Origin of the sequence: Komagataeibacter diospyri (genome assembly GCF_043995075.1) — a bacterium.
Classification (GTDB): Bacteria; Pseudomonadota; Alphaproteobacteria; order Acetobacterales; family Acetobacteraceae; genus Komagataeibacter; species Komagataeibacter diospyri.
This window is the reverse complement of the sequence record NZ_CP171836.1, coordinates 1,835,542-1,893,212: the sequence shown is the minus strand read 5'-3', so window position 1 is coordinate 1,893,212 and position 57,671 is coordinate 1,835,542. Positions and strand designations below refer to the sequence as shown.

Below are 57,671 nucleotides of genomic sequence, written 5' to 3'. Positions count from 1 at the left end.
CATGGCGCGAGGTACAGAGCCGGAAGGGCAACAAGGCTCAGGGCAGAAAGCAGAAGACGTAGAGACAATGTATCGAACCCTGAACAGTTTATGCTGGATTACGCGATGTAAGCAGTCCCGGGATTGGCGGGGACCGGGTTTTACAAATTACGCGGCCATGAGAATTTGGTCCATAGCAGCGTAGAAATGTTGTTCGGCCTCGGCTGGCGTGATGTTGCCGACAGGCTCAAGGATACGGCGGTTGTTGAACCAGTCTACCCCTTGGAGGGTGGCGTATTCGACGGTCTCAAACACTCGCCATGTGCCTGATCGATGCTTATGATCGCTTCTCAAACCGCCTCTAGGATTGGGGAAGCCAATGGCCCCGTCCTGCGTTGAGCATGCGATCAGAAACGCATCTGAAGCAGTGCGTGGACAAATACCATCCCTTCCCTGGGTTCTCCGAAGCTGTGCGGTATTAAACGGCCTTTCTGTGTCGTTTTGCAACGCCGAAAGGACAAATATCGTACATCCGCCCATGGCATGTGCGGACATATCCATTGGCTCATCGGGATGGCGCATATTGGTCTGTAGCCATAATGAACATGAGCGCAGGGAATGGCTGTTTTCGGTTATCGCTTGCCGATAACCGACCTTCCGCTTTACGGCGTGTCGTCAGTTAAGCAGGATGATGATTGAGGCGAACTGCACGGCTGCGAGGAAGGTCGATTTCAGTTTATCGTAGCGGGTTGCGATAGCGCGAAACTGCTTGAGTTTATTGAAGAACCTCTCAACAAGGTTCCGTTCGCGGTAGAGAGAAAAATCGGTTTTCCGTCGTGTCGTTCTGTTGCGTTTTGGCGGCATGACCGGGGTAATTCCGCGCTGTATCAGCCGATCGATCAACCTGTCCGCGTCATACGCCTTGTCAGCAAGGAAAGCATCCGGGTCGATGTTTTCCAGAAGTGGTTCTGCCTGGGTGATATCAGCATCCTGTCCCGGTGTGATGCCGAGTTCCACCGAGAGCGTCGCAGATGGCATGGGTCGTTGTAGTCAGCCCGCCTCGTGATCGTCCGATGGCCTGATCCGTGCCCCTTTTCTGAGAGCTCCGGCACTATGCTGATGCGCCCGGACAATTGTGCTGTCGATCATCATGTATTCGTTGTCGTAATCAGCGGCCAGATAACGAAATATCCGTTCGATGACGCCGCTTTCACACCAGCGGCGCAGATGCCGGTGCACGTTTTTCCAGTCCCCGAAACGGGCAGGAAGGTCGCGCCATGGAATGCCCGCGCGATAGCGATACAGCACCGCCTCCACGAACAGACGGTTGTCCGCCGCAGTGCCGCCGACATAGCCTTCTCGACCGGGAAGAAAATCCTTTATCCGCTCCCACTGGTCATCGCGTAAACTATAGCGCCGCATCTGTCTGTCTCCCCCAAAAAACGGGAAAACAGTCAGCATACTCAGACACAAAGTACAACCCTCACCTACCACACTCAGGGCTTAACTGACGACACGCCGTAGTGCGTCTTGTATGGGCCGTATTCCCGGGGCGCATCACGCCAGCGCAGACCATTTCGGTTCACGAGAATGATCCCGCTCAGCATTCGGCGGTCATCAACCCGAGGGCGGCCATGGCTCTTGGGAAAGAACGGCCGCAGATGCTCCATCTGTTCGTCTGTCAGTAAAAACAGGCGTATAGTCCGGCAGGCGCAGGGCGCCCTGCACCGCCTGTTTGGTGTCATCGAACATGCCAACCGTTCCATTCCGCACGATTTCGGCAAGGTTACGGTCGCGCGAGACGCCCATAGGTAGGCAAACGCGTCATGTATCGTCAGGTCGTCTGCCAGCACATAGGCACCAGCCAGAGCCCGCCTGGTGTCCAGTCCTGATCGAACAGAAGTGGGCAAGCGCTGCATCACCCACCGGCGCCACGCGTCCCTTTGACCAGCCAGGCATCCGGATCCGACTGGATTTGCAATGAATCATGTATGGCGTGGCTTGTCGTTCTGGCACCGCATGATAACGTCCGTCTGAACCGGACATGTCAGGGACAATGGAATAATGAAAAGTATTCAGATACTGCCCCTGAAGGAAAAGATGGCCTATGGCTGTGGTGATGTCGCCTCCAACATGATGTGGGGCATGACGTCATCCTATCTGATGTATTACTACACGGATATTTATGGCCTGCCGCTGGTCGCCGTATCTTGGATATTGCTGGTGGCCCGTGTTGTTGATGCTTTCTGTGACCCGGCCATCGGCTATATCGTTGACCGTGTGGGCGGCCTGATCGTGCCGCGCCTGATCCGGGTGCTTGCCATTCCCTTCGGCATAACGGGATTCCTGTGCTTTCTGGCCCTGCCGCTTTCGCCTACGGGAAAGGTTCTGTGGGCAGGACTGACCTATATCGTGTTCGGTGCGATCTATTCCTGCATCAATACCCCTTATGGCGCGCTGGCGGTCATGATCAGCCGTTCCGCAACGCAGCGTGTCGGCCTGAATGCATTCCGTATGATGGGCTGCCAGGCCGGGTCGCTGTTTGTGGCGCTGCTGACCATTCCTGCCATTACTTGGCTGGGCGGGGGCGAGAGTGCCGTGCAGCACCGGTATGGCATGGCGGTCTATGTTCTGGGTCTATCGGTTCTTGGCAGTTTTTTATGGCTGTGCGTGGCGCGAGGCTGCACCGTGCGGCATCCGCCAGCACCCGTGCGGCAGGATCTGATGGTCACGCTGCGGCATCTTTGTGGCAACCGGCAGTGGGTGTTGAGCAACCTGCTCGCATTCTTCTATTTCATGGGGCAGGCGGCCCTTTTCGGGTTTGCCCTGTATTACGCCCGCATCGTCCTTGGTGGCACGGAGCAGCTGGGTGCCAATATCATTACTTTTATTACTGTGCTGCTCTTTGCGGGCGTACCCGTTTGTCTTCCGCTTGCCAGACATCTGGGGACCGTCCGCAGCGGGATCATATGCCTGATTGCGCAGGGGGTAGCCTATCTGTCCATGGCTATGGCAGGGATGTCCATGACTGGTTTTTTCCTGTCCGTAAGTCTTCTGGCACTGGGGCAGGGGGTGATGTCCCCATTGTATTACACCCTGCTGGCACAGGCCGTGGATGATGGTGATTCACGGACATCGACCGGATCTGCAGGTCTGGCGTATTCGATCAATACATGGGTCACGAAACTGGCGATGGGCCTGACCGGCTTCATTCTGGCGCAGTTCCTGTCACAGGGCCATTATGTTGAGAATGGAGCCACGCAGCCACCGGAACTGTCCGCGTGGATTACGGCAGGATTTGTGTGGCTGCCGCTGGGGACGGTCTGCATGCAGGCCTTATGCCTTCTGGCATGGCGCAACAGGGGCTGAGTATTCTATTGGCGCAATAATCAGCTACGCACAGGCCATGCCGGATTGTCCGCCACCTTTGCACAGGAGGTGACATCGTGCGTGACCACACTGCCGGCACCGATAATTGTATTATCCCCGATCGTGAAACCGGGCAGGATAATGACGCCGCCGTTGATCCTGACCGGTACCACGTCCAGCACGACGCAGCCTAAAGTTCAGGAACACATTGTCCCCCAGAAGATATTATAGCCGTAATCACAGTAGAAAGGCGCGCGTATGGTGGTGTTGTGCCCAACCCGTGCTCAGTCGCTCATGCACGGTAGCGTCCCGACTGTCATATCGGGCCAGCCATCCGGCGCACTGCGGCATGCCGTGCTGCCACGAGGAGGGTCCGGGCGGGAGCCGTTTTCAGGCGAGCAATTACTGGCGCCTGACATGATCAGGCATCTGCCCAGATGTGTGTGGGCAGCCTGCATGTGCGCTGAACCGCGCAACATAAGTTCTATGGCATCGCGCGGTGGCAGGCTTGCGTCCCGTAAAGGCGCCATGAGCTGCCCATAGATTACCAGGTATCGCTGTAAGACTTCCCGGAACAGGCTTCCTTGGAGCCGAACGCGGCATGGAGGTTTGAAGGCGAGATATTGCCCAGCAGGTCTTGATATGGGTCAGGGGGCGGTTCATAGCCCTGCGCCCAGAAAAGAGATGTGGCGGCGTCAATTGCCTTGTCGCGGTCAAACTCACGGGGACGCCCTGTCCGCACCATGCTGCTGTTCCTTTGGAAAACTTTCATATTAAATGATCCAGAAGTAATTACCAGGATTTGCAGTCCTCATATAGTGGAACTGACCTGTATATTTCCCCTGCGCAGAAAGGGTAGATGGTGGCCGCTTGCCACCATCTGGTCTCGATCAGAATTCTTCGTCCTGAGAACAGGAGGTATTGCCACTCGGCTGTTCAGCGCGCGGGGGTGTCGCAATTTCTGCTGTAGTCATTCGCCTTTTCCGTAATTGTGAATCGAGACGGTATCGAATCGATCTTCATGACGCTAAAGAAAATATTCGATGAACCGCATGGGACATGAAATGATGGCTGCAGCCCGAACCACTGCCGACGTGACCGATCTGTGTGATCTTGACGCTGCAAGCCTGCTTGGCGCCTATGCCAGTGGTGAGGTCTCGCCTGTAGACGTCATGCGGGCAGTGCTTGAACGTGCGCATGCGTTACAGCCGGTTCTCAATCCCTTCGTACATATTGATGACGATGCGGCACTTGCCGCCGCGCGCGTATCCGAACGGGCATGGCGCGGCGGCCTGCCGGTGCGGCCACTGGAGGGGGTACCGGTATCCATCAAGGATACGGCCATGGTGAAGGGCTGGGTGCTGGGGCGTGGATCGCGGTTGTCCATAGGACAGGCACCGGCAACCGAAGATGCCCCGGCCTGTGCCCGTATCCGTGCGTCCGGCGCATTGATCTGGGCTTGTACCACGACCTGCGAAGGGGGATGGAAGGCGGTGACGGACACACCGCTGACGGGGATCACGCGCAATCCGCATGACCCGAGGGTTTCGCCCGGAGGCAGCAGTGGCGGGGCGGGTGCCTCGATGGCGACTGGATGCGGGCCGCTGGCACTGGGAAGTGATGGCGGTGGTTCCATCCGTGTGCCAGCAAGTTTCAGCGGTGTGTTCGGGTTCAAGGCCACTTATGGGCGGGTGCCCCAGTGGCCCATGAGCATCCACTATTCCGACTTTTCCCATTATGGGCCGCTGACCCGTTCGGTGGCGGATGCCGCACTGATGCTGTCAGTTATTGAAGGTTATGATGCCCGCGATCCGTACAGTTTCCCGCGCGCGGCACCCGATGCATTCACGGCAGGGCCACTGCCCCTGTCTGGTCTGCGCATTGGTGTGACGGATGATTTCGGTTGCCTGCCTGTTGATCCGGAAGTACGCGCGGCGTTTCATGCCGCGGTTGCTATTGCGGAACAGGCCGGGGCGGTAATCTGTCCCGTCCCGGCATTCGCGGACTGGCGTCCGGATTATCGCGTGCTGTGGCAGTCCCGTGCCTGGCAGGCCCTGAAGACCATTCCCGCAGACAGGATCGATCTGGTAGATCAGGAGTTCTGGGCCGAGGCGCAGAAAGGACGTGACCTTGATGCGCAGGTTATTGCGGATGCGCATGCTGCACGGGTACGTTACCGGCAGGAAGCGGGTGTCATGTTCCAGAATTTTGACATTGTCCTGTCGCCCTCCGTCTCCATCCTTCCGTTTGAGGCAGGAAAGACCGTGCCGGATTCCTCATGGCCGGACTGGCTGGAATGGGGTGGGTTTGCATTCCTGAATAACCTGACCGGACAGCCAGCGGCATCGCTGCCGATCGGTTTTTCCGCGACAGGGTTGCCGATTGGCATGCAGGTTGGCGGGAAATCCATGGATGACGTGACTGTCCTGCGCGTCTGTCAGACGTTGCAGGGACTCATGCCGGATGCCTGTAGTGTACCATCCACGCTTATGGCGAAGCTGGAACAGTCTCAAAACTGAAATCCGGACCGCGACTTAATTTGTGTTGTGCGGGGGATGACGGAGAAATTCATTATCCCCTGACGGCATTGCCCGGCCAGCCAGATATGCGGCCTGCAAATAATGGCGCAATCAGGTGAGCGCAGGGCGTGCTGCCAACGACATGATGGGAATATGTGTCATTTCTGGTAGTGACCAGAGGAAGTAAATTATTTATTAAAAACCCTGATTATAAAGTATAAATAAGTTTGTGGGTGCTGCCTTTTTTAGGTGCGTTTCCTGGAACTTTAAAGGAATATTTTAATTTTCGTGGCATTTCAAATACAGCCAGTCATATTCTCAATGATTTCCATAAGCTCAAACGCGTTCTGGGTGGCGGCGCCATAGGTGGTATTGTCATAAATCGTCCAGACATCAATGCCGCGCATGGCAAGCGACGTGACGGTTTTTGCTTGGGTTTCAATGGTTTCCCTTGCATACGCTGATTCATAAACGCGGGGGGAACCATGCAGCCGAAAATAGGCCAGGCCGTTCCAGCCTCCGGGCTGTGCCGCAAGGAATGGCTTGGCCGGATCTGCCGCAACCCGCGCTATCTGCAGCCTTTCCAGCATATGACTGATTTCTGGCATGAACCAGCTGGCATGCCTTGGTTCCACAACGATGGGGCCAGTAATTGTAGTTTTCAGGTCATGGAAGAAATGTTCGGCGCTTTCGCCGGGATAGGTAAAGCTTGGGGGAAGCTGGACCAGTATGGGACCGCGTTTGTCACCCAGACCACCGGTTTCTTCGGCAAAGCGTTCAATAAGCGCATGGCAGTCGATCAGACGGCGTTCATGCGTGATTGTTTTGGGCAGTTTGACGGAAAAGCGGAACGCGGGCGGCACGCTTGCGGCCCAACGCGCGTAGGTCGTGCGTTGGTGCGGCCGATAGAAACTGCTGTTGATCTCGACCGCGGGGAAACGCGCGCCATAGCGTTCCAGATGCGTGCCGACCGTGGGAAATTGGCTGGCAAGTGCGGAGGGGATTGACCAGCCAGCGACACCGACGCGAATGGACATGAACTATTTCTCCTGTAATCGGATAATAACGCAAGAAAATTACAAGACCATGTCGTTTTGAAGCCTGATTTTTTCAAAAATTATTTATTGATATATGAAATTTTTTAGTATCGCCATTTTTTTTGAATGGTACCTCTGAAGGTTTGTGAAAAAGCTTCGCCCAAAAAAATCTTTATTTTTTAAGGATGTTTCAAAGGCAGGCTTTTCGGAACAGTTTCCTGGTGCATGGGCTGCAGATTACGGTTCCACCGTGAAATCCAGTTCGTAAGTGGACTGATTGACTGAACGCTGCTGTCGCTGGATATGAATGGCCCGGTCATGGGGCAGCAATCCGTTGACCAGATAGACCATATCCGGGTCACTACCATGATTGGTATAGACCAGCCGATATGATCCCGGTGTCAGGCTGGTCGTTATATGAAAGCACAGGCTGATAACGCCACTTCCCGTCCGTAGGGTCGTGACAGATGGAAACGCAGCCCCACCGGTGGTGAGGGAAACCGGGTTACCGTTAATGGAAAATGATAATCCCTGCCTGATCCATGCACCGTAAGCCTGCTGTTCCTGTGGTGACAGGATGCCATCGCCATTGCTGTCAATCTGGTGAATGACGCCGTATGCCACATCCGCGCCGGGCGTAAGCCGCAGGGTCACGGCAATGTCCTGCCGCGTGATATCAATGACCGTGGCCTGCAGGTATTCATCCAGACGGTGCGCACCTGCCGGACTGCAGGTTGTTGCAAGCCCCGCTGCTGCCAGCAACATGGTCATGGCGTAATTCATGGCATGGTATACCGGGTGCCATAGTCGTTGGTGGGGTCACGATAGACGGTATGCACATGCATGGTCGGGTCGTCGCCCACACCCTGCGGTGAAAACTCGATCAGCAGTCGCGGTCCCTGAATACGGTAATAGGATGATCCGTTGCGGCCGGGCGCATGCGTGGTGGGGCCGCTCCATGCAAACCATGTATTGTCCAGATCGTCCCTGATTTCCTTCAGGCGTGGGACGGCATAGGCATCGTTTATGATACCTGCCCATTCTCCGATTACCCCTATCAGCAGGTCTTTCTGTGTCGTGGTCAGCGCAGAGCCTTTTATTCCTTCGGGAATGAGGGTTTCACCTTCATGTCCCGGTCCCTGCACCAGATCCTCCATCTTATATGAAAGGATGGCCTGTTTGCGCTGTTTTGCGTCAAGGGCATCCAGCAGGGCAAAAGCCCGGTCATTTTCACCTGCCAGAACGCGTACGCTCTTTCCATCCGCCTGATAGATTGCAGGTTGTGCCCCCGTCAGGGTCGGCGTCATGACGCCATGCATGCCGTCAATAACAATGTTAAGTCCCAGATGGTGGCCGCCAAACTGCACCATCCATGGGCTGGTCATGCCCGGTTCACCAAAAATCGCGATGGTGTAGACGGCTCTGCCGGACGCGAACGGCGTGCCGGCATCCGCCAGCGCCTGATCGCCTCCCATTATGTCCATTACCTTCTGGTAGCCTTTCGGGCTTAACACTGTCTGCAACAGGTGTAGTGCGGCGGTACGCTGGGCAGGTGTCAACTGACCCATCCGCAGTCCTGGTCGTAGCACGTCACTGACCGGAAAGTTGGACCACACCGATGTGCCATAACGTTCGCCTGTGAAACCGCCGGGTGGTCCCATGCCCGGCCCGCGTGCCGTGGGTGCGCTGACCTGCACGTCCGTTACCGGCTGGACGGGCTGGTCGGGGGCGCTGCGTCGGAAACGGGCAAGTGTGCCTGATTTTTGTGTAACAAAGGGAAACTGTAATTTCGCACGGCTGGCTGCATCGAATAGCCCGAGAAAAGACTGCGCTGCGGTGACGACCGCCTGTGTCTGGCGGGCGGCCGTATCTTCTTCCGTGCTGGCTGAAACCGTTGCCGCCTGGGCCGGAACCGTGCGGGCCATGACGGGTAGTATGGCCAGAAACAGTCCACCCGCCACCAAGGAAATCTTTTGCATCAGTCCCCTAACTTTTGCCATTGCGCGGAATTGTCATCGTGTATGCGAACACTGCCCGCCCCCAGTCATGGGATCAAGGTCTTTCCCTTTTGCGTATTTCCTGTCCAGAATGCCGCCTGTCGTCATGTCGGCGCCCTGTCCATGGGGGTGTTCCGGTACTGACCCCGATTATGTTGCAATGACCCGTCAGGAAACTGTCATGTCCCGTCCTGCGCCACTTTCGAAATCTTCATGCGGCCTGTCGCGCCTGTTTTTCCTGCTGGTGGCAGGGACAGCCCTTGCAGTACCGTTTGCGATGCTGGATACGGCGGATGCCCATGCCACAGGCTGCGCCGATCTTGCCCGCCGTGCCCTGCCGGATGCGACCTTCACCACGGTGGAGACGGTACCCGACGGACGCTGGCAGCCACCGCAGGACCAGTTGACCCGCATCATGTCAGCACCCGGCATGAACGTGGCCGGTCATCCGACACAGGCTCCCAATCCCGCTTTCTGCCGCGTGGCCATTACGCTGCACCCGTCTCCGGATTCCCATATCCGTACGGAAGTCTGGCTGCCGCTCAAAGGCTGGAATGGCAAGCTGCTGGGGGTTGGCAATTTCGGCTGGGCCGGTTCGCTCATGTATTACGGCATGGCGACGGGGATAGCCGAGGGCTATGCCGTGGCCAGTACCGATACCGGGCATGACAGTTCCACCCCCGAAGGGCAGGGGGGACGTTTTACGCTGGGTCATCCGGAAAAGATGATTGATTACGCCTATCGTGCCGACCACCTGATGACGGTGATGGCAAAGGCGCTGATCCGGAATTTCTATGGCCGGAAGGCAGTGCATGCCTACTGGATTGGCTGCTCACTGGGGGGGCTTGAGGGGCTGATCGAGGCCAAACGCTATCCCGAGGACTATGACGGGATCGTGGCCGGTGCACCGCCCAATCCGATCGTGAACTTCAATGCCGAACAGCTATGGGCCGGGTGGATGAGTTACCATAATCCGGCCCTGCGCGTATCGCATGACAAATTTCACCTGCTGAACGCGGCAGTCATGAATGCCTGCGCATCACCCGTAGGCAAGAAACAGGGGTTTCTGGAGGAGCCGGACAAATGCACCTTCACGCCTGAACAGTTGCAGTGCAAGGGGAAGAATACAGCAAAATGCCTGACCGCGAATGAGGTACAGGCCGCCAATAACATCTATCAGGGGCCGCTTGACCCGCAGACGCACCAGGTCATCTTCCCCGGCCCGGCGAAGGGGAGCGAGGACGGTTTTTCAGCCGACGGCAAAGCATTCCCCGTAGCTCTCGACCTGTTCAGATATGCGGCTTTCCAGAACCCGGACTGGGACTGGACAACGCTGAAATGGGATACGGACATACAGGAAGCCGCGCGCAGGGTCGGTCCACTGCTGCATGTGGATGACAACCTGACGCCTTTCTTCCGTCATGGCGGCAGGCTGCTCATGTATATTGGCTGGAACGACGGACATAACCCTGAACAGCTGGCTGGATATTACCAGTCCGTCCAGCGCAATGCCGGACCCGCAGGCGCGGATGCGGTGCGCCTGATTACCATTCCGGGCATGGGGCACTGTTATGGTGGGACTGCGTGTGACACATTCAGCAAGCTGGGTGCGATTGATGACTGGGTCAGCCACAGACAGGCGCCAGAACAGGTCATTGCGGCACGCGTGGACAATGGGCAGGTCGTGCGTACCCGGCCACTATGCGCATGGCCGAAAGTTGCGCGGTATGATGGTCATGGCAACATGGATGATGCAGCCAGCTTTGCCTGCGTGTTACCCGATGCCCATTAAGGGGCCGCCTGTAAATCGTAAAAGTTTTTGGTGCAGTTTTTTTTTTAGATATTCAGGGAATGCCGCCTTTTTGAAAAAAAAAGATGGTATCCAAGAAACTTTTATTATTTTTTCAGGTAATGGGGGCTGGAATAATAGTTAATAAATCCCCCTTGTGACATCTGTCACAAGGGGGATTTATTATTGCGGGCCATAACGGGACGTCATCCCGTCATTACCCACAACTGTCTGGTTCAGAACGGCGCGTCGATATCCACGACGTTGATCAGCTTGTGGTTGATGAACTCCTTGATGCCAAGGCCGATCAGTTCACGGCCATAGCCCGAGTTCTTGATGCCACCGAACGGCAGGTCGGCCTTGGGTGACAGCGGATGGTTGATGAACACCATGCCCGTGCGGATGGCGCGTGCCACCCGTGCACCGCGTGCTTCGTCCTTCGTAAATACGGAACCACCCAGTCCGTAAGGGGAGTCATTGGCGATACGGATGGCGTCCGCTTCATCCTTTGCGCGGTATATCTGGGTAACGGGACCAAAGAATTCCCAGTGACGGGCTGCATTCTTTTCATCAAGCCCCGACATGAGCAGCGGCTGGAAAAATGCGCCCTGTTCCGGCACCGGCGCCCCGATGATCTCGACCTTCGCGCCCAGATCCATCGCCCGCGTGACCTGATCGCGCAGGTCATCGGCGGCGGCCTGTGACGACAGCGGGGCCAGCGTGGTGGCCGGGTCCATCGGGTCGCCCGCCTTCAGGGCCGCAACACCTTCCTTGTACAGGGCAAGGAACTGGTCATAAACGCTATCTGCCACGATCAGGCGCTTGGCCGAAACACAGACCTGACCGGCATTCCAGTGGCGGCCGATAACCGCCCAGCGGGCTGCTTTTTCCACATCGGCGTCATCCAGAACGATAAAGGCGTCCGCGCCCCCCAGTTCCATAGTCGCCTTTTTCAGCGCCTTGCCCGCAATGCCGGCAATAACGGTGCCAGCCCCTTCCGAACCCGTCAGGGCAACACCACATACGCGCGGGTCGTTCAGGATCATGGCAGTGTGGGGGCGCGCCGCATACAGGTTGCGGAACAGCCCCTTGGGCAGGCCAGCTTCCGCCATCAGTGTATCAAAAGCTGCGGCACACTGCGGCAGGTTGGATGCGTGCTTGAGCAGCACGGCGTTACCAGCTGAAAGCTGCGGCGCGATAATGCGCACGACCTGATAGAAGGGGAAGTTCCACGGCTCGATCGCCAGCACGATGCCCAGCGGTTCGTGCACCAGGACGGGTCTGCCTTCCGCGGCGTTGGCAACCGGCAGTATTTCCGGCTTCAGCAGTTCTTCGGCATGATTTGCATAGTATTCGAAGATCTCGGCAGAAAGAATGACTTCTTTCTTTGATTCCTCGAACAGCTTGCCCATTTCCAGCGTGCCAAGACGGGCATATTTATCAATGTCACGGCGCAGGATGGCGGCAGCCGCGTTCATGACTTTTGCCCGATCGGCAAAGGATGTGTCGCGCCAGCTTTCAAATGCAGCGTGCGCTTCGCTCAGGGCCGTCTGTACTTCCGCGTCCGTCGCATCAGCGAAGGTTGCAACAACTTCGTTGGTATAGGGATTGGTTGATGCGTAAGCCATTTTGGATATCTGTCCCTTAATATAGCCAGTTATGCCCGGGATACGATGTGTGTCCGTATCCCGGTGGTATTTCAGTGGAAATCAGGCAGCGGCTTCGAGTATCCGGCGGCTGACATCCAGCGTGACATCACTGTTTTCACCCAGATGGGTCATGCCGTGATCTTCAAGCTGCTGCACCAGGTCGTTAATGCCATCAGCCCCGATGTCGTAAGCCGACAGGCGGGTCGGCACGCCAAGGTTTTCAAAGAATTCCTCGGTCTTGCGGATAACCGCGTCGATCCGCGCATCTTCGCTGCCTTCGGTCAGGTTCCAGACCCGTGCGGCATATTGCAGAAGCTTGGCGCGCTTTTCGGTGCGGCGCACCTTCAGCAGGGCGGGGAACACCATGGCCAGCGTGCGGGCATGGTCGATGTGGTATTTCGCCGTGATTTCATGACCAATCATATGCGTGGTCCAGTCATGCGGCACGCCCGCGCCGATCAGGCCATTCAGTGCCAGGGTCGCAACCCACATGAGATTGGAGCGCAGGTCATAATCTTCCGGTGTGGCGACGATACGCGGCCCGATTTCCACCAGGCTGGACAGCAGTCCTTCGGAAAAGCGGTCCTGCGCCATGCCGTCGACCGGATAGGTCATGTACTGCTCCATCACATGCACGAAGGAGTCCACGACACCGTTGATGACCTGCTTCATGGGCAGGCTCATGGTGCGCATGGGGTCGAGCACGGAAAAGCGCGGATAGACCAGTGGGTTGGAAAACAGCAGCTTGTCACCCGTGGACTGACGTGAAATCACGCTCAGGCAGTTCATTTCGGACCCGGTCGCAGGCAGGGTGACAACGGTGCCCAGCGGCAGTGCCTTCTTCGCCGCTTCTCCCTTGCTGACCAGAATGTCCCATGGCTCGCCTTCATACGGCACGGCGGCAGCAACGAACTTGGTACCGTCCATAACCGACCCGCCACCCACGGCCAGAAGGAAGTCGAGCTTTTCCGCCCGCACCATGGCCACGGCTTTCATCAGGGTTTCGTAAGTCGGGTTGGCTTCAATGCCACCAAACTCACGGAAGGTCCGCTTGCCCAGTGCCGCCCGCACCTCATTCAGCGTGCCGCTGCGTTCCGCGCTGGAGCCACCATACAGAACGAGCACGCGGGCTTCAGGTGACAGCTGTTCGTCAAGGCGTGCAATCATGCCTTTGCCAAACAGGACCCGAGTGGGGTTGTAGAATTCGAAATTCTGCATTTTCACACCTATTGGACCGGTCGTCTCTAATAGACCGGTCATCTATTAAAATCGTGGAACAGGGCACTCTGCCATGCTCCGGAAACTAGATTTCCAGTAGCTGCCTGCTTGCTGCCCAGGCATGATCAAACGGCGGAGAACTGTGGGTGATCTTTACCATAAGCGTCGAACCCAGCCAGAGCTGGTACAGCGACGCCGCCAGCACTGGCGCGGGTTGCCGTGTATTGCCAATGGACCCTTCCGCCTGACCAGTGGCAATGACTGCGCTGATCCGGTCAATGACCGTACGGGTGCCGACATCCAGAATGGCGCGCATCCGTTCGGACAGGTCCGATACTTCAGCCGCCAGCTTTACGATCAGGCATTTGTTCCCGATCTGCCCTTCGATATGGGTATCGCGCCAGAACTGGCAGTAGCGTGTGATCCGTTGTGCCGCATTCCCCTGACCGTCACTAAGGATATCGTTCATCTTGATCAGATAGTCATCGATGTAAGTCTGAAGCAGGGCTTCGCCAAATGCTTCTTTGGACTCGAAGTAATGGTAAAACGATCCCTTGGGAATGCCCGCGACATCCAGTATCTGCGCCAGACCGACAGCCGAAAAACCACGCTGGCCGATCAGCGGCCGGGCCGCTTCAAGGATGTGCTGCCGGGCAGCGCGATGTTTTTCTGCAATCTTCATGGGAGTGTATATAGGGCGGAGCGGCGTGGGTGTCCATGAAAAAATTAGACCAGTCGTCTTTTTCTTCGAATCCATCTGCTCAGGTCATATGCCGGGACATGATGTCCTCGATAATGTTCTCGACCAGATGCGTGGTGCGCGAAAGCTGGCGCGTGCGGTCATGCACCAGTGCCAGCGTAAGGTGCGGCACGTTTGCACCCACAAGTGGCACAAACGCCAGATCCCCCCGCATGACTTCGGACATCACATCCAGAAAGCTCAGGAAACAGATGCCGATGCCGGTTGTGACAAGGGAAATGATCATCTGGACATTATTTGCCCGTGCCGCAACGTGGGGGATAATGCGCCGGGTATCCATAAGCCGTGCGAAAACGGACGAAAGTGCAAGCGGCTGTTCCGGCACGATCATGGGGTAATCTGCGCATTGCGTCAGCCTGATGGCGGTATGTTGCGCCAGCGGGTGGTCGGGTTGGCAGACAAAACCAAGCGGAAAGGACATGCGGCGGATGATCGTAAGGTCGCGCATTTCTTCGGGGTCCAGAACCAGGGCAAGGTCGCCTTCGCCAGACAGCAGGGCCTGATGAATCCGTTGATTGTCGCGGATGTTCATGTTCAGCACCACGCCGGGGTGGCTGTGGTTCATGCGCGTGACCAGTTCGGGCAGGAAAGCGCGTGACAGGGCTTCGGGCGCCAGCAGGTCAACCTGGCCACGACGTATGCCCTTCAGGTCATCAATCTGGCGGTTCAGGTCATCAAGATCCCTGATCCAGCGCCGCGCACAGCCATACAGCAGTTCGCCCGCCGCCGTCAGGCGCATGCCGGTGGGCAGGCGTTCGAACAGCGGGGTCTGTAACTGTTTTTCCCCCAGCAGGATGTGCCGGTTGATGGCGGACCCCGCAATGTGCAGGTCCTCGGCCGCCCTGCGGATGGAGCGGTGGCGGGCCACAGCCAGGAAATAGACCAGAAAGCGGGAAAAGGGCTGCATGCGTTCTTATTTTGCGAATGAATAAGGATCAATTATGATATATCTGAGAGCGCGTCGCATGTGAAATGATCTTTCTGAAAGCCGCCGGACAGTCCCGGCCCGTTCAGGAGAACCGATCGTGACCACCACAGCCAGCATCCGTCCCGCAGAAACCCGCAGCCTTCCCCGCACCATGACGTTCGATATGGATGACTGGAATATTCTTGCCCGGTGCTGGTATCCCGTTGCCCTTGTGCGTGAACTGGGTGAACAGCCGCTGGGTGTTACCCTGCTGGATGCGCCGCTGGTGGTCTATCGGGCGGGTGAGGGTATTGTCATTGCCGATGATCTGTGCCCCCACCGTGGCGTGCCGCTCAGCATGGGGAAAGGCGACGGGCAGACCGTGGCCTGCGCCTATCACGGGTTCCGCTTCGGCGGGCAGGGGAAATGCGTCCGGGTTCCCGCCCACCCCGACAGCGCCATTCCATCAAAGCTGAACCTGCGTACCTATCCGGCAGTGGAACGATATGGCCTGATCTGGACCTGCCTGCGGCCGGAAGGGGATACGGTCGCCATTCCGCCCATGCCGCACTGGAATGACCCGGCCTTTCAGCAGATCAACTGCCCGTGGATCGATATTGCCGGTTTTGCAGGAAGGCAGGTCGAGGGGTTCATTGACGTGGCGCATTTTGCCTTTGTCCATACCGATACCTTTGCCGATCCCGAAAATCCCGTTGTGCCGCCCTATAAAACCCGCATCACGCCGGATGGGTTCGAAGCGGAGTACCGCAGCAGTGTCGGCAATTATCCCATCGGTAAATCCGACCGGGGGCGTCCAGGCTTTGAATGGCTGCGGCATTTCCGGGTGCATGTGCCTTTTGTCGCGACACTGGAGATTCATTTTCCCGATAACGGCCGCCTTGTCATCATGAATGCGGCCTCACCCGTATCAGCCCGCCAGACGCGTATGTTCGCGCCCATGTGCCGTAACTTCGACAGGGATCTGCCGCTGCAGGATGTGTACGATTTCAACCTGAAGGTGTTTGAGGAAGACCGCGCACTGGTGGAAGCCCAGAAACCGGAAAACCTGCCACTGGATCCGACGCTGGAGGCGCATGTGATGGCGGACCGTAGCTCGATCGCCTATCGCCGCGCCCTGCGCACGATGGGGCTGAGTCAGTTCTTTACTGCCTGAAGGAAGCCCGGCCATGTCTACCCTGTTTCCTGTCATCATTGATGCGGCAGCACCGGAGGGCGCCGGATGTGTACGCCTGCGTCTGGTTGCCCGCCCCGGTGATGACGCCCTGCCTGATTTTGAACCCGGCGCGCATATTGATGTCATGACGCCTGCAGGCATGATCCGGCAGTATTCCCTGTGTGGACCGGCTGATGATCCATCCGCTTATGAATTGTGCGTCAAGCATGAGGCGGATTCCCGTGGCGGATCGGACTCACTGTGCACGCAGGCCCGGCAGGGCATGGAGTTGCAGATATCCGGCCCGCGCAATGCGTTTTCCCTGCCACCGGCGCAGCACTACATTCTTGTCGCGGGTGGAATTGGTATAACCCCGCTGCTGTCCATGATGGTACGGCTGCAGCGTAACAGTGCCGACTGGCAGCTTTATTATTACGTCCGTGTGCCGGGCCAGGCACCGTTTGGGGATATGCTGCGTGAAAGTCCTTGTCGGGACCGCGTCCGGTTTAGCCAGAGCCTGAAAAACGGGTATCCGGATGCGCTGGACAGGCCATGTGCCGATACGGCGATCATGCTGTGCGGACCGGATGGTTTCATGAATGCCGTTTATGCTCATGCCATTGCGGCCGGGTGGCAGGCGGACCAGATCCATACTGAATATTTTCGGCCCACGGAACCGTCGCATGTCCTGTCAGACCGTCCGTTTGACGTGGTTCTGGCGCAGTCGGGGCAGACTGTGACCGTGCCTGCGGGGCAGAGCATTGCATCCGCCCTGCTGGCGGCGGGGGTGGACGTTTCCCTGTCGTGCGAACAGGGCATGTGCGGTGCCTGTGTCGTGCCGCTGCTGTCCGGTGAAGGGGACCACCGGGATATGGTCCTGACGGAAGAAGAACAGGGTAGTCATATTGCCCTGTGCTGTTCACGCAGTCGCAGTCCATCCCTGACACTGGATATGTAAGAAATTGTAAAAAAGAAAAGGTTTCGGAAGTCGCCTTTTCCTGAAAAGGCGACGTTTCATGAAGCTTTTTGAAAAAGCCTTCCCCGGAACGTCTGCATGATGTGCTGGATGCTGCAGGCCGCTTTTCCGTTCTGGGCGATCAGGGGCGTTGCCTTGCCTGTCCCGCATGACTGGCTGCATGATCGGTTTTTGACGTTACAGGATCCCTTCGTGCAGCCTTCTTCTACTGTGGCAACCGTTTCCGCCTATACACCCGCGACACGCATCCTTGTTTTCAGCGGCCTTATCCTGACCATGGTCATGGGGGCGCTGGATCAGAGCATCGTATCGACCGCGCTGCCCACCATTGTTACCGACCTTGGCGGGCTTGCACATATGTCATGGGTGGTTACGGCCTTCATGCTGACCTCCACCATTGCAACACCCATGTATGGCAAGCTGTCCGACATGTTTGGCAGAAGGCCGTTGCTGGCGTTCAGCATCGGGGCTTTTCTTGCGGCGTCCCTGCTGTGTGGGCTGGCGCAGGGCATGTGGCAGCTGATCGTGTTCCGCGGGCTTCAGGGCATCGGGGCAGGCGGGCTTATGACACTGTCGCAGACGGTGATCGGCGACATGGTTGCGCCGCAACAGCGCGGACGGTATCAGGGCCTGTTTACCGGGGCGTTCGCGGTCAGTAGCGTGGCGGGCCCCTTTCTGGGGGGCGTGCTGACCAGTGCGCTGTCATGGCGGTGGGTTTTCCTTGTCAACCTGCCGGTCGGCGGTCTGGCCATGGTGCTGGTCATGCTGGGCCTGCCTGCGGGTCAGCGCGAGGCCAGGCCCCGGATTGATTATGCGGGCGCTGCGTTGCTGAGTGTGGCGACAGCGGGTTTCCTGCTGCTGTTCAATTCGCTTGGCACGACACTTGCGTGGACTTCGCCGCTGACATGTGCGCTGCTTGGCGCCAGCGTGGCGTTTTTCATGCTGTTCATCCGCCAGGAACGGCGCGCACCCGAACCGCTGGTCAGTCTTGACCTGCTGCGTATCGCCAGTTTTTCCATCTGCGTTGCTGCGACTGGCATCATGTCGTTCGCGATGATGGGATCATTGGTTTTTCTGCCGCTTTACTACCAGCTTGTCCTTGGGCAGACCCCGGAAATGTCGGGATTGATGATGCTGCCGCAGGTGGGCACGATGATGGTCAGTTCGGTGGCGGGGGGGTATGTCTCATCGCGGACGCAGCGTTATGCGCCACTGCTTGCGCTGGGTGTCGGCATCGAATTCTCGGCGCTGACCCTGATCGCGCTGTGCGCCCATCATGGCGCGCCTGCCCTGTTCTTCCTGCTCAGCCTTGGGGGACTTGGCGTGGGTATGGGGATCGGCATGCCCAATGCAACGGTCATCATCCAGAACTCCGTGCCGCCCGGCATGCTGGGAATAGCCACGGCCATGATGTCCTTCATCCGCTCGCTGGGTGGGGCGCTTGGTGTTGCGCTGTCAGGTGGCGTCATGGCGCTGACATTGCACAACCGACTGCATGCCCTGCCGGAAAAGATTGATGTGACGGCATTTCTGGAAAAGGGCATGGCCGCCGTCCACGGGCTGTCGCCTGAAATGCACCTGCAGATACGTGATGCCTACAAAGCTGCGATCAGCGCCAGCCTGAGCGTCAGCAGCAGCTTCATGTTCGTGGCGTTCCTCATGATTGTCGGGTTGATGGTGCGTAACGGGCGGCCATCCGCCTGATATGCGGCACGGCTGATTCCGGGTTGCGCGATGACAGTGCGTGTTTTATTTCCATACGATCGGATTGAAACGGCAGAGGCACCGCATGGCGCGTCCCAGAACCATTGACCGTGAAAATGTCCTGGACTGTGTCGAACATCTTGTCCACCGCGAAGGCGTGGCGGCCCTGACGCTGGAAGCCGTGGCAAGGGAAGCGGGCATTACCAAGGGTGGCCTGCAGTACTGCTTCGGCAGCAAGGACGACCTGATTACCGCGCTGATCGACCGCTGGCTTGCGGCATTTGATGCAAGCGTCGCCCGGCATATCGGCCCCGATGCCGGTATTATTGACCGGGCGCGTGCCTATGTCCTGACCGTCAGCCAGATTGATGATACAACCCAGATCAGGATGGTGGGCATGCTTGTCACCTTGCTTCAGTCGCCAAAATATTTACAGAAGATACGTGCGTGGTACGCGGGGTGGTTTAACGGGTGCGATCCTGACTGTCGGGAAGCACGTCAGGCCCGCACCGCGATCTTTGCCGCTGAAGGAGCATTTTTTCTAAGGAGCCTCGGTTTTATGGAAATGGACCCGGGATGGTGGAAAACGGCCTTTGCCGATTTTCAGCATCTGATCCTGTCCGACCCCCGCACGCCGTGATTCAGGCCAACAAGATCATTCAGATCCTCCATGACATTTCGCACAGGTATGGAAAACATGACTAGGGAAAGTCGCCCGTTAACAAAGACCGCCTCATCTTCCGACGCAGTAATCCACGATATCGCTTCCGGCACTACTTTCCCCGCAGCTGGTATTCAGTCCGTGAAGGGGAAGGATAAATCCCTGCCCGCGGCTTCGGCGCTCCGGACAATGGATAACAGTCTGTCCCATGCAATTTCTTCCGCCTGTGACTGGCTGGTCGGGCAGCAGAAACCCGACGGGCATTGGGTTGGCCCGGTTGCGTCCAATGCCTCCATGGAGGCGGAATGGTGCCTGGCCCTGTGGTTCCTTGGTCTTGAAGATCACCCGCTGCGCCCCCGTCTGGGCAAGGCGCTGCTGGAAATGCAGCGCGAGGACGGATCATGGGGCACCTATTATGGCGCCGGGAATGGCGACATCAACGCGACGGTCGAATCCTATGCTGCCCTGCGTTCCCTTGGTTATCCTGCCGATGATCCCGCTGTAAGCCGGGCCGCTACATGGATCGCCAGCAAGGGGGGGCTGAAAAACATCCGTGTCTTCACGCGGTACTGGCTGGCCCTGATCGGGGAATGGCCGTGGGAGAAAACGCCGAACCTGCCGCCTGAAGTCATCTGGTTTCCCAATAAATTCGTCTTTTCCATCTACAACTTCGCGCAGTGGGCGCGTGCGACACTGGTGCCACTGGCCATCCTGTCTGCACGCAGGCCCAGCCGCCCGCTGCGCCCGCAGGACCGTCTGGACGCCCTGTTTCCCGGGGGGCGCGCGAATTTCGATTACGAACTGCCCGCCAGAGGCGAACGGGACCTGTGGGACAGGTTCTTCCGCACGACAGATCGTGGCCTGCACTGGCTGCAGTCCAGATTCCTCAAACGCAATACCCTGCGTGAAGCTGCCATCCGGCACATGCTGGAATGGATCATCCGTCATCAGGATGCTGATGGTGGCTGGGGCGGCATTCAGCCGCCATGGGTTTATGGCCTGATGGCGCTGCATGGCGAGGATTATCAGTTCCATCATCCGGTCATGGCCAAGGCACTGTCTGCCCTGAATGATCCCGGCTGGCGGCATGACAGGGGCGATGCAAGCTGGATCCAGGCCACGAACAGCCCGGTATGGGACACCATGCTGGCCATCATGGCGCTGCACGATGCTGATGGCGAAACCCGGTTTTCGCCGCAGATGGAAAAAGCACTGGGCTGGCTGCTGGACCGTCAGGTCCGGGTCAAGGGCGACTGGTCCATCAAGCTGCCGGATGTGGAACCCGGTGGCTGGGCATTTGAATATGCCAATGACCGTTATCCCGACACGGATGACACCGCCGTTGCGCTGATCGCGCTTTCTTCATGCCGTAACCGGGAAGAATGGAAAAAACGCGGGGTGGAGGACGCCATTCGCCGTGGGGTGAACTGGTTGATCGGCATGCAGAGTGAATGTGGCGGCTGGGGGGCGTTTGACAAGGACAATAACCGCAGCATCCTGTCAAAAATTCCGTTCTGTGATTTTGGCGAGGCCCTTGATCCGCCATCCGTTGATGTGACGGCGCACGTTCTGGAAGCCTTTGGCGTTCTGGGTCTGCCGCGCGACCTGCCTGCCATCCAGCGTGGGCTTGCCTATATCCGCGCCGAACAGGAACCGGATGGGCCGTGGTTCGGTCGCTGGGGTGTCAATTACCTGTATGGCACGGGTGCGGTCCTGCCCGCCCTTGCCGCAATTGGTGAGGACATGACGCAGCCCTATATTACCAGAGCCTGTGACTGGCTGGTGGCGCACCAGCAGGAAAATGGCGGCTGGGGTGAAAGCTGCGCGTCCTATATGGAACTGTCCGCGGTCGGGCGCGGCCCGACCACGCCATCGCAGACCGCGTGGGCGCTGATGGGTCTGATCGCGGCCAACCGCCCGCAGGATTACGGGGCGATCGCTCGCGGGTGCCGTTACCTGATCGACCTGCAGCAGGCTGACGGTAGCTGGCATGAAAAGGAATTCACCGGCACCGGATTCCCCGGTTACGGGGTTGGCCAGACCATCAGGCTGGATGACCCCGCATTGTCAAAACGGCTGCAGCAGGGGGCAGAACTCTCGCGTGCCTTCATGCTGCGCTATGACCTGTACCGGCAGTTTTTCCCGATCATGGCGCTCAGCCGTGCATCACGTCTGATGAAACTGGAAAAGTAGGTCTTCTGGCTGGGGCGCGTCCTCAGCCACTAGCCGGATCGAAAAATAGCGGTTTTCTGGCTAACGTTGCGCGGGACGCGTCCTGCTGAACTTTTCAGGCTGTCTTTGCGGCAGCCTGCCCCTGTCGCGTCCCGTCGTCGTCATTTCGTCAATCATGATAGGGCCCATGTAAACGGCACAACATGTGTAATTGACTCATTTACGGCATTATGACACACGTGTGTCATAACTGCATGTGTGTGTCATATGTTACGTGAAGAATATGCCGCCCTGACCCGACAGCGCATTATCGACAGCTTCATTGCCCTGCTTGAAGAAATGGATGATGTGGCAGTCCCGACGTCTGCCATTGCAAGGAAGGCGGATGTGTCATTGCGGACTGTCTATCGCTATTTTCCATCACGTGATGATCTGCTGCGCGCGACAGGTGACTGGCTGAATTCGGAAGTCTTCGGGCTGGTATCCGGTACGAATGAAAAGGAACTGGTGCAGGGTTTCCGTACGGCTGCGGAGAAATTCGACAGTCGTCCCAATCTTGCCCGTATCCTTGCCCTGACCCGCATCGGGCGCTCAATGCGCATCCGGTTTCGGAATGAACTGGCAATTCGTCGGCGTCAGGCATTGTGGCGTGACACGCCCGATGTACCGCCAGCGGCCAGGTTGCGGGCGGAAGCTGTCGTGGCCTGTCTGGATAACGTGCTGTCGTGGCTTACGCTTAAGGAAGAATTTGGCATGAACGGCAAGGACGCAGGTGCCGTCATCAGTTGGGCAATAGAGCTTGTCCTGCGCGAAACCCGTGCTGAAGCCAGCCGGCATGATGATACGGGACAGCCATGAATCCGGATCGTCAGCCAGGTCGACCGGATTGGCGGCGTGTCGCACTGGGCCTGGGTGTGCCGTTCATGGCCATTGTTCCTGTCGCCCCGTTTCTGGGATTCCTGTCGTGGACGATTATGGGGATTCCGGTCATCCTGGTCTGGATGTTCGTCTGGTTCCCGCTGACATCCCTCTGCCTGTGGCTGTGTGAGCAACGATCATGATGGCTGCGATTGTGGCGTGTGTTGTCCTTCTGTCGCTTGGCGCGGCCTGCCTTGCCCGATCGCGTTCGCAGCATCTGTCGGTGGAAACACTGCTGGTGGCGGACAGGGCGCTGCCTGCTCCCATGCTGTTTATCCTGACAGTGGGGGAAATCTACAGTATCGGGTCGATTGTTGCTTTCCCTGCCGGGCTGTACGCCCATGGGATCAGTTATGGATACTGGTTTCTGGGTTATCTTCTGCTGGCATTTCCGGTTGGGTATTTTGTCGGTCCCGCCATATGGGAACGGGCCCGGCGATATGATGCCTGCACGGTGCCAGAAGTATTTGGCAGGCATTTCGGAAGCCGTATTTTCGAACGCCTGACAGCATGGGGATGCATTGCCGCACTGGTGCCGTGGGGACAGTTCCAGTTTATCGGGCTGCGGGCGACGCTGGGCATGATGGGCCTGCCGGGCGCGCCGGCGGCGGGACTGGCGGGATGTGCGGTCATTGCCTTTGCATATGTGGCATTGGGTGGCATGCGCGCATCGACCTATGTCGCGTTTCTCAAGGACAGCCTGATGCTGTTCGGGATTGCGGCTGTTGGTGTGGCGGCAATCTGCGCGCAATATGGTGGGACAGGGGTACATGTCGCCCATCCTGTCGTGTTCCGGCAGCCTGCCGTGACGGATATGGTCTTTGCCGTCAGTACGATTGTCTATCAGGGTGTCGGGTTCTATTTCCAGCCATCCGTTACGCCGTACCTCTTTACGGCGCGTTCTGCACAGGCGGTGCGCAAAGCCATGGTGTTCATGCCGCTTTACATGCTGATGTATCCCTTTGCTGTATTTGCCACGTATTTTGCCGTCCGTTCATTGCCACCGCTACATAATGCGAACGGGGTGTTTTTTCATGTGGCGAACGTACTGTTGCCCCCATGGGTGGTGGCATTGGTCATGGCGGGCGCAGTACTGGCGGGATTGCTGGTTCTGGCCGCGACATCGCTGAACATTGCGGCGATGATGACACGCAGCATCATGCCCCGTCTGGCGCACGGACATCCGCGGCGGGCGATCAATCTGGGTGTTATCCTGTTTCTGGTGCTGGCGTTGGTGGCAACGGCGCATGCCCCCGCCATCATGCTGACGGCACTGAACATCAGCGGTTATGTCGGCATCCAGTTTGCATCGTTGTGGTTTGTTGTCCTGCTGGACTGGCCTGTTTCAGCGCGCGTCGCGGGGGCAGGGGTCGTGTGTGGGGCTGCAACTGCGATTGCACTGTTCGCCAGCGGCCTGTCCGTTGGGGGCATCAATCCGGGTTTTATAGGGCTTCTTGTCAATTGTGCGGTTGTGTTCTGCCCGCTGTGGCGCGGGAGGCGCGTTGCATGACGGCCCCCGAAAAGGATGAGCGAGTATGAATATGGATGCGATTATACGGAAGATTCCAAAAATTGACCTTCATTGCCATCTGGCGGGGGCGGTGCGGGCCACGACGGTCATGTCCCTGGCGGCAGGGAATGGTGTCGCACTGCCCATAACCGATCCGGATGCGTTTTACCGTTTTACGGATTTCTATGATTTCCTGTCCCGGCTTGAGATCATTGGAAAGTGCATCATCACGCGTGATGATTTCGCACGCATAGCCTATGAAGCGATGGAGGATGGATACCGTCAGGGCAACCTGCGCTATGCCGAGTTTTTTTTCAGCCCCGATTATCATTATCCCCATGGGGTCCGGTACACGACAATAGTAGATGGCCTGATTGATGGCCTGCGCGCGGCAGAAACGGAACTGGGTGTGGTCGGGCGACTGATCCCGGCCATCAACCGCGAACTGGGGCCGGAAGCTGCCATGACCATGGTCAGGGACGTTGTGGCCAATCCACGCGCGGAAGTCATCGGGATCGGGATGGATTGCGCGGAATGCAAGGGACCGCCCGAACTGTTCCATGATGCCTATGCACTGGCGCGCGCTTCGGGACTGCGCTGCACGGCTCATGCCTGTGAAGATAACCAGACGCTGGAACAGGCGCCTCCCCAAAACGTCATGACGTGTCTTGATGTGCTGGGCTGTGACCGGATCGACCATGGCTATAACCTGCTGGCCGATCCCGAACTGGTCTGTCGCTGCCGTGAACGTGGCGTGGCCTTTACGGTCTGCCCGCAGACCTGTGTGCCTGAACGCTTGGAAAAACGCTGGACGTCCCTGAAGGCCATGGCGCAGGCTGGCCTGTCCATGGTTCCCTGTACCGATGATCCTGCCATGTTCGCGACGGATATCGGGACGGCGTACGTTACGATGGCTCGTGTATTATCACTGGACGTGCATGCGGTGGCAGACCTGTCGCTGCAAACGATTGATGCGACATGGCTGCCGGATGTGGAAAAAGATGCCCTGCGGAACGACTTCAGACAGCAGATCAGATCACTGATCGGATTACGCGACGACAACTGAGTGAACGTCGCATCTTTATTGATGAAGGGTTCTAAAAGGCTGCGGTAAAGCGCGCCCCATAGGTTGCGGGCGCGGTCAGGATGTCCATCCCGTCGGTCAGTGCATAATCCACGACGCGGTTATTGAAGGCATTGTTGGCAAAGACGACAAGCTGGTTCTTCTTCCACGCCATGCCCAGCGTCAGGTCCAGACGGTCAAGCGAATGCCACGGGACATTGGTGATATCCAGCACGCCACCTGCCTCATGATGCCAGTTTGCATTGAACAGCAGGTTATAGGTGGGCGTTAAGGGATACGCCATTTCGGATCGTATGTTTGTTGTCCATGTACGCGTATCGGGCAGGAGCTGGTTGGCAACGTAACTGCCATATGACCGGCCGCCGGACATGCGGGCATGCAGCCAGCCCATATTGCCTGACAGTGACCACCAGCGGGTCAGCACAAGCTGGGCCGAAAGTTCCGCGCCGTATGTCCGTGCACTGCCGACATTGGCAAGATAATAGAAACTGAACGCGGCAGGCGCACGCGGGTCGGCTTCATCCAGCAGCAGATGTTTCTGTGTCATGTAAAACATGCTGGCATTTACGCCCAGACGCCCGCCAAGCCACTGCGTGCGTCCACCCAGTTCGTAATTGGTTGCTGTCTCCTCGCCATACGGTATCAGGGATGGGGTTGTCGTGGTCGTGCTGAAACCGCCCGCACGGAACCCGTTGCTGTACAGGGCATAAAGGTTGACGTTGTGGAAAGGGCGGTAATTCAGCTCTGCGCTGGGGCTCCAGTTGCCATAGGTTGCCGTGTCATCCAGCGAGATGTTCGGATAGATATCCCCGAACAGGGCGGCAATGGCCCGACCACTGACATCCATGGGATTGTTGTACTGGTTGTAGGACAGCGTTTTCCGGTCGCGTGCATATCGCGCCGTTGCCGTCAGGCTGACGGACCGGGTAATATGAAATGTGGAAGAAACGAACCCGGACCATGACTGTGTCGCAATACCTGATCCGGGACCCGGGGCATATTCGCTCTCGGCCTGCATGCCGGTATCGGGAAAACCGCCCCCGGGGATGGAGGAACATGTCGGGTCACCCCGTAAGGCACCACAGGCAACGTTGCCCCATATCCCCTGCAGAAGGCTCAGGTTTATTTTTGTATTGTATATCTGTTGAAATGAAAAATATTCATGGAAATAGGATGCGCCCGCCATAAAGGTCAGACGGCGGTTCCGGGGGGAAGACCACAGCAGTTCAGTATAGTAATTACGCGTATTTTCATGGCGGACAAACTGGTTCTGTAACGTAAGGGGATAGGAGGAAGCCGACAGGTCCGTGCGGTCCCCGTCCTCTACGGCATCCAGATGATAATCCCGATAGGAAGACAGCCACTGGAATGTGCCCCAGCGTGATTTATATGTAAGATCCTGTGAAAGGTAGAACTGGTGGTTATGGGAACGGTCGGGGGTGTCGCGGTAAACCGTGCCCGATGTTTCGTCTGCCCCGCTCTGGATCAGGTTGGCGACGCCATCGGGTGCGTAGCCAGCCAGGGACGGTCCGTGCACATCGGCATATTCCGCCATCCATGTCAGCGACAGGTTGTCATTGGGTACCCACTTTGCCCCCAGCCGCAGGCCCTGCTGGCGGTAGCGGTCTTCATATTCATGCAATGTGGCGTTGTAGAGTGATCCCCGTGGCTGGTCGATGTACCAGCCCGTCAACCGGATGGCAAAATGATGGGATAGCGGCACGTTGATTGCGCCCTGTAATTCACCCCGGCCATAATTGCCGTAGGACCCGGTCAGGTATCCCCCTGTTTTCTGTTCTGGTGTCGCGTATATCATGTTGACCGCACCGCCCACGGCGTCACGTCCGTACAGGCCAGTCTGCGGGCCGGGATTGACCTCGACCCGTGCGACATCGACCTGTGGGCCAAGGTTGGTGCGCAGGCCCCCGTCATAAATACCATTGCGGTACATGCCGAAATTGGGATCAGCGTTGTTGTCCACCTGCCGGATGCCACGGATATTGATGTATGTATTGATGTTCTGCGGATCAGTCGGCACCACGGCGTTCGGCACCATGTCCATGATGCTTTTCATATCCAGGACATCAAAGGTATGCAGTGTCTGGCCGCTGATGGCGGTTGTGGGGGCGGGGACGTCAGATAGCCGCTGCGACGTGCGCCGGGCTGTTACTTCCATCTGTTCGGCCTGTGGCCTGTCGTGTTCTATATGGGCGACAGGATGCTTCCGGTTTTTCTTGTGGGGAGACGGGGTTGCTGCTCCAGCAGGAGGCATTACGGAATGCACTGTCATGAAAAACAGCATGTATACAGGCCATGATATCCTGCATGCCTGTCGTTTCCTGTCAGCAGGAAAGGAATATCCAGGTATCATTCTTTAACGGGCATCCGGATGATGTCAGCGTCCATGCAGGCGATGGCGGATCAAGGTATGCGCGTGGCGTCCAATAGGGAAACGAAAAATGATAACCGCCGCGATCAGTTGGGGAATGCTGCACAGTACAGTGTAGCATGACAGCAGGCCGGTCAGTGGAAAGCCATGGTTGACCTGTCCGGCATGATAATGGACCCATCCAAGGATGATGAACCCCGCGCCACCGCCTATGGCAAGGGTGGCTTTGGTTACCAGTGTGTTCAGGGCATAAATGATACCGGATTTGTTGGTCCGTGTCTTCCAGATATCATAATCGATGACATCCCCCAATATGGCGGCGGGGGCGAAATTTGCAGGTGCGGATAATGCTCCGCCCACGGCTGCCAGCAGCATGATGAAGGGCAGGTTCTGCATGCCTGGCGCTGGTAGCAACGCAAGCGGGCGCGTTACTGCGGTCAGGATAATACTGATGGCCCATATGTCGTGGCGTTCGAGCCAGCGTTCCGATCGTTCCCATAACGGGATGGCGACAATGGTGGACAGGAAAAACACGATCATTATGACCGGAAACGCCCCGCCAACCTGCAGATGGTCATTCAGGAACAGGTATGTCGTGGACAGCCATATTCCCTGTCCTATGGCCCATAGGCCGATGGCAGAGAAATAAAGGGTGAGGGGACGGTTCTTTTTCAGGGAATGCACGAGGTCGGGTAATGTCGGCGTGCAGGTTCGTTCTTCGGGTGATCTGCCGGGAATGTAACGCATGATGCACAGGACGGCCGGCACCATGAGCGTCATATACAACCAGACAATGACGGACAGTGTTCCCTGCGTGAAACCCGCCGTGCCATAGACCCGGAACAGGATGACAGGAACCAGCCAGAAAATCAGGCTTCCCGCAACGGTAAACAGGCCAATGACCGCGTTGATGCGTGTGCGCAGGGATGGACGCGAACCGAGTTCGGCACTCCATGCGCTACGGGGAATTTCAAACAGGGAATACCCCAGATACAGCACGGAGGCCCATAACCCGTAATATATGACTGTCGTATGCGCAGATGGCTGGAACAGAAAATACAGGGCGATACAGCAGATGATGGCGCTGGCTACGCCCCATATCCCACGACCGCCCGTTCGGGTAGCAAGGCTGTCAGACATGAAGCCGATGGCCGGGTCCACCAGCGCATCAATGATCCTGCATAATGATGTAACCGTACCGATCTGCACAAGGGTGACAGCCGTATGGCTGGCATAGAAGGCCGGTATGAAAATGTTCATCGGCAGAATAATGAAAGCCGCCGGCAGGGCCGGAAAGGCAAAGAGCCATATCTGTGATCGTGTCAGCTCCGGTCGCGCGACCGGAGTTTTGGGAAGGGCTGAAACCATGACAGCTGAATCCTTACCCCTTACGCGGTCCGGTTTTCAAATCGGGCGTGAAAGGTACCACCTGCCCCGGATGGAGGAAAGGGATGGGCAGCTTCAGGGTTTTGCCCCCAGAACCCTGGCCAGATCACCTTTGATGAAAGCATCCAGAATGCCATTCAGGAACGCGGCGATGCTTTCACGTGGGTTGCTGGTTTGTGCAAACGGTCCCTCGATGGCATTGGCGACAAACAGGTTCGACAGGCCGCATAGCATGGCATACATCCCATAGCCGATCTGTGCCCTGCTTCCCAGTACCGCCATGTCGTTGGGGCCGAAATCATCGCTGATGGTAAAGACCTTGTAGCCGTATATAAGCTCCATAAGATCCTCGAATGCAGCGCCCGCCGTCAGGCGGTACCGGGGATAGGTATAGGCATCGGGTATATAGCCAAACATCAGGCGATAAAGTTGTGGATGGGTGTGCGCGAAGTCAACGAAATAGAAAACGGTTCGCTTCAATGCTTCCGTCCTGTCTGCGGATGTGCGACCGATATGGGCTGCCTGATCCCGGAAAACCTCGAAATAATCCGCGGCTATTTCAAGCAGGAGATCGTTCAGGCTTCCGTAATGGTTATAGAAGTTCGCTGGCGCTACCTTGACTTCCCGCGCAAGGCGACGCACCGACAGATCTTCCAGCCGTTCGGTTTCCAGTATCCTGACGGTGGCAATCCGGAGATCTTCGGCGACGTTTCCTTTATGGTAGGCTCTTGAAATGGGAAGTCATCCTTGTAGGCGTGGGCGGATCTGGCGAATCAATCCATATGAATGGGGCAGGGGGTGCTGGCCGACATGATCAGGACAGAACCTGCGGCTTATGACTGCACAAATATGGCAGGAAAAAGGTAGTTTCAGATACACAATTTTACATAGTCAAAGTCCCGGGTTGGTCCGTAATCTTTATAATTTCATTATGGCTGCTACCTGTAATGTCAATTTTTTAGGCCAGCCCTGCTTGAAAGCCAAGAGACGACCACTACCAAGGCTTTATGCCTTGCGTCCCGTCGGCCGGGTCAGGGCTTCATGCAATTCGTTGTGAATGAAGGCATCGATAATACCCTCGATCATTTCCTGCTGTGCCTGACCGGGGTCCTTGCCAAACAGCAGCTGGCCATCTGCCAGCATCATCGCCAATCCGTGCCCCATTGCACACAGGCCATATCCGATACGTGCGCGTTTCCGGGTGCCTTCAATGTCATGAAGGTGGAGCATCTTCTGGCCATATACAATTTCCAGCAATGTTGCGAACGCCTGTATCGCGGCGTTATGGTAGATCTTGTGGGAAATGGCGTTGGGTACAAAGCCGAACATGATCCGGAATGTCTGCGGGTGGCGCTGGGCAAAGCTGGCGTATTCCACCAGGGCGGCCTTCAGCGCATCCGTACGTGTAACCGTATTGCGCTGAAAATAGCGTAACTGTCGGGTGCATTGCACGAATGAATCGGCGGCGATCTGCAACAGCAGGTCGTGAACGCTGCTGAAGTGGTTATAAAAATTGGCAGGCGTCACGCCAATTTCCCGCGTCAGGCGCCGCACCGATACACTTTCCGCCGTTTCCCGATCCAGCAGGCTCCGCGCCGTGCGCAGCAGGTCCTCCGCGACATGTCCTTTGTGGTAACTGCCGCTGCGCATTGCAGGCGGAGTGGTGGTCTTCATGACCATTCCCTTTGCATGCTGTCCCATATGGGAAAGTGGGCACGCCGCGTCAGGACTGTCCGGTCGGCGTTCATGCGGGCTTCCGTACATCTTTGATGTTGATGATAATGAACAGTGTTCACATAGATTCCTATCTGTAAGGCGTCAAGCGGGGCCGGGTGCGGCATGACAGTCGCGAGAGGAACGGGTGGTCTGTCTATGGTGCTGATAATGAAACGAAAATATAGATAAGTGTTCTCTGCAAAACAAAAATATAAATACATCCTCCCATGTCTCGGGCAATGGTCCGGGTACGTCCTGCCAATGGGTATGGGAGAAAGCTGTCTTCCGGTCTCCAGTTTTTCTCTTGACAGAAGGTTGATGCAAAATTAACACCGTTCGCATTGTCCGGGTGTGGTGTCATGCAGCACGTTGGCGGCTCGTAAATGAATTGTTTCGGTATTGCGTGACGGGAGAGTCGGGCTGCCAGAATTCCCTTCTGGTTTTGGAAGTAAATGGTATTTGTTTTTTCGGAAATGTTTTGTTTTATTTCCGGTAAAAATTCACGAGTGCCTGAAAATTCACGCCGCTGCATCTATGCGGGTAGTAGAAATATCAGATATTTTTATTGTAGGGCAGTGGTATAGCTGACGATGTACAGAACAGGCTTCATGACCGGGAAAGTCGCCGGGTTACTTGCACGGACGGGGCTTGACCGCGTTCCGGTGTGGGTGCCAGTCGTACTGGGTGTGGCCATTATGGCGTTTGTCGGCTCGGTGACGGTTGACCCTGCGATGCAGGGCCTCATTTCCATTGGTACGGTTACGGTCCTGCTGTTTCTCAACCGGCGGCCGGGGCGGGGAATCACCGTCTTTCTCATGATGCTGTCCCTGCTTGTGTCGCTGCGCTACATCGTGTGGCGGCTGACCACGACGTTGCAGTTCGATAACTGGTTACAGACGGGACTGGCCCTGCTGCTGCTGATGGCGGAAACCTATGCCCTGGTGACGCTGTGCCTGAGCTATTTCCAGATGGCGTGGCCATTGCGGCGCAGGGAACACCCCCTGCCCGACGATACGGCGCAATGGCCGAGCGTGGATGTGTTCGTCCCGTCCTATAACGAAGAACTCTCCCTTGTCCGATCAACGGTGCTTGGCGCGCTCGACCTCGACTGGCCCGAGGACAAGCTGCATGTCTACATCCTTGATGACGGGCGGCGTAAGGCGTTCCGTGATTTCGCGGTGGCGTCAGGGGCGGGCTATATCATCCGTTCCGAGAACAACCATGCCAAGGCCGGCAACCTCAATCACGCGCTACAGGTAACGCACAGCCAGTTCGCGGTCATTTTCGACTGCGACCACGTGCCGACGCGGGGGTTCCTCAAGCGCACCATCGGCTGGATGATGGCCGATCCCAATCTCGCCCTGCTGCAGACACCACACCATTTCTACGCTCCCGACCCGTTCCAGCGTAACCTTGCAAGCGGGATGCATGTGCCACCCGAAGGCAACATGTTCTACGGGCTGGTACAGGACGGCAATGATTTCTGGGATGCCACGTTTTTCTGCGGTTCCTGCGCCATCATCCGGCGCGAGGCGGTCATGAAAATTGGCGGCTTCGCCACCGAAACCGTGACCGAGGACGCGCATACCGCGCTGAAGATGCAGCGCAGGGGGTGGGGGACGGCCTACCTGCGCGAACCGCTGGCGGCGGGCCTGTCCACGGAACGGCTGATCCTGCATATCGGGCAGCGCGTGCGATGGGCCCGCGGCATGATCCAGATCATGCGGCTGGACAATCCCATGCTGGGTGCAGGACTACGGTGGGAACAGCGGCTTTGCTACCTGTCGGCCATGTCGCATTTCCTGTTCGCCATACCGCGGGTAACGTTTCTGGTGTCGCCACTCGCCTATCTGTTCCTCGGGCAGAACATCATCGCAGCGTCGCCGCTGGCCATCAGTGTCTATGCGCTGCCGCACATTTTCCATTCGGTCCTGACCCTGTCGCGGATCGAGGGACGGTGGCGCTATTCGTTCTGGAGCGAAATCTACGAGACATCGCTCGCGCTGTTTCTCATCCGCATCACCATCGTCACCCTGCTGCAGCCGCACAAGGGCAAATTCAATGTGACGGACAAGGGGGGGCTTCTGGCGCGGGGATATTTCGATTTCAGCGCGGTGTATCCCAACATCATTCTTGCCGTGGTGCTGTTTGCAGCCTTTGTGCGCGGGATATTCGGCATCTTCTGGGAGTTTCATGACCGGCTGGCGCTGCAGTCCTTCGTACTGAATACGCTGTGGGTGGTCATCAGCATGATTATCGTCCTGGCGTCGATCGCGGTGGGACGGGAAACGCGGCAGACCCGCCACGCGCCACGCGTCACCGTCAAGCTGCCCGTCGCCGTCACTGACGCCCATGGCCGCAGGTTTAACGGTCATACGTATGACATCTCGCTGGGCGGGCTTGCGGTGAAAGGCAACTGGGCCACGGCCGAAATGGAAGGGACCGAGGTCACGGTCCATTACGACAATGCGCGCGACGGTATCCATGTCGGCGTTCCCGCGCAGGTCATGGGGGTTGGGCAGGACATGCTGCGCCTGCAGTGGATCCGGCGCGACCTGCATGATGAACAGCAGATCGTCAGTATGGTCTTCGGGCGCAATGACGCCTGGGCCAACTGGGCGGATTTCCCGGCCGACCGCCCGCTGCGCAGTCTTGCGATGGTGTTCCGCAGCATCGGCGGCCTTTTCAGCAGGCGCGGGCCTGAGGCATCGCGTCCCATGTCGGACGGGGGGGAGGAGGACCTTCCCGCCACGGAAGAAAAACTGGAGAAACAAAGCCTCGTGCTGAAACCTGTTCCCCGTAGCGTTCGTAACGGCGCTACCGCATCCGCCGCCCTGTTTGTCGCATTTACGGCCCTGGTGCCGGTCGCCATGGCCCAGGAGGCGGTGCCTGTGGCCATGACGCCAGTCGTGGACCAGACCGGTGTCACGACGGACGCCCCCTTCGGGGACAGCAATACCGGTAACGTCCCGGACGAGACGCCGGCTATCGATCCCCTCGCCGCCGATCGCATCAGCGATACGGAGGTGACACGCACCATTACGTTCCGCAACCTTGGCGCCACGACCGGTCCGCTGACGCTGCGCGGGTATTCCCCGCTGCAGGGGCTGGATGTGGTCGTGCCTGCCAACCGGGTGGTAACACATGCGCAACTGACGCTGTCGGGCGCGCTGTCGCCTTCGCTGCTGCCCGAGGCGAGCGCCGTGACGGTCACGATGAACGAACAGTATGTGGGCACCATCAAGGTTGATCCGCAGCATCCGCAGTTCGGGCCACTGACATTCGATATCGACCCGTTGTATTTCACGGGCGACAACAAGCTCAATTTCCGTTTTGCCGGGGAATACCGGCGTGACTGTAATGACCTGTTCAACGAGATCCTGTGGGCGCGCATTTCCGACCTGTCGCACATTACGCTGACAACGGTGCGCATCGCGCCAGAACGCAAGCTTTCGCGCCTGCCTGCTCCCTTTTTTGATCCCAACCTGCGTTCCACGCTGCGTGTCCCCGTCGTGATGCCTGCGACGGGGGACAAGGGGGCGCTCAAGGCGGCAGGGCTGATTGCGTCGTGGTTTGGCAAGGTCGCTGACTTCCGCAAGCTGTCCTTCCCCGTCTCGACCACCATCCCGTCTTCGGGCAATGCCGTGGAAGTGGGCGAAAACCTGGTTGTGGACGCCAATGGCGCGCGGCCAGCAGGGCCGATGGTGGCAGAAATCGCCAACCCCAATGACCGCTGGGGCACGGTGCTGGTTGTGACCGGGCGTAACGCACATGAAGTGGAAGTCGCGGCCCGCGCGGTGGTTTTCTCACCAGATACGCTGGGTGGCGTGGCCTCGAAGGTGGTCAGTGATGTCAACCTTGAGACACGCCGCCCCTATGATGCGCCTGCCTTCGTGCCGACGGACCGACCCGTGCGCTTTGGCGAACTGGTGGGGGCGGCGGACCTGCAGGGTGGCGGCTTCACGCCTGCGGGCATGACGCTGCCGTTCCACCTGCCACCCGACCTGTATACGTGGCGCGGCCGACCGTTCCTCATGAACATGTGGATCCGCGCGCCCGGCGGTCCGGTGGTCGATCTTGAGACGTCGCGCGTCGATGTCAGCGTCAATAACAACTACCTGCAGAGCTATACGCTCTCGCCGCCGGGTCTGTGGCGCAAATGGTCCGAACGCCTGGTCAACCAGCACACGGGGGCTACGGGCCATGTCACGGCGCTGCCGCCATGGCTCCTGTTCGGACAGAACCAGCTGCAGTTCAACTTTGACGCCCGTCCCATTGATCGCGGCGCGTGCCGCCGCACGCCGGGCGACATCCGCATGAGCGTGGATTCGGATTCCACGCTGGACTTCCGGCGCGGCCACCATTTTGCACAGCTACCCAACCTGTCCTATTTCGCCGAGGCGGCCTTCCCGTTTTCGCGCATGGCCGACCTGTCGGAAACGACCGTTGTCCTGCCTGACCATCCCGATGCGGGCACGGCCGGGGCGTTCCTTGACCTCATGGGCTTCTTTGGCGCCTCGACGTGGTATCCGGCGGCGGGCGTGGAAATCATGAAGGCGGATGAGGTGGAGCAGGCCCCGCCGAAAGGGGATATTGTCGTGCTGGGCACGGCAACACAGCTTGGCCGGGCGACGGCTGTGCTGGCCCGTTCCCCCTATGTGATCCATGACCAGCACATCACGGTGGGCCAGCACATGGGGCTGCAGGGGATATGGTACCTGTTTCAGGACCGTGACCATGCGGGGCTGAAAAATGGGGTGACGGCCAACCTGAATGCCCCCATTGCGGAAGCGGGGGTAATGCTGGCCGCGCAGTCGCCCTATGACAGCCAGCGCTCGGTCGTGGCCTTCATGGGGGATACGCCCGAACGTATTCATGACATGGTGCTCAGCCTGCGTAACAAGACGGACCTGCCGTCACTGCAGGGTGACCTTGTGCTCAAGAATGGCGACCAGTTCACCAGCTACCGCACGGCGCCGCTTTATACCGTAGGTTCCCTGCCGATGTGGATGCGTCTTGACTGGTACCTTGGCCGTCATCCCGCAGCGCTTTACCTGACCGGGCTGGCTGGCACGGGACTGGCCGCACTCGGGATCTGGGCATGGCTGCGTGGCTGGTCGCGCAAGCGGGTTGCGCATGACGACCTGACGGGGGATTTGTGATAGGTCATCTTCATCCCTTTCCATCATTACGACGTTCATGGCCGTCGGCATGGCGGCGGGACGCCAGTGCATGTGGCGGACGTCGTGAACACGCCTGGGTCATAATCGAAATAATCATGGTACGGAGACAGAACAGATGAGTGCCCTTCTCGCAGGCCTGACCCTGCTGATTATTGGCGACAGTCATGTTACCTACAAAGACACGCTCCTGTCCGTGCTGCCAGATGAATTCACCAGGCAGGGGGCAAAGGTCGTGACGTACGGGGTCTGTTCATCGACCGCCGCCGACTGGGTCGTGCCCAATCCCAACAATGGCTGTGGTGCCGCCGAACGTGTGGGGGATGCACCGATCGGTGCGCCCAACATGAAGCCTGCTTCCCCGCCGCCGATCAATTCACTGATCGAAAAATGGCACCCCAACGTGGTCATGGTGGTTATGGGCGACACGATGGCGGCGTATGGCCAGAATGCAGTGTCCAGGGACTGGGTGGATGAACAGGTCAAGACCCTGACCTATGCCATTGGCAAGACGGCCTGCATCTGGGTCGGTCCGACGTGGGGGCAGTTCAGCCCGCGTTATGGCAAGACCGACCAGCGTGCGACGGAAATGGCGACGTTCCTCAAGGGCGAGGTCGCGCCGTGCACGTATGTCGATGGTACGGCACTGCTCAGGCAGGGTAGCGTGAAGACGACTGATGGCATTCATGCCACTGCCGAAAGCTACAAGATATGGGGGGATGCGATCGTGCAGGCGACGCTGCCCGAACTTGAGAAGCTGAAGGACGCGCCGCCAGCGGCCGCGCAATAGGCCTATCCTGACGTGGTGGCGGCCCGGGATGCCGGGTGCCCGCCGCTTTGCCCGAGACTGGCGCAAGCCGTGGAAAGTATTGATGCTGCAACTTGAACCCATTCAGCCCGCGCCCGGTCGCTGGCGTACCATTGTGGAAAAGGATTTTTTCCCCAGGAACCGTCGGCGCGACGTCGATGGCCTGCGGGGACTGGCCGTTGTCCTTGTGGTGCTGTTTCATGCGGGATGGCTGAAGGGCGGCTTTATCGGTGTCGATATTTTCGTGGTGATATCAGGCTATTTCATGGGCCGTTCTGCGCTCATGCAGCACCCGTTCCAGCCGGTGCGCTTCGTGTGCCGCAGGTTGTACCGCCTGCTGCCAGCACTTCTGTGCATGATCGCAGTGACCTCGGCGGGAATGCTGTGGTGGGTATTGCAGAGCGATCGCGCCGATATCGCGAGCAATGGTGCATATGCGCTGGTGTACCTGTCCAATATCTGGGCGGCGGGACATGTCGGGTATTTTCAGGGGCAGGCCATGGCCTACCCGTTCCTGCATACATGGTCGCTGTCGCTGGAAATGCAGTTCTACGCCATCATTTTCGTCGTGGCACTGCTGCTGCCGGTGATACGGCACCGCAGGCTGCTGCTCCTGTCTGTGTTCACTGCCTCCGCAGCGTACTGCGCGCTGGCATGGTACTGGGGTGACGGGCAGGCCTATTATACCATTTTCGCCCGGCTGTGGCAGTTTCTGCTGGGCACGATGATCTGGATGCTGCCCCGCCTGCGACTGTCGTGTGGTGTTGCCAACCTTGTCTATGCCGTGGCCCTTGCGGTCATCGTGGGATCGGGGCTGTTCTATCCCCGCAGCTTTGCCTGTCCATCGTACATGGCAGTGTTTCCGTGTATCGCAGTCGCGGTCATCATCATGCTGCCTGACACGAAAGTGGGGCACAGGTGGCTTGTGCCGCTGTCACCGCTGGGGGTGATTTCGTATTCCGTCTATCTGTGGCACTGGCCGGCTATTGTCGTGGCGAATTATCTGCTGTTCTTTCAGGTACATGGTGCTGTGATGGCGGGTGTACTGGCGCTGGTCACGGTGGTCAGCCTGCTGAGCTATGTTTTTGTCGAGCGGCCCGCCCTTGATTACGAGGACAGGGTCAGCGTCGCTGTCCGTAACCGTGGCGCGGGCCTGCTGGTGGGTGGGTGCCTGGGGCTTGCGGTTGTTCTCGCCTTTATTTCCCATGTGTCCCGTGTCCATTAGGCGTGACATGACACGACCGCCCGGGCGCGATCCGCGTGACGGAGTGGCATGGCGTTTCGCGCCGGCTTCATGGGTGCTGGTACGCGGCGACATGCTGGGCTACCCGCGCATGCGTGAAAGCGGGCTGCGGCTGGCCTGCGCCATGATGGCGGGTCTCATCCTGTCATGTGGAAGTGTCAACGCGCAGGACGCTCATATGGCGATAACGGGTACCCCCCCCGATGCGCCGGTGACTGTTCCGGCCACCGGAGATGCTGTAGCAGGAACCCCGGCGCAGCCCGTTTCCCCTGCCGAAGCGCAGTTCACATCCACCATGGCGAGCAGTGCGCATCTGGCGCATGCAGCGGCTGTGCTGGAACTGCTGCTCAATCAGGGGTATTACTGGCTGGGCCAGCATAATCTGGGCAAGGCGCACGAGACGATCCAGCGCGCGCTGTCGATTGAACCGGACAATACCGTGGCCCTGTTCCTGCAGGGCCGACTGCAGATGGCCGAGGGCAGGTCCGCCCAGGCCAGGCACACGCTGGAGATTCTGGAGCGTATGGATGGGGCGGAGGGACTGGCCTCCGACCTGAAGGCGCAGATTCAGGCCGGGCCGATAGATCCGCAGGCCCTGGCAGAAGCGCGCGCGCTGGCGGCATCAGGCAAGATGATGCCCGCGATGCTGAAGTACAGGGCAATATTCAGGAATGGTGCCCCGCCGCCTGATCTCGCGCTGGAATATTACCGTGTGCTCGGGGCGACCGTCCTTGGCTATCAGGAAGCGCGCACCGGGCTGGCGGCGTGGGTGGCGCGCAACCCGCGTGACATTGATGCGCGGCTGTGCCTTGACCAGATCCTGACTTATCGCGTTACCTCGCGGCAGGAAGGCCTGGACGGGTTGCGTGCGCTTGCGCAATCCGATGTGTCAGCCCAGATCCGCAATGACGCGGTTGCGGCATGGCGTGACGCGTTGCTATGGGAGCCGATTACCGGAGAGAGCATCCCGCTCTATAAGGAATGGCTGGCCCGCCATCCCGATGATACGGAGTTCACGGTACGCCTGCAAAAGGCTCAGGAAATGCAGGCCGACATTGATGCCACCAATTTCCGCCAGCACGGTTATGCGCTGCTGGCGCGGCATAGCCTTGATGCGGCAGCGGTTGAATTCCGTCGCGCCGTGGCCGCCAGCCCCCATGATGCCGATGCGCTGGGCGGCCTGGGGCTGGTGGCTCTGGCCCGTCAGCAGCCGGCGCTGGCGCGGCAGTATTTCCTGCAGGCCATACAGGCCGACCCGGCAGCCGCGCCGCACTGGCGCGCGACGCTGAAGGCGATAGAGGCGGGTGGCACGGGCATGGACCCGCTGGTGGCGCGTATCGTGCAGGCCATCAATACCGGACATTACGACACGGCGCGTACCGACCTTGCCACCCTTGGCCGCCGTCCGGGCAATACGCTGACCGTACTGTCGCTGCAGGCGCTGCTCGAACGCAGCCAGGGAAACATGGACGAGGCCGAACGGCTGTATCGTGAAGTCGTGCGCCGCGCGCCGCGTAATGCCGAGGCATTGTTCAACCTCGGCATGCTGGAGGTGCAGACAGGTGGCGGCTCGGGAATGGACACGATCATTGCCCGCCTTGACCAGATGAACCCGGCGCTGGCGCGGCGGCTGGCTGTTGCCGCGCTGTCCGCGCAGGCTGACCGTGCGAAGGACAGCGACGGGCGCATTACGCTGCTGCGCCGTGCGCATGCACTGGAACCGAATGACCCGTGGATACGGCTCAAGCTGGCGCACGCGCTTGATGACGCGGGTGACCATGCGGCGGCGCAGGCCCTGATGGATGACCTGACCATGCCACGCACTGCATCCCCCGAGGCGCTGCAGGCGGGCATTATCTACGCCATGGGCCGCCATGACATGGCGACTGCCAACGCGCTGCTGGAACGCCTGCCCAGAACCGGTCGCACGCCGGGCATGGACAGCGTGGCCGAACTGATTGCGCTGGACCGGCGCATAGCCGAACTCAACCACCCGCCTGCCGCGGATAACGCAGCCATTCTGGCATTGGCTGACCGGCCTGATCCTACGGGTGAGCGCGGCATGCGTATCGCCGCCGCCCTGTTGTCGCGGCATGCGCCACAGGACGCGCGCCAGGCGCTGGCGCGTGAGGAAAGTCTGACGCAACCGCCGCATGCAGCCCAGATGCTGGCCTATGCGGGGATGTACCTGCGCATGCGTTCGTCCTTTGACACGACACGTTGCCTTGATGTCTTTGACACCATGGCAAAGGCCCATCCCGCCGATATCACGTTCGAACAGACACGTGCGCGTGACCAGATCGCGATTGGCCTTGCGGTCATGACTGCCGACAGTTTCGACCGTTATGGCCAGACGGCGCAGGCGGCACAGGTGCTGGCTCCCGTGTTGCGCGCCCACCCGGATTCCGTCGAGGCCCATCTGGCCATGGGCCGTGTGTACCAGACCCGGAACATGGCCGTGCGCGCGCTGGAGGAGGACGAGATCGCGCTGCGGCTGAAGCCCACAGACATCTATGCGCTGGCCGCAGCCGCGCGTGACGCCGGTGGATCCCATCATCTGGCGCAGGCCAGGGACTATGCCACACGGCTGGCCCATGAGGACCCCGACGGCCCGATGAGCTGGGAAGTCCGTTCCGACATTGAACGGATCGAGGGTAATTCGCGTGCGCAGCTGGTGGATGTGGAACATGCCCGGCATGCCCAGTGCAGCCTTGATGGGGAAGGGGAGTGTGGCGGGCATGAAAGCTTCCTGCCCGATTACCGCTGGCCCTACATCGACAGTGAATATCTCGACCTGCATGGCGCGACCCTTCCGGCGAGCTACCATTACATCCCCGAGGACGACAGCCCCGAGGCAATGGACCGGCAGATCGTCTACCTGCGTGATTCCATCTCGCCGCAGTTCGACGCCAATACCTACGCGCGCAGCCGCACGGGGGTTGCAGGGCTGGGGCAGCTTACGGAATTCGCCATACCCATCACCGCTACCCTGCCGTTTGAATCGTGGGAACACCGGCTGTCATTTTCCGTGACGCCAACGTTGCTGTTCACGGGCGACCCGCTGAACAACGCCTATTCCGCCCATCAGTTCGGGACGGTTGCGGTCAATGGCGCGCAGCCATGGGGTTATCACCATTATTACACGCAGGGCGTGGGGCTGAGCCTGAATTACGTCAATCACTGGTTCTCGGCCGATGTGGGGTCTTCTCCGCTTGGCTTCCCCATCACCAATGTAGTGGGCGGCCTGGAATTCGCCCCGCGCCTGACCCGCAACCTGGGCCTGCGCATAAGTGGCGGGCGGCGGATGGTGACGGACAGCGAACTGTCCTATGCGGGGGAACGTGATCCGGGCACGGGCAAACTGTGGGGCGGGGTGACGCGCCTGTTTGGCCATGGCGCGCTGGAATGGTCCGCGCCGGGATGGAATGCATATGCGGGTGGTGGTTTCGCCTATCTCAGTGGGACCAACGTCATAGGCAATACCGAGACCGAGGCCGGTGCGGGCGGCAGCGCCACCGTATGGCAGTGGCATGACCGACAGTGGCTGCGTGTGGGCCTGGATCTCATGTATTTCGGGTATAAGCGTAATGCCTACTTCTTTACATGGGGGCAGGGCGGATACTTCTCGCCCCAGCAGTATTATGGTGCCATGATACCAGTAGAATGGTCGGGACATAACAGGCGCTGGACGTGGTTCCTGCGCGGGGAAGCGGGATACCAGTACTACCACAGCAACGGCGCGCCGTATTTCCCGACCAGCAATGTGCTGCAGGCCAGGGGCAATGAAAACCAGCCCAGCTATTATGGTGATGAAGGGGCAAGCGGTCTTGCGGGCAATATGCGCGGGCGGCTTGTCTATCAGGTGGATCACCGGCTGCGCGTGGGGCTGGAAGGCGGCTACAGCCGCGCGGGCAGCTGGTCTGAGGCCAGCGGCATGTGGATGGCACACTACACCCTTGATGGTCAGTAGCGGCATTATCCTTCAGTGCCGGGATGCCTGCACGGTCCCATCACCTTTTGGTAAGGGCGTGACATGAACATGCGCGGACAGGTTGCAGCTATCCTTACGGGTATCGTTGCGCCATTGCTTCCGGCACACGCGCTGGTGGCGGGATGTAGAACGGCATTGTCATAGCCGACCATGCCCACCACCAGCGGAGACGCAGGCATTTGCCGCGTCCGCAGCCGTGGCAGGGGATTACATGCCGCAGTTGCGTGCTGTCTTTATCGCCATTGGTGATAGCGGCACCGAAGGTTTCCGCGTGTATGATGGCCGTAACTGGCCTTACCTCATGCAGCGTTTCGCGCGTTGGCAGAGTTACGATTTCGCAGTGTGTCAGGGGCAACGACGCGGCAGAAGCTGGACAGGCTGCCCGCTTGTCGAGAGCGTGGTCCATGGTGCCGTGCACAAGGTAGCTGTTGTCTTTGGCGGCTATAATGACCACCTGCCTGCCTACAATATTTCCGCTACTGAAACGGTGTGTAACCTGGCACTGATTGTCAGTCGCCTGAAGGCAGCAGGGTATACTGTCGCCATTATTGACGAAGCCCAGACCGGAGGCCCCCCGTGCAGCCATTTACGACGCCATTTGACATCATCATCGATCTTTTCGCCTCCGGGCCGTCCCTTGCCAACGTTCTTGATCACCAGACATGGGCCCCAGATACAACGCATGCCAACCAGCAGGGACATGAGATAATGGCGAAATATGTATGGGATCGCATCGGGCCCCTGCTCAGTAAATAAATGCTCTCATGACACGGTGATAAATTAACGTATTCCGGCACATGGGAAGAAATGCTGTCGATGTCTGATCGGGACAATCACGGATTGTTCTAAATAAAACTTCTGGACGCCGCCTTTTTGCAGGGCCTGTTGGGAATTATCTTGAATTAATGATTGCGCCAACGAGATAGATCATGGCTTCGAATGATCTGTCTGTTTTTTCGCTGCGCATGGCGATGCGCTTGAACTCCTTGAGTTTGCAGAAGAAGTTCTCAATGAGATGGCGTGCTTTGAACAGGCCCCCATCGAACGGGCGTCTGTCGAGGCGGTTTTTGCGCTGAGGAATGACCACACAGGCCCCTTGCGCGTGTAGGGCGTCCACGATCCAGTGGACGTCAAACGCTTTGTCAGCGAGAATCCCCTTGAAATCCGCCGGTTCGAGAAGGGGGGCAACCCCGACCGTGTCGTAATGCTGGCCGGGGATAAGCGTGAAGCGGACCAGATTGCCCAGGGCGTCGGTCATGGCGATGATCTTGGTCGACCACCCCGTCACACTGCGTCCTATCGCCTGATTCCGGGTCCCCCTTTTGCGCCCTGGCCGTGGCGATGAACCCGAATTACCGTACCGTCAATCATCGCGTATTCCATATCGGCATCGTCAGAGACAGCGTCAAAAAGCCGTTTGAAAACACCGGCTTTCATCCAGTCACTGTAGCGCGAGTAAACCGAGTTCCAATGTCCGAAATACGTCGGCAGGTCCCGCCACGGACTACCGGTCCGGGCGATCCACAGGACCGCCTCGATGAAGAGGCGGTTATCCTTCCCGCTGCGTCCCTGATCCGTCTTCTTGCCAAGGCACAGCGGTTCCATTTTCGCCCATTGGGCATCCGTCAGTATGAAGCGATCCATATCGACTTTGAATCATATTTAGAGGATCCAAAAAAGCATAATTCCCAACAGCTCCCAAAAAGACGGCGTTTTCTGAGAGCCTGATCTGCGGGTCAGCATGCGGATTGAGGCGATCAAAGTCCACGCTGTTGACGAGGCTATGGACTTTTCCCAGTCTTTGGCGAGCCGCCTGCAGCGACCGAGCCAGGCGAATGTTCGTTCGACCACCCAGCGGCGAGGCAGGATTTCAAAGCCCCTGGCTGTGTCTGATCGCCTGATGATTTCGACCGTCCATTTTCCCATGCTGGCGAGCGCGGATCGCAGTTTATTACCGGCATAGCCGCCATCGGCGAAGATGTGGCGCAGCCATGGAAAGTGTTTGCGTATTGCCGCCAGGACATCGACAGCCCCGTCACGATCCTGAATGTCAGCGGCATGAACAAGGAGGAAGATCAGGAAGCCGCAGGTATCCGTCAGAATATGGCGCTTGCGACCTTTGACCTTCTTTCCAGCGTCATAACCGGAAATTCCCCCACTTTCCGTGGTTTTCACCGACTGGCTATCAATCACGCCCGCGCTCGGGGAGGCCTCACGCCCTTCGATCTCCCGCAGGTTCATGACCAGTACCGTGTTCATTGCTTCGAACAGTCCGGCATCACGCCATGCGTAAAAGTAGCGCCTGACGGTCGAGACCGGTGGAAAGCATTTCGGCAGCAGACGCCACGCACACCCACCCGAAGCGATATAGAGTATCGCGTTTACAACCTCGCGCATATTCGCCGTGCGAGGCCGTCCGCCCCGTTTCGCCGGGGGCACGAACGGCATAATTAAAGCCCACTCGGCATCCGTCATATCCGATGGATATCGCAATCCCTCCCGGCTATGTTCGTGTCGGGCAATACCAGTCCATGCCACCATTCACTCCATCTCTTCGCAAAGACGGATGAATCACAACATGCTGGTATTGTTCAAAACTTTCGGATCAGGCTCTTATTACTGATCGACAAAAGGAAATCAAGTTAGAGACCATATTCGAGGAGAAGTGATAAGGGAGAGGAAATATTTATAATGTGATACATACATTGTTGAATATCATTTTTTCATATTTCAATATTGAACATGTTTACGAATTTCATTTTCATGTCATTTTATATAAACATAAAGGTATAAAATGTCTAGGCCGGCAAAAATAGAAATAGCAGCGGTTAATATTAGAATACCGTCCGATAGAGAGAGGAATTATACTAATCTTGTTGATTGTTTATATAAATTAAGAAGGGGAATTAAAGTATTTGGAAATACATATATCGCTATAACCCACTTTGATAGAAATACTGGAATTGGAGTAGTATCAAGATACGATGAAATTGATATAGATGATGACTGGTTCGATATTGAATATTTTAGGGAAGCTTTACCTGAAAAGATTCAGGATATATCTATACCAGATGGATTGAGGCCACATCATTCAGCTTTTTATTTTATTCTAGATAGTGATTTGCATACAATATTTTTTGAGGTGTACGCAAATTCAAAGACTATTAGCACAAAATCTATAGAATTATACTTTTCAGGAATTCTTAAGGAAGGAGATGTTGCATCTACGTTTGGCCATGTTGAGGCGGATATTATAAAAAACTATGGAGAAATTGAAAGGATACTACATTTATCAAATCTTAAAGAATTAAAAATAACCATAAAAAGACCAAATTGTGATGAAATTACAGAAGAGTTAGAGAAAGAGATCGAAGAAGCGCTTTTTGAACAGAATGGAGATAAGTACGTTAGTGCGCTCTATTCTGACGAAAGTAATTTAATACCAAATAAAAAAACGCAGGCATTAGCTTATGTAGCTGCCGAGAATGGAGACGTTGAGGCAAAAAATATTGAGAATGGTTTAGTCGTACCGCACAGCACAAAAGAAAAGCCGATGAAAATGGCTGATTCTTATCAGCCAGACGATCTATCTGAGAAAAATGTTTTTATTGCTTTAGCCACGGCAATGAGAGAACTGATTTACAAAAAGCGACATGCTCGATTAGGTTAAAAGAATGGGGGAAATATGATTAAAAACTTGAAGTTGCTCTATGGCGCGTATGGTGGGTGGAGTTCTTTTTTTGCATCACCATACCCATATGTGTCTTCTGTGCTGACGTGTGCATCTTGGAATTCACTGCAGGATGGCTCATGGGCGTCTGTTACATCATCAATCATGCCCTCTATTACAGGTTTTTCTATAGCGTCATTTGCAATTATTATTTCTGTTTCGGATGAGCGATCAAGAAGGGCTTTGATGATAAAAAGGAGAGGGGATTATTCCCCTCTTGTTAAATTATCAAGTTCAGTTTCTCATGCGGTTATTGTTCAAACTGTCTCTTTATTATTTTCTGCATTTTTCCAAAATGCAAAGATTATTGATCTTCACAATTCGGATTATCCTTGCATTTTAAATTTTTTGTTTTATTTATTTTCTACTATTGGAATATTTTTTTTATTTTATGGTTTGCTGCTTGTTGTTGCGGAGATATTATCAATTTTCAAATTTTTAACTATCCTGTCAAACATAGAGGATAGGCTGGTTAAAAAACAAAACACCCACTCTAATCCGCAAGATACTGCATCTTAAAATGCATATATTATATTAGCCGTGTGTTAGATCCTGATTCGAAAGTTTTTCAGCACTGACAATGCTTTGCAGTTCTGTGGGTCAGCATGCGGATTGAGGCGATCAAAGTCCACGCTGTTGACGAGGCTATGGACTTTTCTCAGTCTTTGGCGAGCCGCCTGCAGCGACCGAGCCAGGCGAATGTTGTTCGACCACCCAGCGGCAAGGCAGGATTTCAAAGCCCACTCGGCATCCGTCATATCCGATGGATATCGCAATCCCTCCCGGCTATGTTCGTGTCGGGCAATACCAGTCCATGCCACCATTCACTCCATCTCTTCGCAAAGACGGATGAATCACAACATGCTGGTATTGTTTAAAAACTTTCGGATTAGGCTCTGAAGTTCTTTGAAAAAAGCTTTACCAAAGACTTTTATTTTCAGAAGGGCCGGGACGTAATCCGCCGCGCAGGGGACGGTGTCGTATCCACCGCCGGGGTCAGGTCCTGTGCCTGCGTGGCTGGTGTCTGCCGGTTTGTGGCGGGGGTCAGCCTCGCGGTACAGGTGGCATCGCCACGGGTCGCCACCTGAACGACGGGGGCAGAATTGCCGTTGCTGGTGCTGGTCACTGTCTGGCTGCACGGGATGCCATTGCTGCCCCATGATATGGTCGTGACGCTCTGGTACATGCTGCCCTGTCCGTGAGCGTTACGGGTATCAAGGGCAGGAGTAGGCAGGGCGGCAACCGGGCTGGACATCGTCTGGTCCATAAGGTGCATCATCTGCTGCTGCCGTGCTTCCATCGCGGCGAATTCACGATCCATCATCTGGTCGATCGCATCGAATGCGGGGCGCGCTGCGACCTGTCGGGGAACAATGATGTCCACCTTGTGCCCGCTGGCATCAATAACCGTGAGCGTCTGGGCCAGTGCAGGGTGCGTGGCAAGGCTACCCCCAATCAGTGCGGTGGCAAGGGCGCAGAGCGTGCCTGTTCTGACAGATTTACACATAGGCATTTTCCCAATCCTCCATCAGGAAAAAATCATGGGTATGGTTTTACACGACCATGAAGGGTCCCTGGCTGCATCCTGATAGGTGAAAGGATCAGGCCCTTCCCGGACACAGGATACATCCATGAATCAGAATATAGGGGCTGGAATACGCCGCGACAATTCCCTTCGTCACGCTGCGTAGACTCCGTGGTGGATCAGAACCAGCTTCGAATGCCAAAGGTAAAGCGTAGCGCTCCTGTCTCCTCGTGCTGGTCATGCACGATCCTGCGGGCCTGTGTCAGGTACCCGGCATAGGATACCGCGACGTATGGTGCGAATTTGCGCCAGACTTCATACCGCAGGCGCAGTCCCGCATCGACATCCGACAGGCCCGCGCCAACCTGCCGCGCGGGATCGGACTTGGTATAGAGGTTGAATTCCGCCTGTGGCTGCAGGATCAGCCGGTTGGTCAGAAGGAAGTCATACGATCCTTCAATCCGGGTGGCGAACCGTCCGCGGTCGCTGACATAGGCGGTGGCCTGAAATTCGAATTCATACAGCGCCAGTCCCTGTACCCCCAGTGCGCCCCATGTGCGCGTCGGCCCGTCGTCAATATCGGCGCGCACACCACCCTGCACATTGAAATAGGATGAAATCGCGCGGCTGTACAGCAGTTCATGGTCCCCGTCATGCAGGTGGCCGTGTTCAAGTGTACCTTCGGTTTTGAGCCAGACCCGGTTGTAATCCGTGCCGTACCATGCTTCGCCATCCCAGCGGAAATCCGAACCACCGGGGGCGTACCGTCCTTCAAATTCATCAAGGATACCATGAAAATAGCTGGCATGGTCCATGACCGGTTTCATGTTGCCCAGATATACGACCGGTGTGGATGACGGGGCATCAGCCGCGTGGTAAGCGGGCTTCGTATTCTGTGTTGTCGTCGTCGTGGCAGTGGCGGAGGGGACCTGCGCCAGCGCAGGCGTACCCGTGATGCACGTGATGCAGCCTGTCAGGGCTGCCAGAAGAGATGCGTTCCTCATGCCACGATGACCGTGCGGAACATGCCCAGTTCCATATGCAGCATAAGGTGGCAGTGATACGCCCACATGCCCGGCGCATCGACCGTGACAAGATAGCTCAGTCGTGATCCCGGTTGTGAGATGAGGGTATGTTTGTAGGGGCGGTAGTCACCCTGGCCATTTTCCAGTTCGCTCCACATGCCATGCAGGTGGATGGGGTGTTCCATCATGGTATCGTTGATGAGCGTGAAGCGCACCCGTTCACCCAGTTTCAGGCGGATTGGCCCGGATTCAGAAAACTTCCGGCCATTGAAGCCCCATATGTAGCGTTCCATGTTGCCGGTCAGGTGCATGATGATTTCGCGCGATGGCGGGCGCGGGTCGGTACCGGGGCGGGTTGCGCGCAACTGTCGGTAATTCAGCACGCGGCGCCCATTGCCTTCCAGCCCGTCACCGGGGCTGTCCAGACGGTCCACTGGCATTCTGGCGACATTCTGGTTTTCGGCATTGATGGGAGGAGGACCGGGATCATCCACTTCCATAACCGGCGTTGCGGGCGTGGCATGGTCCATGTGGTCCATGTGGTCCATGTGGTCCATGTGGTCCATGTGGTCCATGTTCCCATTGTCCATGTCTGACATGTCCATGCCGTCCATCGGGGCATCTTTTTTCGACATGCCGGGCATATCCATACCCTTCATATCTTTCATGCCCTGCCCTGGTTTCATGTCGCCCATCCCCATGTCGACCATGGTGCGTACTGGGCGCGGGTCCATGGGGGGGATGGGACCGGTCATGCCGGGCTGCGGGGCCAGCGTGCCACGGGCGTAGCCGGTGCGGTCCTCGCTCTGGGCAAAGATCGTATAGGCCCGGCTGTCGCGCGGCTGGATGATTACGTCATAGGTTTCGGCCACGCCGATGCGGAATTCATCCACCGGCACGGGTTCGACATCATTGCCATCCGCCTGCACCACCAGCATTTCCAGACCGGGTATGCGTATATCGAAAAACGTCATGGAGGCCGCGTTGACAAACCGCAGCCTTACCCGTTCCCCGGGAGTAAACAGGCCGCTCCAGTTCATGTCCGGCGCATGCCCGTTCAGCAGGTAGGTGTAGATGATGCCCGTGACATCGGAAATATCGGTCGCGGCCATGCGCATGCGTGACCATTGCAGCCGGTCCTTCAGCGCCGCGCCGACGCTGCCCGCCATCCGGGCCTCATGCGGCAGGGACGCCAGCGTGCGTTGCCGGAAAACATAATAATCATCCTGCATCTTGAGGTTATTGATCATGTCCATGGGGGACACGTCGGTCCATTCGGACAGTACGACGACATAATCCCGCGCGCATGCATTCGGGTCGGGACGGCGGGGGTCAATGATGATGGCGCCGTACAGACCCTGCGCTTCCTGCATGCCGGAATGGCTGTGGTACCAGTAGGTTCCGCTCTGCTGTACGGGAAAACGGTAGGTAAAGGTTTCACCGGGGGGAATGCCGGTAAAGCTCAGTCCTGGTACGCCGTCCATGTTGGCGGGCAGGCGGATGCCGTGCCAGTGGATGGAGGTCTCCTCATCACGCAGCGTATTGGTGACGTTCAGGGTCACGTTATCCCCCTCCTGCCAGCGCAGGACGGGACCGGGCACGTTCCCGCCGATACAGGGGGCGTGCAGGACCTTGCGGTCGATTTCGATACGCCTGCGACCGACATGCAGGTTCCATGTCGCACTGGCTGCGGCAGGTACCGTGCCCGGAGCGATGGTTGTGACGGGGCTGGCGGAAGCGGGTACGGGCAGGGCGGCAAGCAGCCCACCCGCCCCCATACCCGTGACGAAACGGCGACGTGTCAGGCCGTCCCGCGTGCGAGAGGCATTGGACATATGGAAAATTCCGGAAACAGGGCAGTTACACCCCACCATCCCGACGGGGTGGCGGGCACATTATACGCCTGATGGCGCCTGGCTGTTCCGGGATTTGGGGGGGCGCAAGGGGCGCAGCCAGTCACCGCCAGTCAGGCGGGCCTGCGGATGGGGCAGGTAGGACTGCGTGCCAGCCCCGGGTTGCGGGGGCAGCAGGGTGGCGGGTGGGGATGGCATGTCAGTAGAACTGACATGGACATGGCAGCACTGGCCTTCCTTATGGTGCATGTGCGCCATGTGGGTCAGTTGTTCCGGTGTCATGCAGTGGGGGGAGGTCGTGACGGTGCAGGGCACCATGGCATCGTGTGTCTGCGCAATGGCAGGAAAGGACGCAACCAGCAGCCCGGTCTGCATAAGCAGCCAGGCCAGCAGGCCAATCCAGATCCGGCCATGTGTCCTGATCATTCAGGGCTCCCATGCACAGGCAAGTCGCATAACAAAACGTGTCCGCATAATACCCATGGGGGGCATAAAGAAAAGGGTTTTTCCGCGCATTGGCGCAGGTGTTACAGGACAGGTGCCTGTTTTGTGCGTGTCCGTATCGGGAGGCATTTCAAAAAACTGCCCAGGCAACATCCGGCAAACCATAAAGATTTTGGATGCCGCTTTTTTTTAAAGCAGTGTTTTCTGAAGTTTTTTGAGGAGAGTTTCACCAAAAACGTTTATTTTATTTATCGGTTTTCCATCAGCGGATCAGTTTGCGCACGATCCCCAGCATTTCCTCGATCGCCTCATCCCCGCCATCGTCCATGACGGACTGACGTACGCAGCCTTTGGCATGGGTGGACAGGATCTGGATGGCGACACCGTCAAGTGCCGATTTTACCGCTGAAATCTGGGTCAGGATGTCGACGCAGTAACGGTCGTCCTCGATCATGTTCAGCACGCCGCCCACCTGTCCCTCAATCCGGCGGACACGGTTGATCAGGGCCTTCTTGTGCGGCTGCTCCACTTTCCTGTCGGTGGGGGGCGCGCAATGCGCGCAGCCTTCCATCGATGTCACCAGTTCGTCCTGTCGAGCCATGCGCGCCTTCTTCGATTTTATGCTGTCATGTCCATATCAGCGTACCATAAGCCGTGACATATGCCTACGGCGCGGGATCAGGTCTGCCTGTGCGGTTTCCAGCGGTTGAGCAGCAGGGAATTGCTGACAACCGATACCGAACTCATGGCCATGGCCGCCCCCGCCACGATCGGGTTGAGCAGCCCGAACGCCGCCAACGGCAGGCCCAGGATATTATAGATGAAAGCGAAAAACAGGTTCTGCCGGATCTTGGACAGTGTGGCGCGCGACAGTGAAATGGCATCCAGCACGCTGGTCAACTCGCTTTTCATCAACACGATATCCGCCGTATCCAGCGCGATGGCTGCTCCCGCGCCAATGGCGAAGCCTACATCGGCGGCCGCCAGTGCCGGGGCGTCATTGATCCCGTCTCCCACCATGCCAACCACGCCGCCCTGATCGTGGCAGGTCCTGACCGCCTGCGCCTTGTCACCGGGCAGGACGCCCGCCATGAAGTCATCCACGCCCGCCTGTTTCGCCACGATGGCGGCACTGCGCGGGTTGTCGCCTGTCAGCATCATGACCCGGATGCCGGCAGCCTTCAGCGCGCTTACGGTGCGTATGGCGTCAGGCCGCAGGCGGTCCAACAGGGCAATATGGCCAATCGGCTGTCCATTGGCCGTAACGGCGATGACGGTTTTGCCTTCCTGTTCCAGCCGGGTGGTCACGGTGTCATCGGGTGCAATGCCATGATCGGCCATGAAACGGGGGGAGCCAAGGCATGCCGGTGCGCCATCAATCATGGCCGTCACCCCCATGCCGGGCATGGCGTGAAAATCGCTTACCGGTAGCGGTGAGATGCCCGCCGCCGTGGCATGATCGACAATGGCGCGGGCCAGCGGGTGTTCGGAATCCTGTTCCAGCGCACAGGCGATGGCAAGCAGCCTGCCGGTGTCAATTCCCGGCCCGGGCACCACGTCACTGACGGTGGGACGGCCTTCGGTCAGGGTGCCGGTCTTGTCCATGATGATGGTGGTCAGTTTCTGTGCGCGTTCCAGTGCATCCGCATTGCGGAACAGGATGCCACAGCGCGCGCCCAGTCCCGTGCCCACCATGATGGCCGTAGGCGTTGCAAGTCCCAGCGAGCAGGGGCAGGCGATGACCAGTACCGACACGGCGGAAACAAGGCTCCATGTCGCATTGCCCGTCACCAGCCAGCCCATCACGAACGTAGCCAGTGCAATGGCGATGACCGTGGGCACGAAGATATTCGATATCCGGTCCACCAGTCGCTGCACGTGCGCTTTTGACCCCTGCGCCTGTTCGACCATTTTCACGATATGCGCCAGCGCCGTGTCATGTCCCACGCCGGTAGCGGTGGCGCGCAGCATGCCATTGGTATTGATGGTGCCACCGAAAACCCGGCTTCCTGCCTGTTTCAGCGTCGGCATGCTTTCACCCGTCAGCATGGCTTCGTTGACTTCGGATGCGCCTTCGCGCACCTGTCCGTCCACCGGGACGCTTTCGCCCGGGCGCACCACGAATATGTCGCCCACGCGCACATCCGCCACAGGACGATCCACCATCGCGCCATTGACCAGGACATGCGCAAGCCGGGGCTGTAGTTTCAGCAGGCTTTCCAGCCCGGCACTGGTCCGGTCGCGCGCGCGGGCTTCCATAAGCCTGCCGAGCGAGATCAGGGTGATGATCGCGACACCGGCCTCGAAATACAGCGGCTGGTGCAGATGGGCGATTACGACAGTCGCGCTGAAGAAATACGCGATACTGGTGCCCATCACCACCAGCACGTCCATGTTCGCACCGCCACCGCGCAGGGCATTCCATGCACGTTGGTACAGGTGCCGCGCGCCGTAAAACTGTACCACGCCCGCCAGTACAAGCTGCAGCCAGCCGGGCATCATGTACATGGCACCAAATGGCATCAGCACCATCTGCGCAAAAAACGGCAGCGACAGGATCAGCAGCAGCACGAAATGGGCACGTTCCGCACGCCATGCGGCAAGACGGCGGGCATGCGTGTCATCGGGCATGCCGTCATTTACCAGTGATGCGCCAAAACCGGCTTTTTCAATGCGGGCAATGAAGGTATCCCCATCCGCAATGCCGGGCACGAACACGATATGTGCCCGTTCGGTGGCAAGGTTTACGCTGGCCTGCGTCAGGGGCAGGCGGTTGAGGATCTTTTCAATACGTGCGGCACAGGCGGCGCACGACATGCCTGAGATTGACAGGTCCACGCTGCTTTCATCCACCGTGAAACCGGCCTTGCGGATGGCGGCGACAACCGCATTGATCGTGGCGACGGATGTATCCAGTACCACCTGCACACGCTGGGTGGCGAAATTGACGCTGGCGTGCACGCCGTCCTGACGGTTGAGGATCTTTTCAATACGCGCGGCGCAGGCGGAACATGACATGCCGCCCACGGGGAAATTCAGGGTCTGGGACACTGTGGCACTCCTTCGCGTATTGATCCTGATTTATACCCCCCTATGGTATTTTCAAGTGACGCACCCGTGATCAGGCATGCAGCCCCGGTGCTTCCTGCCCGGTGCGGGCGACATATTCGCTATAGCCGCCATCATACTGGTGGATGCCATCAGGTGTCAGTTCCAGCACCCGGTTGGACAGCGCGGACAGGAAGTGCCGGTCATGGGATACAAACAGCATCGTGCCCTCGTACTGGGCCAGCGCGTTGATGAGCATTTCCTTGGTTGCGATGTCCAGATGGTTGGTCGGCTCATCCAGCACAAGGAAATTGGGCGGGTCAAACAGCATCAGCGCCATGACCAGCCGCGCCTTTTCGCCCCCCGACAGCACGCGGCAGCTTTTCTCCACCTCATCGCCTGAAAAGCCGAAGCTGCCCGCAAGGGCGCGCAGCGATCCCTGGCTGGCCAATGGGAAGGCGTCGTCCAGTGTTTCGAACACTGTGCGGCTTTCATCCAGCAGGTCCATGGCGTGCTGGGCGAAATAGCCCATCTTCACGCTGCCCCCCAGTGTGACCGTGCCCGCATCGGGTTGTGTCGTACCTGTCACCAGCTTGAGCAGTGTGGACTTGCCAGCGCCATTGACGCCAAGGATGCAGCATCGCTCCCTGCGGCGGACCAGCAGGTCAAGGTTGTGGTAGATGACGCGTTCGCCATACCGTTTGTCCACGCCGCGCAGCTTGACTACGTCCTCGCCCGATCGGGGGGCGGGCGGGAAATCGAAACTCAGCGCCTGTCGCCGCTTGGGTGGTTCGACGCGATCGATCTTTTCCAGCTTTTTTACACGGCTCTGCACCTGTGCCGCGTGGGAGGCACGGGCCTTGAAGCGTTCGATAAAACTGATTTCCTTGGCCAGTGCCGCCTGCTGGCGGTCGAACTGGGCCTGCTGCTGTTTTTCGTTCTGGGCGCGCTGCTGTTCATAGAACTCATAATCGCCGGAAAAACTGGTCAGGCTGCCGCCATCAATCTCGATCACCTTGTTGATGACACGGTTCATGAAAGCCCGGTCATGCGATGTCATGAGCAGTGCGCCATCATAACCCGCCAGAAACTGTTCCAGCCAGATCAGGCTTTCAAGGTCGAGATGGTTGCTCGGTTCATCCAGCAGCATGACATCAGGCCGCATGAGCAGGATGCGCGCAAGGGCCACACGCATTTTCCACCCGCCCGACAGTCGACCCACATCACCATCCATCATGTCCTGACTGAAGCCAAGGCCGTGCAGTACCTCGCGCGCCTTGCTGTCCAGCGCGTAACCGCCCAGCTCCTCAAAACGGGCCTGTACCTCGCCAAAGCGTTCGAGGATGCTGTCAAGCTGGTCCATCTGTTCGGGGTCGGCCATGGCCGCTTCCAGTTCAGACAGTTCAGCCGCGATTTCGGACACAGCGCCCGCGCCATCCATGACTTCGGCCACGGCGCTGCGTCCGGCCATTTCACCGACATCCTGACTGAAAAAGCCGATGGTGGCCCCGCGATCAATCAGGATATTGCCCTCATCAGGTTCGTCCTGTCCCGTAATCATGCGGAACAGCGTGGTCTTGCCTGCCCCGTTGGGGCCGACCAGACCGATCTTCTCCCCCTTCTGCAGGGCGGCCGAGGCTTCGATAAAGACCAGGCGCTGGCCGTTATGCTTGGTGATGTTATCAAGACGAATCATGGAACCTCGGGCGGATGGGATTGCCCGCGCACTTACTACGAACTTGCGCGCAGCGTAAACCATGACCCAACCGGCACTGAAAAGATCGTCTTGAAATAAACAATTGATAAAAAATACAAAATTTTCTGGTGCCGCCTTTTTTCAAAAAGGCGTCGTTCTGTGAGGCTTTTTGGAAAAAGCTTCACCAAAAACGTCTTTTGAGTTTTAGGGTGCCGTCATGATCTGACTGTTTCAAACAGGCATGAGGGATGAAAGCTGGTCAGGATGCGGGACTGTTCCCGGCATTGGCATAGGCGTATTTCCCGCCCCGAAGCAGGGCGCGCTGATAGGCGGGACGGTCATGGATACGGCGCAGGAACGCCGCCACATGGGGCCGCCCGTTCGTGGCCCCTGCGCGTGCGGCGGCGGTTTCAAGGGGGAAGCTCATCTGGATGTCGGCGGCGGTAAGGTCATTGGCCGCAAACCATTCACTCTCCGACAGGCTGCGTTCCCAGTAATCCATATGCAGCTTGACCTGCGGGCTGATGAATTTCGCCTGTGCCCCGCAGGCAATCAGGAAGGCGAAGGGACGTAGTGGCAGGGGCGCGCGTTTGGGCAGCAACCCGAATATCAGCTTGAGCAGCAGCGGCGGCATGGCGGAGCCTTCCGCATAATGCAGCCAGTATATGAAGCGGATGTATTCGGGTGTGCCGCGCGCAGGAGCCAGTCGGCCATCGCCGTATTTATCAATGATGTATTCGATGATCGCCCCGCTTTCTGCCAGCGTCACGTTCCCGTCCGTATCCGTTATGACCGGGGCCTTGCCCAGCGGGTGGATGGTGCGCAAGGATTTCGGGGCCATCATGGTCCTGGGGTCGCGTTTGTAAAACCGGATATCGTAGGGAATTTCCAGTTCCTCCAGCAGCCACAGGATCCGTTGTGAACGCGAATTGTCCAGATGATGCACGGTAATCATGATACGTGGTCCTTTCAGCAGGTGATGCAGACCCGCCCGACAGGCCCGTCGTGACGGGCAGCCAGCGGCACAGGAATAATGTGCCGGTCAGGGCGGCGCCGATGTTCTGCTAAGGAACGCCCGTGGTTTTGGTTCCCCTGCCGTCACGTGATGGCGTGGCATATGCACACGAAAAAAAGCATGTTCCCGCGACCTGTCGGGTCGGGAAACATGCCTTCTGTCATGGTGGCACAGGAAAGTGGCGCGGTGGTTCAGGCTGTATGGTCCAGCAGGTGACGCAGGCAGGCTGCCAGCCAACCGCCTCGTTATGCTGCGTGTCACGCGCGTCATACAGCAGGGTGAGGGGGCCTGCGCGCGCCATGTCCAGCAATTGCTGCATCGTCTGGGGACTGGCCTGCAGTTCCGCGATATAGCGTTCCTGAAATCCGTCCCATCGCGCCGGGGCGCGCCTGAACCACTGGCGCAGTCCGGTGCCGGGGGGCGATATCCCTCAGTCATGGCGTCAGGTCTGCGCGTTGTTTGCTGACCCCACGGGGCCACAGCCGGTCCACCAGTACGCGACTGCCATCATCGGGTTCGGACGGGTCATAAACGCGCCTGACGCGGATGGTGTGCGCCATGGCTATCCGGCCAGTGTTGAATCCGCCGCCGAGCCGAAGAACTCATACCGGATCTGACTTTCGGGCACGCCCGTCGCCTTCAGCGTGGCGATGGTATCGCGCATGAAACCGTCGGGACCACAGATGTACCAGGTCGCGGCCCGGTCGATTTCCTGCGCAAGCCATGGCTGTGTCATGCGGCCTGCATGGGTGGTGACGCCCGTGGCGTGCTGCGACGCCTGCGGTGTTGCCCGACTGTAGAATATATCAGCGCACAGCAGACCCCTGTCCGCAAGGTCACGGATATAGGGGCCAAAGGCTTCTGTCGCGGGGGTGCGGGTGGTGTGGATGTAGCGCACGGGTGCTTTGGCCGCTCCTGCCCCCAGCGCGCCCAGCATGGAAATGAAAGGGGTCAGGCCAACGCCCGCGCTGAGGAACACGATGGAGGTTGGGGTCGGGTTGCCCAGCGTGAAATCACCCGCCGGGGCGGAAACCTGCAGCACCGTGCCTTCCTTCACACGGTCATGCAGCCAGTCGGAGACCACGCCATTGTCGATACGGCGCACGCTGATACGGTAGGACCGGGAACCGGGTGCAGAGGAAATGCTGTAGTTGCGGCGTTCAGACCCATGCCCCGGCACGTCAAGGCGGAAGCTGAGA

Annotated in this window: 45 protein-coding genes and 6 pseudogenes (2 of these 51 only partly in view); 20 read left to right on the top strand and 31 right to left on the bottom strand. The window is 58.0% G+C overall.

The window, feature by feature from the left end; all coding sequences use genetic code 11:
- From ACE2AA_RS08935 to ACE2AA_RS08915, 5 genes and pseudogenes are all read right to left on the bottom strand, one after another.
- Positions 1-68 carry the beginning of an alpha-2-macroglobulin family protein gene (locus ACE2AA_RS08935; protein ID WP_395369503.1) on the bottom strand. Its footprint begins 4,993 nt before the window's first position, so 68 of the gene's 5,061 nt are visible here — the first part of the coding sequence; it begins with the start codon at positions 66-68; its stop codon lies off the left edge, out of view.
- A 79-nt stretch (positions 69-147) separates the two neighbouring features.
- Positions 148-315 (bottom strand): annotated as a pseudogene (locus ACE2AA_RS08930) (IS3 family transposase); the annotation flags it as partial.
- 339 nt (positions 316-654) lie between these two features.
- Positions 655-1,401: pseudogene (locus tag ACE2AA_RS08925) on the bottom strand (IS5 family transposase).
- 98 nt (positions 1,402-1,499) lie between these two features.
- Positions 1,500-1,649 (bottom strand): annotated as a pseudogene (locus ACE2AA_RS08920) (transposase); the annotation flags it as partial.
- Positions 1,597-1,731, bottom strand: coding sequence for a hypothetical protein (locus ACE2AA_RS08915; RefSeq protein WP_264371916.1), 135 nt, complete (start codon positions 1,729-1,731; stop codon positions 1,597-1,599). The pseudogene ACE2AA_RS08920 and the gene ACE2AA_RS08915, both read right to left, overlap by 53 nt.
- A 312-nt stretch (positions 1,732-2,043) precedes the next feature.
- Here ACE2AA_RS08915 and ACE2AA_RS08910 point away from each other — a divergent pair, with 312 nt between their 5' ends.
- Entirely contained in the window at positions 2,044-3,348 is a 1,305-nt protein-coding gene (locus ACE2AA_RS08910) for an MFS transporter (protein ID WP_395369502.1), read from the top strand.
- A 20-nt stretch (positions 3,349-3,368) separates the two neighbouring features.
- Here the strand turns inward: ACE2AA_RS08910 and ACE2AA_RS08905 are convergent, their stop codons facing one another.
- Positions 3,369-3,530 carry a hypothetical protein gene (locus ACE2AA_RS08905; protein WP_395369500.1) on the bottom strand — a complete coding sequence of 54 codons (162 nt, stop codon included), beginning with the start codon at positions 3,528-3,530 and terminating at the stop codon, positions 3,369-3,371.
- 204 nt (positions 3,531-3,734) lie between these two features.
- Positions 3,735-4,093, bottom strand: a pseudogene (locus ACE2AA_RS08900) (TetR/AcrR family transcriptional regulator); the annotation flags it as partial.
- Between the two features lie 298 nt (positions 4,094-4,391).
- Here ACE2AA_RS08900 and ACE2AA_RS08895 point away from each other — a divergent pair.
- Positions 4,392-5,867 carry an amidase family protein gene (locus ACE2AA_RS08895; protein ID WP_395369499.1) on the top strand — a complete coding sequence of 492 codons (1,476 nt, stop codon included), beginning with the start codon at positions 4,392-4,394 and terminating at the stop codon, positions 5,865-5,867.
- Between the two features lie 296 nt (positions 5,868-6,163).
- Here the strand turns inward: ACE2AA_RS08895 and ACE2AA_RS08890 are convergent, their stop codons facing one another.
- The 3 genes from ACE2AA_RS08890 to ACE2AA_RS08880 all read right to left on the bottom strand — a co-directional run bounded on the left by ACE2AA_RS08890 (position 6,164) and on the right by ACE2AA_RS08880 (position 8,883).
- Positions 6,164-6,904, bottom strand: coding sequence for a DUF72 domain-containing protein (locus tag ACE2AA_RS08890; RefSeq protein ID WP_395369497.1), 741 nt, complete (start codon positions 6,902-6,904; stop codon positions 6,164-6,166).
- A gap of 237 nt (positions 6,905-7,141) precedes the next feature.
- Entirely contained in the window at positions 7,142-7,687 is a 546-nt protein-coding gene (locus ACE2AA_RS08885) for a hypothetical protein (protein ID WP_395369496.1), read from the bottom strand.
- Complete coding sequence (locus ACE2AA_RS08880) at positions 7,684-8,883, bottom strand: DUF3500 domain-containing protein (protein WP_395369494.1); 1,200 nt, start codon at positions 8,881-8,883, stop codon at positions 7,684-7,686. Before ACE2AA_RS08880 ends, ACE2AA_RS08885 begins: the two co-directional genes overlap by 4 nt.
- 178 nt (positions 8,884-9,061) lie before the next feature.
- On the opposite strand from ACE2AA_RS08880, the gene ACE2AA_RS08875 reads away from it, so the two are divergent.
- Positions 9,062-10,693, top strand: coding sequence for a tannase/feruloyl esterase family alpha/beta hydrolase (locus tag ACE2AA_RS08875; protein ID WP_141300823.1), 1,632 nt, complete (start codon positions 9,062-9,064; stop codon positions 10,691-10,693).
- A 233-nt stretch (positions 10,694-10,926) separates the two neighbouring features.
- On the opposite strand, the gene ACE2AA_RS08870 is transcribed toward ACE2AA_RS08875, so the two are convergent.
- The 4 genes from ACE2AA_RS08870 to ACE2AA_RS08855 all read right to left on the bottom strand — a co-directional run bounded on the left by ACE2AA_RS08870 (position 10,927) and on the right by ACE2AA_RS08855 (position 15,224).
- Complete coding sequence (locus tag ACE2AA_RS08870; RefSeq protein ID WP_395369493.1) at positions 10,927-12,318, bottom strand: NAD-dependent succinate-semialdehyde dehydrogenase; 1,392 nt, start codon at positions 12,316-12,318, stop codon at positions 10,927-10,929.
- Positions 12,319-12,399: 81 nt separating this feature from the next.
- The gene (locus tag ACE2AA_RS08865) at positions 12,400-13,557 is read right to left on the bottom strand and encodes an iron-containing alcohol dehydrogenase (protein WP_395372171.1); all 1,158 of its coding nucleotides are present in this window, start codon (positions 13,555-13,557) and stop codon (positions 12,400-12,402) included.
- A gap of 85 nt (positions 13,558-13,642) precedes the next feature.
- Positions 13,643-14,239: a TetR/AcrR family transcriptional regulator gene (locus ACE2AA_RS08860; RefSeq protein WP_141260801.1), complete on the bottom strand. Its 597-nt coding sequence runs from the start codon at positions 14,237-14,239 to the stop codon at positions 13,643-13,645.
- Between the two features lie 79 nt (positions 14,240-14,318).
- Complete coding sequence (locus ACE2AA_RS08855; protein ID WP_395369492.1) at positions 14,319-15,224, bottom strand: LysR family transcriptional regulator; 906 nt, start codon at positions 15,222-15,224, stop codon at positions 14,319-14,321.
- 172 nt (positions 15,225-15,396) lie between these two features.
- Here ACE2AA_RS08855 and ACE2AA_RS08850 point away from each other — a divergent pair, with 172 nt between their 5' ends.
- From ACE2AA_RS08850 to add, 9 genes are all read left to right on the top strand, one after another.
- Positions 15,397-16,398 carry a Rieske 2Fe-2S domain-containing protein gene (locus tag ACE2AA_RS08850; RefSeq protein ID WP_395372170.1) on the top strand — a complete coding sequence of 334 codons (1,002 nt, stop codon included), beginning with the start codon at positions 15,397-15,399 and terminating at the stop codon, positions 16,396-16,398.
- 13 nt (positions 16,399-16,411) lie between these two features.
- Positions 16,412-17,356, top strand: coding sequence for a PDR/VanB family oxidoreductase (locus ACE2AA_RS08845; RefSeq protein WP_395369490.1), 945 nt, complete (start codon positions 16,412-16,414; stop codon positions 17,354-17,356).
- 99 nt (positions 17,357-17,455) lie between these two features.
- A complete protein-coding gene (locus tag ACE2AA_RS08840; RefSeq protein WP_395372168.1) occupies positions 17,456-19,078 on the top strand; it encodes an MDR family MFS transporter in 1,623 nt (540 codons plus the stop codon).
- Between the two features lie 85 nt (positions 19,079-19,163).
- Positions 19,164-19,718 carry a TetR/AcrR family transcriptional regulator gene (locus tag ACE2AA_RS08835; RefSeq protein WP_141300812.1) on the top strand — a complete coding sequence of 185 codons (555 nt, stop codon included), beginning with the start codon at positions 19,164-19,166 and terminating at the stop codon, positions 19,716-19,718.
- A 210-nt stretch (positions 19,719-19,928) separates the two neighbouring features.
- Positions 19,929-21,932 (top strand): squalene--hopene cyclase, encoded by a 2,004-nt coding sequence (gene shc / locus ACE2AA_RS08830; protein WP_227000924.1) that lies wholly within the window; start codon positions 19,929-19,931, stop codon positions 21,930-21,932.
- Between the two features lie 246 nt (positions 21,933-22,178).
- Entirely contained in the window at positions 22,179-22,769 is a 591-nt protein-coding gene (locus ACE2AA_RS08825) for a TetR/AcrR family transcriptional regulator (protein WP_395369488.1), read from the top strand.
- Positions 22,766-22,972 (top strand): hypothetical protein, encoded by a 207-nt coding sequence (locus tag ACE2AA_RS08820; RefSeq protein ID WP_395369486.1) that lies wholly within the window; start codon positions 22,766-22,768, stop codon positions 22,970-22,972. Before ACE2AA_RS08825 ends, ACE2AA_RS08820 begins: the two co-directional genes overlap by 4 nt.
- Positions 22,969-24,339 carry a sodium:solute symporter gene (locus tag ACE2AA_RS08815; protein ID WP_395369485.1) on the top strand — a complete coding sequence of 457 codons (1,371 nt, stop codon included), beginning with the start codon at positions 22,969-22,971 and terminating at the stop codon, positions 24,337-24,339. The genes ACE2AA_RS08820 and ACE2AA_RS08815 overlap by 4 nt, the downstream gene beginning before the upstream one ends.
- 31 nt (positions 24,340-24,370) lie before the next feature.
- Positions 24,371-25,405, top strand: a complete 1,035-nt coding sequence (gene add / locus ACE2AA_RS08810) for an adenosine deaminase (RefSeq protein WP_395369483.1) — start codon at positions 24,371-24,373, stop codon at positions 25,403-25,405.
- A gap of 31 nt (positions 25,406-25,436) precedes the next feature.
- On the opposite strand, the gene ACE2AA_RS08805 is transcribed toward add, so the two are convergent.
- The 3 genes from ACE2AA_RS08805 to ACE2AA_RS08795 form a co-directional block, all read right to left on the bottom strand.
- Positions 25,437-27,713 (bottom strand): TonB-dependent receptor, encoded by a 2,277-nt coding sequence (locus ACE2AA_RS08805; protein ID WP_395369481.1) that lies wholly within the window; start codon positions 27,711-27,713, stop codon positions 25,437-25,439.
- Between the two features lie 105 nt (positions 27,714-27,818).
- The gene (locus tag ACE2AA_RS08800) at positions 27,819-29,180 is read right to left on the bottom strand and encodes an MFS transporter (RefSeq protein ID WP_395369479.1); all 1,362 of its coding nucleotides are present in this window, start codon (positions 29,178-29,180) and stop codon (positions 27,819-27,821) included.
- 93 nt (positions 29,181-29,273) lie between these two features.
- Complete coding sequence (locus tag ACE2AA_RS08795) at positions 29,274-29,678, bottom strand: TetR-like C-terminal domain-containing protein (RefSeq protein ID WP_395369477.1); 405 nt, start codon at positions 29,676-29,678, stop codon at positions 29,274-29,276.
- Positions 29,679-29,711: 33 nt separating this feature from the next.
- Here ACE2AA_RS08795 and ACE2AA_RS08790 point away from each other — a divergent pair, with 33 nt between their 5' ends.
- Positions 29,712-29,930 (top strand): hypothetical protein, encoded by a 219-nt coding sequence (locus tag ACE2AA_RS08790; RefSeq protein WP_227000901.1) that lies wholly within the window; start codon positions 29,712-29,714, stop codon positions 29,928-29,930.
- A 273-nt stretch (positions 29,931-30,203) separates the two neighbouring features.
- Here ACE2AA_RS08790 and ACE2AA_RS08785 read toward each other — a convergent pair whose 3' ends face one another.
- Entirely contained in the window at positions 30,204-30,872 is a 669-nt protein-coding gene (locus ACE2AA_RS08785; RefSeq protein ID WP_227002409.1) for a TetR/AcrR family transcriptional regulator, read from the bottom strand.
- Positions 30,873-31,504: 632 nt separating this feature from the next.
- Here ACE2AA_RS08785 and bcsA point away from each other — a divergent pair.
- The 5 genes from bcsA (at position 31,505) to ACE2AA_RS08760 (ending at position 42,845) form a co-directional block, all read left to right on the top strand.
- Positions 31,505-36,076 (top strand): UDP-forming cellulose synthase catalytic subunit, encoded by a 4,572-nt coding sequence (bcsA, locus tag ACE2AA_RS08780; RefSeq protein WP_141260792.1) that lies wholly within the window; start codon positions 31,505-31,507, stop codon positions 36,074-36,076.
- A gap of 136 nt (positions 36,077-36,212) precedes the next feature.
- A complete protein-coding gene (locus tag ACE2AA_RS08775) occupies positions 36,213-36,884 on the top strand; it encodes an SGNH/GDSL hydrolase family protein (RefSeq protein WP_395369474.1) in 672 nt (223 codons plus the stop codon).
- Between the two features lie 28 nt (positions 36,885-36,912).
- Positions 36,913-38,127, top strand: a complete 1,215-nt coding sequence (locus ACE2AA_RS08770) for an acyltransferase family protein (RefSeq protein WP_395369473.1) — start codon at positions 36,913-36,915, stop codon at positions 38,125-38,127.
- A gap of 7 nt (positions 38,128-38,134) precedes the next feature.
- The gene (locus ACE2AA_RS08765) at positions 38,135-42,115 is read left to right on the top strand and encodes a cellulose synthase subunit BcsC-related outer membrane protein (protein WP_395369472.1); all 3,981 of its coding nucleotides are present in this window, start codon (positions 38,135-38,137) and stop codon (positions 42,113-42,115) included.
- A gap of 232 nt (positions 42,116-42,347) precedes the next feature.
- The gene (locus ACE2AA_RS08760) at positions 42,348-42,845 is read left to right on the top strand and encodes an SGNH/GDSL hydrolase family protein (protein WP_395369471.1); all 498 of its coding nucleotides are present in this window, start codon (positions 42,348-42,350) and stop codon (positions 42,843-42,845) included.
- 183 nt (positions 42,846-43,028) lie between these two features.
- On the opposite strand, the gene ACE2AA_RS08755 is transcribed toward ACE2AA_RS08760, so the two are convergent.
- Together ACE2AA_RS08755 and ACE2AA_RS08750 are read right to left on the bottom strand one after the other, a co-directional pair.
- Positions 43,029-43,780 (bottom strand): IS5 family transposase gene (locus tag ACE2AA_RS08755; RefSeq protein WP_395369470.1). Its coding sequence is split into 2 segments (ribosomal slippage): positions 43,029-43,450 and positions 43,450-43,780, totalling 753 coding nucleotides; the frame shifts between segments, so codons are not numbered across the junction.
- A gap of 18 nt (positions 43,781-43,798) precedes the next feature.
- Positions 43,799-44,677, bottom strand: coding sequence for an IS5-like element IS1031D family transposase (locus tag ACE2AA_RS08750; protein ID WP_395369468.1), 879 nt, complete (start codon positions 44,675-44,677; stop codon positions 43,799-43,801).
- 253 nt (positions 44,678-44,930) lie between these two features.
- Here ACE2AA_RS08750 and ACE2AA_RS08745 point away from each other — a divergent pair, with 253 nt between their 5' ends.
- A complete protein-coding gene (locus ACE2AA_RS08745; protein ID WP_395369466.1) occupies positions 44,931-45,806 on the top strand; it encodes a DUF4747 family protein in 876 nt (291 codons plus the stop codon).
- Between the two features lie 15 nt (positions 45,807-45,821).
- Positions 45,822-46,385, top strand: a complete 564-nt coding sequence (locus tag ACE2AA_RS08740; protein WP_395369464.1) for a hypothetical protein — start codon at positions 45,822-45,824, stop codon at positions 46,383-46,385.
- A gap of 49 nt (positions 46,386-46,434) precedes the next feature.
- Here ACE2AA_RS08740 and ACE2AA_RS08735 read toward each other — a convergent pair.
- The 11 genes and pseudogenes from ACE2AA_RS08735 to hmpA all read right to left on the bottom strand — a co-directional run.
- A pseudogene (locus ACE2AA_RS08735) lies at positions 46,435-46,607 on the bottom strand (transposase); the annotation flags it as partial.
- Positions 46,608-46,803: 196 nt separating this feature from the next.
- Positions 46,804-47,373, bottom strand: coding sequence for a hypothetical protein (locus ACE2AA_RS08730; RefSeq protein ID WP_395369462.1), 570 nt, complete (start codon positions 47,371-47,373; stop codon positions 46,804-46,806).
- A 197-nt stretch (positions 47,374-47,570) separates the two neighbouring features.
- Positions 47,571-48,395, bottom strand: a complete 825-nt coding sequence (locus ACE2AA_RS08725; protein ID WP_395369461.1) for a copper resistance protein B — start codon at positions 48,393-48,395, stop codon at positions 47,571-47,573.
- The gene (locus ACE2AA_RS08720; RefSeq protein WP_395369459.1) at positions 48,392-50,251 is read right to left on the bottom strand and encodes a copper resistance system multicopper oxidase; all 1,860 of its coding nucleotides are present in this window, start codon (positions 50,249-50,251) and stop codon (positions 48,392-48,394) included. The genes ACE2AA_RS08725 and ACE2AA_RS08720 overlap by 4 nt, the downstream gene beginning before the upstream one ends.
- Before the next feature lie 60 nt (positions 50,252-50,311).
- Positions 50,312-50,695 (bottom strand): hypothetical protein, encoded by a 384-nt coding sequence (locus ACE2AA_RS08715; protein WP_395369458.1) that lies wholly within the window; start codon positions 50,693-50,695, stop codon positions 50,312-50,314.
- Positions 50,696-50,975: 280 nt separating this feature from the next.
- Positions 50,976-51,314: a metal-sensitive transcriptional regulator gene (locus ACE2AA_RS08710; RefSeq protein ID WP_141260785.1), complete on the bottom strand. Its 339-nt coding sequence runs from the start codon at positions 51,312-51,314 to the stop codon at positions 50,976-50,978.
- A gap of 77 nt (positions 51,315-51,391) precedes the next feature.
- Entirely contained in the window at positions 51,392-53,764 is a 2,373-nt protein-coding gene (locus ACE2AA_RS08705) for a heavy metal translocating P-type ATPase (protein ID WP_395369456.1), read from the bottom strand.
- A gap of 70 nt (positions 53,765-53,834) precedes the next feature.
- Positions 53,835-55,457 carry an ABC-F family ATP-binding cassette domain-containing protein gene (locus tag ACE2AA_RS08700; protein ID WP_141260818.1) on the bottom strand — a complete coding sequence of 541 codons (1,623 nt, stop codon included), beginning with the start codon at positions 55,455-55,457 and terminating at the stop codon, positions 53,835-53,837.
- A 259-nt stretch (positions 55,458-55,716) separates the two neighbouring features.
- Positions 55,717-56,412, bottom strand: coding sequence for a glutathione S-transferase family protein (locus ACE2AA_RS08695; protein WP_162851930.1), 696 nt, complete (start codon positions 56,410-56,412; stop codon positions 55,717-55,719).
- A 251-nt stretch (positions 56,413-56,663) separates the two neighbouring features.
- Positions 56,664-57,032: pseudogene (locus tag ACE2AA_RS08690) on the bottom strand (DUF488 domain-containing protein).
- 2 nt (positions 57,033-57,034) lie between these two features.
- Positions 57,035-57,671, bottom strand: partial view of an NO-inducible flavohemoprotein gene (gene hmpA / locus ACE2AA_RS08685; protein ID WP_395369454.1) — the 3' portion only. 575 nt of this gene lie beyond the right edge of the window; only the last 637 of its 1,212 coding nucleotides appear in the window; its start codon lies off the right edge, out of view; its stop codon occupies positions 57,035-57,037.

Excerpts from the sequence above, each read along its gene's own strand:
- ACE2AA_RS08915 (WP_264371916.1), bottom strand. The coding sequence starts at position 1,731 with ATGTTCGATGACACCAAACAGGCGGTGCAGGGCGCCCTGCGCCTGCCG.
- ACE2AA_RS08910 (WP_395369502.1), top strand. The coding sequence starts at position 2,044 with ATGAAAAGTATTCAGATACTGCCCCTGAAGGAAAAGATGGCCTATGGC.
- ACE2AA_RS08895 (WP_395369499.1), top strand. The coding sequence starts at position 4,392 with ATGAACCGCATGGGACATGAAATGATGGCTGCAGCCCGAACCACTGCC.
- ACE2AA_RS08890 (WP_395369497.1), bottom strand. The coding sequence starts at position 6,904 with ATGTCCATTCGCGTCGGTGTCGCTGGCTGGTCAATCCCCTCCGCACTT.
- ACE2AA_RS08885 (WP_395369496.1), bottom strand. The coding sequence starts at position 7,687 with ATGAATTACGCCATGACCATGTTGCTGGCAGCAGCGGGGCTTGCAACA.
- ACE2AA_RS08880 (WP_395369494.1), bottom strand. The coding sequence starts at position 8,883 with ATGCAAAAGATTTCCTTGGTGGCGGGTGGACTGTTTCTGGCCATACTA.
- ACE2AA_RS08875 (WP_141300823.1), top strand. The coding sequence starts at position 9,062 with ATGACCCGTCAGGAAACTGTCATGTCCCGTCCTGCGCCACTTTCGAAA.
- ACE2AA_RS08870 (WP_395369493.1), bottom strand. The coding sequence starts at position 12,318 with ATGGCTTACGCATCAACCAATCCCTATACCAACGAAGTTGTTGCAACC.
- ACE2AA_RS08865 (WP_395372171.1), bottom strand. The coding sequence starts at position 13,557 with ATGCAGAATTTCGAATTCTACAACCCCACTCGGGTCCTGTTTGGCAAA.
- ACE2AA_RS08860 (WP_141260801.1), bottom strand. The coding sequence starts at position 14,239 with ATGAAGATTGCAGAAAAACATCGCGCTGCCCGGCAGCACATCCTTGAA.
- ACE2AA_RS08855 (WP_395369492.1), bottom strand. The coding sequence starts at position 15,224 with ATGCAGCCCTTTTCCCGCTTTCTGGTCTATTTCCTGGCTGTGGCCCGC.
- ACE2AA_RS08850 (WP_395372170.1), top strand. The coding sequence starts at position 15,397 with ATGACGTTCGATATGGATGACTGGAATATTCTTGCCCGGTGCTGGTAT.
- ACE2AA_RS08845 (WP_395369490.1), top strand. The coding sequence starts at position 16,412 with ATGTCTACCCTGTTTCCTGTCATCATTGATGCGGCAGCACCGGAGGGC.
- ACE2AA_RS08840 (WP_395372168.1), top strand. The coding sequence starts at position 17,456 with ATGTGCTGGATGCTGCAGGCCGCTTTTCCGTTCTGGGCGATCAGGGGC.
- ACE2AA_RS08835 (WP_141300812.1), top strand. The coding sequence starts at position 19,164 with ATGGCGCGTCCCAGAACCATTGACCGTGAAAATGTCCTGGACTGTGTC.
- shc (WP_227000924.1), top strand. The coding sequence starts at position 19,929 with ATGGATAACAGTCTGTCCCATGCAATTTCTTCCGCCTGTGACTGGCTG.
- ACE2AA_RS08825 (WP_395369488.1), top strand. The coding sequence starts at position 22,179 with ATGTTACGTGAAGAATATGCCGCCCTGACCCGACAGCGCATTATCGAC.
- ACE2AA_RS08820 (WP_395369486.1), top strand. The coding sequence starts at position 22,766 with ATGAATCCGGATCGTCAGCCAGGTCGACCGGATTGGCGGCGTGTCGCA.
- ACE2AA_RS08815 (WP_395369485.1), top strand. The coding sequence starts at position 22,969 with ATGATGGCTGCGATTGTGGCGTGTGTTGTCCTTCTGTCGCTTGGCGCG.
- add (WP_395369483.1), top strand. The coding sequence starts at position 24,371 with ATGGATGCGATTATACGGAAGATTCCAAAAATTGACCTTCATTGCCAT.
- ACE2AA_RS08805 (WP_395369481.1), bottom strand. The coding sequence starts at position 27,713 with ATGACAGTGCATTCCGTAATGCCTCCTGCTGGAGCAGCAACCCCGTCT.
- ACE2AA_RS08800 (WP_395369479.1), bottom strand. The coding sequence starts at position 29,180 with ATGGTTTCAGCCCTTCCCAAAACTCCGGTCGCGCGACCGGAGCTGACA.
- ACE2AA_RS08790 (WP_227000901.1), top strand. The coding sequence starts at position 29,712 with ATGGGCTGCCTGATCCCGGAAAACCTCGAAATAATCCGCGGCTATTTC.
- ACE2AA_RS08785 (WP_227002409.1), bottom strand. The coding sequence starts at position 30,872 with ATGAAGACCACCACTCCGCCTGCAATGCGCAGCGGCAGTTACCACAAA.
- bcsA (WP_141260792.1), top strand. The coding sequence starts at position 31,505 with ATGTACAGAACAGGCTTCATGACCGGGAAAGTCGCCGGGTTACTTGCA.
- ACE2AA_RS08775 (WP_395369474.1), top strand. The coding sequence starts at position 36,213 with ATGAGTGCCCTTCTCGCAGGCCTGACCCTGCTGATTATTGGCGACAGT.
- ACE2AA_RS08770 (WP_395369473.1), top strand. The coding sequence starts at position 36,913 with ATGCCGGGTGCCCGCCGCTTTGCCCGAGACTGGCGCAAGCCGTGGAAA.
- ACE2AA_RS08765 (WP_395369472.1), top strand. The coding sequence starts at position 38,135 with ATGACACGACCGCCCGGGCGCGATCCGCGTGACGGAGTGGCATGGCGT.
- ACE2AA_RS08760 (WP_395369471.1), top strand. The coding sequence starts at position 42,348 with ATGCCGCAGTTGCGTGCTGTCTTTATCGCCATTGGTGATAGCGGCACC.
- ACE2AA_RS08750 (WP_395369468.1), bottom strand. The coding sequence starts at position 44,677 with ATGGTGGCATGGACTGGTATTGCCCGACACGAACATAGCCGGGAGGGA.
- ACE2AA_RS08745 (WP_395369466.1), top strand. The coding sequence starts at position 44,931 with ATGTCTAGGCCGGCAAAAATAGAAATAGCAGCGGTTAATATTAGAATA.
- ACE2AA_RS08740 (WP_395369464.1), top strand. The coding sequence starts at position 45,822 with ATGATTAAAAACTTGAAGTTGCTCTATGGCGCGTATGGTGGGTGGAGT.
- ACE2AA_RS08730 (WP_395369462.1), bottom strand. The coding sequence starts at position 47,373 with ATGTGTAAATCTGTCAGAACAGGCACGCTCTGCGCCCTTGCCACCGCA.
- ACE2AA_RS08725 (WP_395369461.1), bottom strand. The coding sequence starts at position 48,395 with ATGAGGAACGCATCTCTTCTGGCAGCCCTGACAGGCTGCATCACGTGC.
- ACE2AA_RS08720 (WP_395369459.1), bottom strand. The coding sequence starts at position 50,251 with ATGTCCAATGCCTCTCGCACGCGGGACGGCCTGACACGTCGCCGTTTC.
- ACE2AA_RS08715 (WP_395369458.1), bottom strand. The coding sequence starts at position 50,695 with ATGATCAGGACACATGGCCGGATCTGGATTGGCCTGCTGGCCTGGCTG.
- ACE2AA_RS08710 (WP_141260785.1), bottom strand. The coding sequence starts at position 51,314 with ATGGCTCGACAGGACGAACTGGTGACATCGATGGAAGGCTGCGCGCAT.
- ACE2AA_RS08700 (WP_141260818.1), bottom strand. The coding sequence starts at position 55,457 with ATGATTCGTCTTGATAACATCACCAAGCATAACGGCCAGCGCCTGGTC.
- ACE2AA_RS08695 (WP_162851930.1), bottom strand. The coding sequence starts at position 56,412 with ATGATTACCGTGCATCATCTGGACAATTCGCGTTCACAACGGATCCTG.